Genomic DNA, 55938 nt, shown 5'->3' on the forward strand with positions numbered 1-55938 from the left:
CGCGCCCATGACGAGGCGGTGGGCGACGGCTTTCATGGCCTTCCAGTCGGCGCCGCCCTTGCCGTCGGCGACGTAGTGGCGCACGTAGGCGTCCAGCAGGCCGGCCGCGGTGAGCAGGCGCTGGGAGAACGTCTTGCCCCGGCGGGGCAGGCCGCCGAAGAACATCGACTGCCACATGACCGGAACCGCGACGCGGTTGCCGCGCGCATCCTGCCCGAACGGCACGGCGTCCCAGATGGAGAACTTCTCTGCCTTCTCCAGCGGGGAGGGGTTGAGCGGACCGAGGTAGGGGTCATCGTCGGCGACCCACATCGAGACGCGGCCGGCGTTGCCGCCCTTGGCCGCGCGGACGCGGGACATGATGACCTGGATCTCGTCGACTCCGAGTTCCTGCGCGATCACCTCGCGCTTGGCCAGGACGTCGGAGGCGGTCTTGCCGCCGCCGCGCGGCATGTCGAAGATCACGGCCCAACCGCGGCCATCGCGGACCGGGCCCATCGTGCACGACACCTTCGGAAGCTCGCTGTCGTCCTTGCCGCTGCCGCTTTTGAGGAGGCCAGCGGCCCGCAGCGCCTCGTTGAGCTGCTGGGCAGACATGTCCACCCGCAGCGGCGGCGAAGCCTGGTCCAACAGCCGCGTTTCCTTGCCGCGTCCCAGATAGGCGAGCGGGGTCACCACGGCGCCCGCTATGCCGACTTGCAGGAGTGGCGGGGCGAGGATGATGCCGATCGCGGCGGCGGTGACCGCCGCGGCGGCCGCGCCGAAGCGCCAGCGGCGGGACTGGGTACGGGTGTAGTGCGCCATCTGCAACCGGACCGCCAAATCGACGTCTTCGGGCTTGGCCTTGACCTGCGCCCGCAGCGCCTTGACGGCCGCGGTGTGGTCCTGCGCCGACAGCGTCGGCCACAGGCCGGCCGCCGCGCGGAAGAAGCCGCGCGCGGCCAGCAGCACGGTCTTGACCAGGTACTTCGGGGTGCGCAGGCCGTGATAGCGGGTGTGCCACCAGGTGAGCCGGCCGAACGCCTGCACGTTGGCGACCACCGAAGCCCGCGAACGCGCCCACGCCGGCAGAACATCGGCGTCGGGCAGGGCGAGCCAGTCGGCCAGCGGATTGTCGGGCCGGTCGACCGCTTCACCGGCCGGCGACTCGTCGACCTCCGGCGCGGCGGTCGGGGCCGTGGGGGTCTTGGCGAGGTCGACTACCAGGGCGCCGCGGCCCTCGCGGTGGTCGTCGAGGCGGTAAACGGTGCCCACGGGGGTATCCGTGGCGGGTTCAGACATGACGGGAAGACTCCAGACTGCCCTGATCAAGGCGGGAGTTGTGTTGAAGTGGGGTGAGGGCGCCGGTGGGGGTGGTCACCACCAGCGGGATTCCTACTTGGGCACGATGTACGGGCAGCCGTTGACCATGTGGTCCACGCACTGCGGGCAGTCCTCGCCCGGCTTCAGCCTGCGGTGGATGCGCTTGTTGTGGGCATGCTCCCAGCACTGCGGGCACTCCCCCGGCGGGGTCTGCGTCGCGGCCACGCTCACCACCACCCCGACGACTTCTTGGTGGCCTTGGCGGTGGCGGCCTCCGCGACGATCCGGGCCCGCTCCTTCTGGAACGCCGTCAGTTCGGCGTTCAACCGGACCTGCACCGACTCCCACACCCTTTCCAGGGTCCGCTCAGCGCGGCCAGTGCTCTTGGACCGCAGAGTGCGGTAAGAGCCGGAAGCCAGCGCCCCCAAGACCTGGCGGCGCTCCGAGCCGGTCAGCGGCCACATCTCCTCGTTGCGGACCGCCGCCAACTTGCGCTCCGTCAGGGCGATCTCCTTGTCCAGGTGACGCGTGTTGGGCTTACCCATGTCAACTCCCTGTCTGAGCAGTGTGGTTGGCGTCGATGCAGAGCCCGCACATGCCGTAGCGGCGGGAGATGCAGTAGCTGTAGATGACTCCGCAGGCCGGGCAGGTCTGGCGGGCGAGCATCGCCAGGGCGAGAGCGCCCCACTTGCGCGAGGTCATCGGCCGCACCGGCAGCGCGAGGTCTTCGCGGTAGAGGTAGGCCACACGCGGTGTGCCGGTACGCCGGTTGATCCGCATGGCCTGCGCCGCGATCGGCTGACCGCCCGGACGCAAGCCCTGGGCCCGTAACTGGCGGCGGGTGGCGAGCCCATGCGGGGCGAACTTCCACGGGTAGGTCGGTATGCCGTGGCGAGCCCCGGTGGGGTCGAAGCACTTGCCGTACACGCCGGACATCACGTCGTCCCGACAGCAGCGGCGGCACGCTCGGCAAGGAGGGTGTCCCGCAGCATCCGGGCGTTGGCCGGCGAGGTGTGCACCTCGCGGCGGATGCCCTCAGCGGTGATCTGAGCGTCCGGCCAACCGGTGGTCGCGGTGCGTGCCTCAGTGAGCAACTGAGCGGGGGTCCGCTTGGGCCGCGCCGATCGGGCCGCCTGGGGAACCCGACCGGTCGCCCGACGCGATCGAGTCGATACGGCAGCCGATGCCCGGCTCGGGATCTGCGGGGCCGGGGCCGGGGCGATCGACGGAACGGGCTTGAGCGGCAGAGCCGACTTCAGATAGTCCACCGCCACCAGATCGGGCACCCGCACGACCGTCGCGGTGATCGGCGCGGGGGTCGATTCGGGCAGGTCAGCCGTAGACCGATTCACCTCGGTCTCGGTTGATTCCTCCGCATTCGTGTCTGCGGTCGGGATCGGGGCGGGGCGGTGATGCAGCACCTTGGCGACCAGATCGGAACCGAAGTAGATCGAGCCGACCGGAAGCGAGGTGGCGAGCAGGACCAGCGCCCAGTTGGCGGGGTCCCAGTCGGCGAGCCGTCCCCAGTCGACCGTTGCCCCGTGCAGGGCGGGGACCAGGCCGTGAACGTAGTTGAGGACCAGCGAGGCGGCGGTGTAGGTGCCCAGCACTCGCAGCGCGAACGTCCGGTCACGGCCGGCCAGAACGAGCGTGGCGACCAGGGCGAGTGCCATCAGTCCGTCGACCACGAACGGGTAAAGCGTGGCGGCGGTCTGGTCCGCGCCCACCGCGTTGGCGATGTCCCGCAGCGCGTTCCAGGAGACACGGAACGCCATGCCGACCACACCAACCAGGGCGAGGACGAGAGCGATACGGCCCGTGCGGTTCATCGGGCACCACCCCTCAGGCGCCACCCGTGCAGCGTCCAGCCGAGGAACTGCGCGAGGCAGCAGGCCGCGATCAGGTAGCGCCAGGCGTGCTCCTGGGTGACGAATACGGCCGTCGTACCGGCCATCGCCACCAAAGCGCCTGCCATGGCGAGCAGGAGCCACCCGCGACGCGGGGAAGGAGTCGACGTCATGCCGCACCCCCGATCACGATCAGGAGGGCGAGGGCGAGCAGGCCGCCACCGGCAAGGGTCAGGTCGACCGCGCGGCGCAGGCCGGTGAACTTGACCACCGCCAGACGGGACAGGCCCGCGATGTCGGCGGCCAGGTCCCGGGTGACGGACTGGCTGATCTGCTCAGGGGTGAGCGTGGCCCATAGCGGAAAGCCATGCCGGCCCGACAGGTTCGGCCGCACCGACCGCAGCAGCAGACCAGCCGCCGCGACCAGCAGCGTCATGCCGCATCCGCCCACCGCGCAGGCGACCGGGTTCAGGGGCAGGTCGCGGACGATCGTCCAGGCCCCGGCCAGTACCGCGCCGACGAACGCCAGCAACAGAGCCACCTTCGTGTCGGTCCGCGCAATCTCCGCCTTCACCTCAGCGTGCGCGGCCGTCAAGTCCTGCGGCAGGGCGCTCACGCGGCGCCCCCGGGCAGCGCGGCGCCGGCGGTGCGGTTGGCCAGGGCCCGCCGCTCGCTCAGCACTCGGTTGCGGGCGCGGCGGATACGGCGGGCGTCCAGTTCGTTGGGGAGTCGGTCCAGCGTGATGATCTGCGCGTCGAGGAGGTCGACGTCCGCCAGGATCAGCGGCATTTCCGCGTCGATGGCGTCCAGTTCCGCGGCGGTCGGTTCGATGAAGTCGGCGAACGCGGTAACAGCGTCCTGAACAGTAACGATGTGCTTCATTGGGTCGTGGTCTCCCTTGCAGGTGAAACGGCCCGAACAGCGGCCCCGGAGTTGCACCTCCGGGGCCGCACGCCGTTGAAGTCGGGTGATCCGGCTCCCCTCAACGCCGCTCGTACGAGACGAGCGGCGGAGGCAACCGGCCGCAGGCGTTGGCCTGCGGAAAGGTCGGCTTGCGCTGTACCGCGCACGGGACAGAACCCATGCGCGCCCGCCCTCTTGCGGAGGTGGGACGGGCTCCCCTCTCAGGACCCATCGACCACCCGTGTGCAGGTAGCTGGGTCCGCACTCTGTTGAGTTCTCAACCAATGCGCGCTCACTTCGTACTCACCCCTGCGGGATTTCCTCCGGGCACATCCCTAAGGTTCCCTAGGGTTCCCTGTGGTGTCAAGCGGTAAGCTAGGGAACCTCAGGGAAGTGACGACAGGGAGCAGGCAACATGGCAGGCCAGGCCGACAATCGGGCGCCGTACGCGAAGATTGCCGCCCACTACACGGAGCTGATTACGTCTGGTCAGCTAGAGCCAGGGACGCTCTTGCCGAGCATCAAGAACCTCTCGGAAGAGTGGAAAGTGAGCACCGCGACAGCCGAAAAGGCTCTGCGCAAGCTGCGCAACGAGGGGCTTGTGCGCGGGATCCATGGGATCGGTACCGAAGTGCTGGACCAGCCGGCTCCGATGTCTTCGGGGTCCCAGCGACAGGACAGGGGACGCCGTACCGGATCCAGTTGGGGGGCCGGCGAAAGGTCCGACTCGCATCAAGCTGCCGTAGTCTCAGCGCCCGCTGAAGTAGCCCAAGCACTGGACATTCAGCCCGGCTCCGACGTGATCCGCCGAAGCCGGGTCTATCGAGACCGGCACGGCATCGTCGCCCACAGCACGTCATGGATCCCAGCTCGGTACGGAAAGCTGATCCCGCAACTGTCAGAGAGCGAGCGACTGACTGGGGGAACCTCTCTCCAGCTCATTGCCAAGGTGACCGGCCACCCGATCAGTCACCGCATCGACACGGCATCTGCGCACCTGCTCACGCCGGAGTACGCACAGCTCTTGGAGCTGGACCCCGAACACCCTCCGACGGATCCGGTGGTGGTGATGACGGCAAAGTTCGTGGACAGCGAGGGGAACATCGTGGAATACGGCGTAGACCTCGGGGGTCCGGGCCGCACATGGCGCACAGAGTCGGAGGTCGCCCCATGATGGTGATGGATGACACGCTCGCGAACGTGCTCGAAGAACGCCTAGGGTCACTGCTTGCAGCCCGCGCGGCTGGCACAATCCCGCCCGAAGCCGAAGCGGAGATGTCCGCGATCTCCCAGACCATGACGAGACCGATGTCACCACCCCCACCGTTCTGCGTCCTGATGGCCGGACTCCCTGGCTCCGGCAAGACGACCCTTTCCCGTGCTCTCACCGATCGCGGGTTCGTACGGCTGTGCCCAGATGAAGAGATGTACCGCCGCCACGGTGTGTATGGAGTGGACTTTCCCCGAGGCATCTTCCCCACCCTTGAGCGACCGGTACTGGAGGATGTGGCGGTCGAACTCAAGGACCACCTCAAGTCGGGGCATGACGTCGTCGTCGACCACGGCTTTTGGACTCCGGAGGATCGGGCCCACTGGCGGGCCATCGCCACCGACGCCGGCGCCACCCCTACTCTCGTCTACCTCGCAGCCAGCCATGACGAGCTGTGGGCGAGGATCAGCAAGCGCAACGAGTTCCACGCGAACGATCCCAACTCGATCTACTTCTCTGAGAGCGACCTTCTGAGATACCGCGCTCGGTTCATCCCTCCTCAGGAAGACGAACCGCACATGCTTTACGACGGTGACCCTGCGGCCGTGATCGCGGCTCTAGAGGCCTCGCGAGGCTGACGCGCGAACGGGATGAAAGCACAGGTCAGCGTGAAGGGGCTCCGTCTCAGTCACCCCGGTCCGGAGCCGTTCAAAGCGGTTCACGCTCCGGGCAGGAGTACGGGAATGAACGGGCCTGAACAGCCCTGTATCACGCTCTGCCCAGCACCTCGAAAGCGAGTGTGGCGGAGGTGGCTTGTTCGCAGCATATGGACGTTGTGGCGCCGATCAACAGTTGCCAGTCGAACCATACTTGTGCGGTACCGGAGGTGTACTCCGGAGGAGGAGGCGGCACGTGTCCGGAATCAGTCCAGAAGGATTCGAGGTTGGTGGCGTCACGCACGAGTGGCTCATGGGGAGGATGCCTGAGTCCGACCAGGACTGGATCACGGAGCATCGTCTCTTGCTTCAGAAGGAGAACAGCCACCTCCGCCTGTACATCAAACAAGACGATGAGATAGAGCGGCTTTCACAACGCGTGACTGCTCTGACGGAGCAGAACCAGCAACTCGTTGCTGGGAGCGTAGGGCCCGCATTCCATCTCGGTAAGCGCCCAGACACGCCTGAGGAGATCGAAGCCGAGGTCCGTCTTCGCGAGCTTGAGCGGCGCTGGGAAGTGGAGCTCGCAGACAGGAAGCACCGGGCAGACCTTGCCTTTGATCAATCCGGACTCATCCGACGGGCAGAGAACGTTCGCGGCTGGGCGCTGGTGGCCGTGGTCTTTGCGATCATCGCCTCACCTTGGGTTGCCATGATCGCCGGAGTTGCCGCGAAAGACTTCAGCCTCTATGTCACTCCGGTCACGGGCATAGCGGGAGCTATCATCGGTTACTGGTTCGGCCAGGGACAACAGAACCCGCTGCAACCACCGACAATTGCCAACTCCCCGACTGCAGTGCCCCGGTCGGAGCCACAGTAGAGGGCTGCGGCGGTTATGTGCGAGCGAGCGGGCCCCGACCTCTACTCGGTCGGGACCCGCTCGTTTTCCGCTACTGACGGTAGATCGGCGGCCCGGAATGGCAAGTCGTCTGACAGCGCTGGCATTCCTGATCACGATTCACCGCGAAGACCCCGTTGCGACTATCGAAAAACCCTGGGCCTTATTTGGCTGTTTGAGCAGCCCCAGGGTGAAGTTTGCCAGACCGATGCGGCCTGCTAGATCATGAATGTGCTGCCTGAGGTATGGATAAGCAGTCATGACCGCGATGTTGGTGCCAAATGACTCGTACACCGATTCGCTTACTTCATCGCCCTCGAAGAGGAAACTGGTGAGCAACACTACCGAGAGGTCAGCCACGAGTTCCTCGGAGGCGTCAAAGGCTTGGCAGGCCAGCGTGAAGCGGTAGTCGACGGCGCCAGGACGAGATGAGAGTGCCGTATCCAATGAAACGTCGGCTCGCTCGGGGGCGGCCCCCGAATGCCTGACTGCATGGCATTCTTGAGCGACTATCCCGCGCAGGTCGACGCGAGCCACAAAATTGCTGAGCTGTGCGAAATCACCCTGCGGATCGGTCACGAAGTGGCCTCACTTCGGATCGGGTGAAATTCCTGGTCTGGCGAGATATCGGGCAGCGATACTTCCGCCGTGTAGCCCCGAAATTCGTAAGGCGCCCCTCCACTTGAGTCCGTTGGAGCCATGCGCATCTCCACCATCATGGTCGTCAGATGGTTCGACATGAAGCGAGCTTGCAGAGGTTCGCTTGTTACGGAGACGTACCTGTGGCTGGCGTCGTCACTGTAGATAATCTCGCTGGAAGGATTACTCAGACTCGACTCCACCCAGTCCTGCTTCAACGCAGGAACCATTTCCCGTCGTTCAAGGACGGCCTTGCGAGGCTCCCCAGCCTTGACCAATCGGATGTCCAGCTCATACCCCATGGCGCTCAGATAGTTAGCCATGGTGGTTACGCGCAGGTTCCCATCGCCCCGGAAAACCTGGCTGACTGCTGACTTGCGAAGGTGAAGGCGCTCGGCCAGTTGGGATTGAGTCAGACCGCTAGCTTCAAGCGCCCGGTGAAGGATTCGCAGCGCTTCCCTCCGCAATCTGGTTGCAGCCAACAGTTGAGCACCGTCGTCGCTGCTTGCAAATCGATCATAGAGAGACTTCACGATTTTGCGTCCTCCTCTCGCACCCAAAGCGCTTTAAGAATTTCCTTTCTAGGGGCCCATCGGGTTCCTTTGATGAACCCATGAGTGAGGCGCACTGCGCCCACTTTGGTCCCCGGCACGTCGAAGAATGGAAGCCGAACATCTCCCGGTTTCAATTCTCGAATTCCATCTTCAAGATTGTTAATTTCCCTCGGGAATGTTAATTCACGGTGTGCGAAGTCTTCTAATACCATCAAGATATCCGCCAGCCGTGCTCGGTCCTTCTTTTTCCTCGACCCCTCCAGGCTGAGAAAGAATTCGTCACACTTGTAACTACCGTCTGTCGTTCGGGCGGCCTCGACCATGTGCTTGCGTCCGGCCTCGTAGTAGATCCGACTACAAGCTGTGCACACCCGACGATTCAGTCCAGTTATGACTGTACCCCCCCGCCCCAAGGGCCAACAAGACAGAAGAGTGATCGTTACCCAACTACAGCCTGTTGGCCTATACCGATCAAGGCTGGGCGCGCGTCACTCTCTGTCATTACATACCCTCCCGCAAGCCCAGCCACACGAGATGGCTAGGCGGCTACCGTAGCGGCCGTCTTTGGTCCGGTGAAGGCGATGGGCGAACGTGACCCCATGGAGTTAACGGAGGTTGTGAACAGAACCTCTGTCTTCTTTACGTGATGGGGTGGCCAAGTTCTCATTTGCGTGCTCGGCGGGTGCGAGGTGCCGATCAAGGAATCGAATGCGTGTTTGCCTATGAAGTTGACCGCGTGCCCCAGCGAGTCCGTAGCCAGGCGTCGGCACCTGCGCTGGATGAGCGTCCGGTTGCCCGCATTCCGACTGCCCGGGCACTCAGGCGTGCTGGTCTGTCAGTTGACCGCCTGCCGGGTGACATCAACGGCTGACATCAACAGGGGCGTACAACTACACACGGCGGTGGACTCGTCATCGTTTGATGGACCGGTGGGTCCCAGGTGGCCAGGCTCGATGGCCGTGATCGATGCGCCTACGGATCAGATGTCTTGTGGGCCATGCGTGGGCCAGAGGTGCGGAAACGTCGAACTCTCGCAGTGTTTCCGCAGGTCAGATCAGGAGGCCATGCTCGTACGGCGACGCTCTTGAAAGCCGTTGACGTGCCGGCGCCTCGCCGCGAGTACGCCGACACGCACGAGTCAATCGAGCATCGCCTCATGGAGGCGGCGCGCAGTAGCAGTGAGCAGGCGCCGAAGATTCTCCCTGTTCTCGCCGTAGGTCTTGAGGGCGTGGCAGTTGGGGCACAGGGCGATCATGTTCCAAGGGACATCGGGTCCCTTCTTGGCGAGGTCCTTGACGTGGTCGACCTGCAAGATTGGCAGTCCGGCTGTGGTCAGCTCGGTGGGATGCCCTGCGCATTGGGGGTTTTCGCACCTGCCGCGGCAGCGCTTGATGACGGCAGCTCGCGCGCTGGGGTCGCGGACGTACTTGTCGGCCAGCGTCGGCTTCTTCAGCCCGCGGCGCCGCTCGGCGTTGGCCTCGGCTTTCTGCGCGAGACGCCGATACGCATCCTCGTCGCTCTCCTCGGTGGTGGGGGCTTCAAGGGCGAGGTCGCTGGGACGGTAGTCGTCAGTGTCGTCGTGGAGCTCGCCTGTATCTGCGTCCAGCGCTTCCAGCACTTCGGCAGGCCAGGTCTCCCGCTCTGGGGAGGGGACGGGCGCCAGCACCCAGAGGAACTCGCGGCGGGGCCGTTTATCTTTGCCAACGCCCCACCGCAGTCGGCGTTGCACGATGACGGCCCAGGTTTCGAAGCTGAACTGTCCTTGGAACGGCTTGTGCCAGTAGCGCAGCGGCTGGCCTGCCATCTGGTGTTCGGCCATGAGTTCGTTGCCGTCGATGAGCTTTTGGTCGCCAGACAGGCCGTCGCCCACGTAGGCGATCCAGTTGGTGTCCGGGATGCGCCCATCGGCGTAGGGGCCCTTGTCGTCGGAGAAGGCGCTCAGGATGCCGTCGGCGAGGCAGCCGATCCCTGCCATCTTCTGTCCGCCGTAGACCCGCCAAATAGCATCCCGATCCTTGAAGGTTTCCCCAAGTAGCGGGCGCAAGGCATCTGGCCACCTGCCAGCAAGCAGCTCGTGGAGGCCGAAGTCTTCGAGCAAGCCTGCTGGAAGGGGATGGAAGTAGCGCAGGATCAGCCCAGCAGCCGCGGCTGCCGCGGCATCCGGGTGGGAGCGGAGCAGGTTGTAGTCATCCTCGCGCAGGCCGCCAAGGGGGTTGACCTCGTTCAGAGACTCCAAGGTGGGGCGCCGCCCACGGCTGGTCAGGTTGAGTTCCTGCCCCTGCTCGATGGTCCACAACTCATCGCGAATAAGCGCCCAGAACGGGTAACGGGCTCCGTCCACACCGTCTTCCACCTGGCCGTACTTCACCAGCAGAGGTGCGACAGCATCACGGATGGTCGCCCATGGCTGCATGCGGGGTGCTCCGGCCAGAGCCTGGCCGATGGCCCAGAGCAGAAGGACGGGACGGTGTAGAGCGGGCCCCGTGGCACGTCGGGCCGGCCGGACGTCCCCCACGCGCCGGTGAAAGGACTTGGGGGGCTCCACCACGGTGAAACCCTCTCTCCGAAGCCATGCCACGGCATGCTTGAGGCCCCCGCTGAGCCCCGGAGAAGAGGGCTTGAGCGCTACGCCGAAGTCGTACTTGTGGGCAACGCCAGCTATCGCCTTCGAGTCGTACAAGTTCCCCTCGTGCTCCAGGAGATAGGTAGCCGCAGCACGGAAGCCGTAGAAGTCCCGGAACGCCTCCCGGCCGATCCGGTCGTGCTCCGCAATCGCCTGCAAGATGCCTGCACGAGTGATCTCAGAAGCTGCCATGCGCGACACCGTAGATCACGCCACTGACACTGCAGCCCCTGGCGGCTCATCCGCTCGCGGGACGGCCGGGGCCGCCTCACTGCGGGAATGGCCAGGGATTCGCTACAACAAGGGGAGCGAGACCGGACGGCTGGGCACCTCGCCGCCTGAGTCACCAACCGCACTGCCGTACACAGAGCCGCGCGCCCTCCTGCGGGCGTTCAACTTCCTCGACGTCACCTGTAATTGAAGCGTGGACGAGAGGACGTGCCAGGCTCAAGAGCATCAGCGCTCAGCGGAACCGGGCAGCGAATCTGCGACACACCTCCGACACAGTCACGGCCAGTCCGTTCAGGAGGTGGATATGAATCTACACCGCACAGTAAGTAGCCCATCCTCGCCCATGGAAGCGACATAGGCTATGTCGTCAGGCACCGGACTACCCTCCATCACGGCTTCGCCACGAGCCAAAAGTCCCCGAATGTAACGGTCCTCGAGCCGTCGCGTATGGAGGGTGTCCCCCGCTTGCTGTCCCGCCGGAACGACAGCACTTGGCTCCGCCATGATCGAATCCCGTCTCAGATAACTAGGCGAACGCTACCTGCCTCAGCCGAGCCGGTCCAGTGTCAGGTTTGAAGATCTCGTAGACCGTAGATCCCACCGCAATTGCTGGCATCGGAGAGTTCGAGATAGTCAAACCCTTGTCTACTTCCACTTGGTGGTGCATAAACAAGGAATCGACAAAACAAGCTGCCAAGATCTTCGATTCTCTCAGATCTGCAACCGGATCTGAGCCTCTAGGGGAGACGATAGACGGGGATTCGCGTGGCACTCCAACTTCAAAAGACCCGATTACGCCATACTTCTCCCCGTCTATGCTAAGTGAATGTGCCGGGTCACTGGTGTCGCGTCCGGGCCCATCCGGGATGTACGCGCCGGTGAATCCTTTCAAATTGTTTCTGCTGACTCCTGCAAGGTCGCCTGGAAGTAGGACTCCCCTACCCGAGAAAGACTCTCGTAGCGGCGACTCATACTCTCCGCCAAAATCCCGCATATCAACAAGCAGCATATTTGCGGCCATGTCCGACCAGTACCTATTAGATACGGGCGTTTGGCTAGCCGCTTGACATAGGATTCGAGCCGTCACATTGGCAGCCTGCTGGAGGTCTTCGACCGATTTACTCGACCGAGAAAATACGCCTGCTAGAAAATCTAGAAAAGCTGCTGAGAATATCCGCGAGAAAGAGTGCTTTTCGTTGCAAAGTGAATGCGCGGGGGACCGGATCGGAAGCTCTAGCGGGTCGATGTAGTAGAATTCGTTAGCCATGTCTCGCATGGCCGAAGGTTCGGCTAGTCCTGGCCAACGCCTCCGGACCTCAGATGACAGTTGTTCTGCCATTCTGGAGAGCCTAGATGACTGGTTGATCACTCCGTGAGTCTCGTGAATTACAGCCGAGCAGAAGCTAGGGAGCGTGAGTGAGGACAGCATGGAACAGATGTCGCCAAAAGATTCATGGAAAGCCTTTACTTCTAGGGTCTGAGTCTCGATCAGCTCGGGTCGAAGACCGTCAAGTATTGCATGTCCTACTTCATGACATACGATATCGGGACTCTCGCAGGAGAAGATTCCCGACGGGGTGCGATGGAACTCTAGGCCAAGTTTTTCGGAGGAACGGTGGTAATATCCGCCCAAGCCTTCACCTGCGTAAATCCTAACCGGAAGCACTCCCTTCATTACAGGATGCCAGGAGAGCGAAATCGAGGTCTGCGCTAGCCAGTCCTTTGTTCGGGCTAGGGAATCGCTGGCAGTCCAGTATCGGATTGCATGACGGCGAGTGTCGTCACTATTTGGTTCTCGCTCACTTATTTTACAGGCGAGTGGAGATTCGCCAGGATCCCTGGCGGTTATTCCAATCGGGGTGCGCGAGGAGGGATGTATTCCGGGGTCCTCTTCCCATACATGAACGGTTGGACGACTCACTGCGTCAACGATTTGTTGATCCATGTCCGTTCACATCCGATGCTCTGGGTCTCGCTCTTCTTCCAGAATGACCCTCTCTAGCCACCTGAGCCACTCGGATGGGTCGGGGCATGTGGGACTGGCGTCGAGACTGTGGGACGCGATACATCGGCGCTCCTGTCCGGGAGCCACGCGTCTGTTGGCCTACATAGCTGCCTTGCGGACAAAGCCAGCGCAGTCGGTCCAGGGCAGTGAGGATCAGGTCAGCACCGCTGTCCAATCCGAGCTCGACCGTGCTGGCGTCGCCCTCACTCTCCATCGCAGCAGCCCTGGCCGGTCTCGTCGAGCAGTCAGAGCCCGGTTTCCTCCGGGCAGCCGGCTCCGGCTCGCAGACTGACGGGATCGCATCAATCAGGGGCAGAAACTGGGTGACGTCGTTTGCCCGTCCTGCTGCTACAGAACTGGCTGACCCTCGTGAACTTGGCTGGCTCCCTTGTGCCGCGTCCGGAGTTGTCGCGGTGCCGTCCGCTCGGCCACTGACTTTGTGGATGGACAGCCCACGGGGCGGCGGGCCAGACAAGTCATGAGCAATGGAGAAAACCTGGAGATGATCTTGCGATGGCAGCCCTGTAGCGCCACAGGAGACCGACGCATACCAATGCCTTGACCTGCATCTTTGTCGTCATACACAGGTCGGTGATCTGTCAGGGCCTAATTCGGGACGAAGAGGTCGTGGGTTCAAATCCCGCCACCCCGACAGTTGAAACACCAGGTGAGGCACCTAGGAACGTTCCTAGGTGCCTCACCTGTTTCTGCGTACGTGTCTGCGTGACTACCGCTCCGGGCCCCGCTTGCCGTCGGGCTGAATCTGCTTCCGGTAGACCTCCTCGGTGACCTTCCTACCGATGGCACACCGCCGGGGTGGCGAACTTCCGTCCTGTGCAAACGAGTTCAAGCTCCACACTCAACTCTGGGCCGGACCTCAGGCATGCTCGGCTGCATGAGTGCCTACAGCAGCGACCAGGACTTGCACGTCACCGATGCCACCGGGAATGGCGTCGAGGTGGATGTGGCAACCCACCTGCTGAACGGCACCGTACGACTGTCAGTGCTGTGGACCGATGAGATCTGCCTACGGCCGGATGACGCCGAGCGCGTCGCCCACGCCTTGCTACGAGCCGCCGAACACGGCCGCCGCATCGCCGAGGAACGAGACTCAGGACCAAGGCGTGGTTGACCCGTGCCGGGAGGGGCGCTGGTGCGTGGTGCACGCGGGCCCGCGGACAAGCCCCACCCTGCACACAGAGATCGGGCCCACGTGCAGCCCGGCACCCAACTACGAGCAAACCCCGCCCGGAACAAGCGACTCGGGCGACCAGCAGCACTCGCCGACCGGGGTCAGTGCGCCGCAGGACCCGTGGGCGGGTCGGTGGCTGCTGCGTCTCGGAGTGCTGACAGGAGGAGGCGCAGGGCGGGCTGGTCGAGGGCGGTTTCTCGGGCCACCGCTGAGATCACGCGGATCGGTTCGGGGTTGCGTACCGGGCGGACGACGACGCCGGGGTGGCGGCCGCGCAGCCCCAGCCTCGGCATCAGGCCGACGCCGAGGCCGGCCGCGACGAAGCCCTGCGCGGTGGCGTAGTCCTCGCTGCGGATGACGAAGTCGGGGCTGAACCCGGCCGCCGCGCAGGAGTCGATCACCGGTTCCAGACAGGGGCCCGGCGGTTCGCTGCCGACCCACTGCTCCCCGGCCAGCTCGTGCAGGTCGATGACCTCCCGGTCCGCGAGCGGATGCCCCAGCGGCAGGACGGCCGCGTACGGGTCGTCGAGGAGGTGGACGAGACGGGACCCGTCCCCCGCCCGGCCCCGCGCCTGGACCACCACGGCCAGGTCGGCCCGGCCGCGGGCCACCTCCTGGAACGGGTCGTGCGGGTCGGCGAGTTCGAGGTCGACCCGGACGCCGGGGTGTTCCGCGCGGAGCCGGGCCAGGGCCGGGGCCACCAGCGTGGAACCCGCCGTGGCGAAGTACCGGACGGACAGCGTGCCGATGCGTCCGGCGCGGAGGTCGGCGAGGGCGCTTTCCGCCTGGGCGACCGCCGAGCTGATCAGGGCCGCGTGCTCGGTGAGCAGCAGACCGGCCGGGGTGGGCCGGACCCCCCGCCCGACCCGTTCGAGCAGTTCGGTGCCGGCCTGCTTCTCCAGCGCCGCCACCTGCTGGCTCACGGCGGACGGTGTGTAGCCGAGGTGGGCCGCGGCCGCGGTGACCGTACCGCTGGTGACCACCGCACGCAGGACCTGGAGGCGCCTCACGTCAAGCATGTAGCACAGCTTAACAGACTAGGTAGAACCATTTGCTTGTCCTCACAGTTCGACTGAGGCATCGTCGAAGAACGGGACGGAAGGACCGGACCGACTACCGGGTCGTACGGCGGCCGGACGGAGTAAGCATCGTGAACAGTGGGACACGGAGTCTGCGGGGCGGGGTACGGCTGGCCGTGCTCGCCCTGCTGTGGGGCTCGACCTTCCTCTGGATCGAACTGGCGCTGCGCGGCCTCTCCCCGCTCCAGGTCACGTTCGTCCGCTGCCTCCTCGGCGCGCTCGTCCTCACCGTCGCCTGCTACGCGTCGGGTCGGCGCCTGCCGCGTGGCCGTACCGTCTGGCGGCACATCGTCGTCGCGGCCTTCTTCTGCAACGCGCTCCCCTTCGCCCTGTTCAGCCTGGGCCAGCAGACCGTCGACTCCGGCCTCGCGGGAGTCCTGAACGCCACGACCCCGCTGTGGTCGATCGCCCTCGGCCTGGCCCTCGGCTCGGAACACGGACTGCGCCCGGTCCGCCTGACGGGCCTGCTGCTCGGCTTCGCCGGCACGATCCTCATCCTCGCCCCGTGGCAGTCGGCCGGGGCCACCGGCTGGGGAGCCCTCGCCATTCTCGGCGCGGCCGCCAGCTACGCCGTCGCCTTCACCTACATGGGCCGCACCCTGGTGCGCAGGGGCACCCCGACCATCTCGCTCTCCGCCGCCCAACTGGTCGCCGCGAGCGGGCTGACCGCCGTCGCGCTGCCGGTCGGCGGCCTGGAGTCGATCGACCCGGGCCCGGTGGTCGTGGTCGCGGCCCTGGTCCTCAGCGTCTTCTGCACCGCGATCACCTTCCACCTCACCTACCGGATCATCAACGACGAGGGCGCGACCAACGCCGCCGTGGTCGGCTACCTGCTGCCGGTGGTCTCCGTGCTCCTCGGCGCGGTCGTCCTGGGCGAGGGCCTGAGCGCCCGGGTCGTGCTGGGCATGGCCGTGGTCCTCGTAGGGGTCGGGATGACCCGCCGCAAGGACCCGACGGCCACGGCTCCGGCCCGGACCGGCGAGGCACAGGCACAGGCACAAGCCCAGGAAGAGGAAGAGGCACAGGAGAGCCACGCATCCCCCCGTTCCAAAACCCGCATCCCCCAATGAGAGCCACACCCGTCACGGCATCGGCCTCCCGGGACGATTGCGCAAGCTCTAAACTGTCGGCGTGGACGCAGCGGAGACAGTGCAGACGGCCGACGTGACCGGGTGGGAAGTCGCCGTCCTCGACGGCGGACCGGCCGACGGGATGCGGGTCAAGGTCGCCGACCGGCCCCGGGTCGTGCAGGTGTCGTACCCCTGCCGGGCGGAGGGCGCGCCGTCCGGGGTGCGGGTGGACGGCGTCTACGTCTACCGGCTCGATCACGGCGTGACGGACGAACCCCTGCGCTACGGCTTCGACATCGCCTGCCCCTGAGCGGCGTCAGTCACCGGGAGCGCAACCGTGCGGTGGCGCTCGTACTGCGTCCGCGCCGCCAGCAGGCCCACGGCGTACAGGGCCAGGACGGCCGCGAGCAGTCCGTAGTACACACCGGGCAGCGCGCTCAGCCCCAGGGCCGCGCCCGGCGGGGACGCGGGCAGGAGCAGACCGATCGCGGCCAGTGCGGCGGCGGACCAGGTCACCGGTCCCGGCCGCCGGCCGCCCGGGCCCGGTGAGCCCAGGGACAGCAGCACCATCACCACGGCCTGTGTCAGCAGGTTCTCCGTGAACCAGCCCGAGTGGAACAGCGACTCGTCGTCACCCGGGCCCCGCAGGGCGAAGGCGAGGACACCGAAGGTCGCCAGGTCCGCGACGGCGTTCAGGGCGCCGAATCCGACGATGAACCGAAGCAGCTCGCGAGGGTCCAGGACGCTCGGCCGGCGCAGGGCGGCCGGGGTGGGACGGTCGTGGGCGAAGGCCAGTTGGGCCGCGTCGAAGCACAGGTTCTGGACGAGGACCTGGGCCGGGAGCATCGGCAGGAACGGCAGCAGGAGGCCCGCGGAGAGCATCGCGATCACGTTGCCGAGGTTCGAGGAGAGCGTGATGCGCAGATACGTGGCGATGTTGCCGCCCGCGTGACGGCCGGCGGCGACCGCGTGGCCGATCGTGGCGAGGTCCTTCCCGGCAAGGACGAGGTCGGCGCTCTCCCTGGTCACCCCGGCCGCGTCGCTTGGGGCGATGCCCACGTCGGCGGTGCGCAGGGCGGGCAGGTCGTTGACGCCGTCGCCGAGGAAGCCGACCGTGTGGCCGCCGGCCTGGAGGGCCCGGGTGACGCGGGCCTTGTGCTCGGGGGTGCAGCGGGCGAAGACGGTCGTACGGCGGGCCAGTTCGGTGAGTTCGGGGTCGGTGAGGGTGTCGAGGCGGTCGGCGGTCAGGACACCGGCCACCGGGATCCCCAGATCACGGCAGGCCCGGACCGCGGTGCCCGGATGGTCGCCGGTGAGGACCTTGACGGTGACGCCCCGCCCGGTCAGTCCGGCGAGGGCCTCGGCGGCGGTGGGGGCGAGGTCGTCCCGGAAGGTGAGCAGGCCGCGGAAGGTGAGGCCGCGTTCGCGGAGGCGGTCCCCGGCGGGGCGTTCGGTGGTGGCCACGGCGAGGACGCGCAGCCCGTCCGCGGCCTGCGCGTCGGCCAGGTCGCGCAGCCGGGCGCGCTCGTCGTCGGACAGCGCACACCGCTCCAGTACGGCCTCCACGGCGCCCTTGGTGATCAAGGTGTGCGTGCCGAACCGGCCGGGGGTGCGGACGACCACGGTGGCCAGGCGGCGGACCGGGTCGAAGGGCAGGGCCGTGACGCCGTCGTACGAGGTGAGGGTGTCCTCGTCGGCGGCGGCGAGCAGGGCCTCGTCCAGGGCGTCGGGGGACGGGAGGTCGGCGAGCTGGAGCGACCACCAGGCGGCGGCCGCCGACCGGCGCAGTACCTCGGGGTCGTCGTGGCCGTCCGCGTCCAGTGCACGGTGGACGACCGGGCGGTCCTGGGTGAGGGTGCCGGTCTTGTCCACGCACAGGACGTCCATGGCGCCGATGTCGTGCAGGGCGGGGAGCCGTCGCACGATGACGCCGTGGGTACGGGCCAGGAGGGTGGCGCCGCGGGCCAGGCAGGTGGTGACGACGACCGGCAGCATCTCCGGGGTCAGCCCGACCGCCACCGCGACGGCGAAGGGGAGGGTCTCCAGTCCGCGGCCGCGCAGGGCGGCGTTGGCCATGAGGACCAGGGGCGGGGTCAGCAGCGCGAACCGGATCAGGATCCAGGAGACGCTCTGGACGGAGCGTTGGAAGCTGGTCGCCGGAGGTTTTCCGGTACGGCGGTGGGCGGCGGCGAAACGGGTGTCGCCGCCGGTCGCGGTGACCACGGCGGTGGCGCTGCCGGAGGCGACACTGCTGCCCTGGAAGCAGTACCGGGGGTCCTGGAGGACACCGCCGTCCCCGGGGTCGTCCCCCGCGGACTTCTCCACCGGTGCGGACTCGCCGGTGAGCGCGGCCTGGTGGACGGTGAGTCCGGTCGACCGCAGCAGCCGTACGTCCGCGGGGACCATGTCGCCGGGGCCGAGCCGTACGACGTCGCCTGGGACGAGTTCCTCGACCGGGATCTCGCGGGTGACCGGGGCCGTGTCCTCGTCGGCCCGGCGCTGGACCGTGACGGTGGTCGCCACCAGGCGGCGCAGTCCGGCCGTGGAGCGGTCGGCCCGGTGTTCGCCGGACGCCCGCAGGACGCAGCTCACGACGACCAGCAGGAGGATCACCGAGGCGGTGCCCCAGGCGAAGACGGCGGCCGACACCAGTCCCAGACAGAGCAGCACCGCGGTGAAGGGGTCCCGCAGACTCCGTGCGAACAGGCGGGGCCAGGAGGGGGCCCGGGCATCCGGAACCGCATTCCCACCGACCCGCGCCAACCGCTCGGCCGCCTGCCCCTCGCTCAGCCCACGCGGTCCGCTGTCCAGCCGACGGAGTACTTCGAGGAGGCTCGCGACGGGGGTGCTGCCGCCGGACGGGGAGGAGGCAGCCGGCGCGGTGTCAGGGGCGACCGGAAGCGTGGGGACGGGGGCGGGGGCAGCGGAACCCGGTGGGTCGGGAGAGGCCGCGTCGCCCGTCGGCCCGGCCTCAAGAGCAGGCGCGGCCGAGGCTGCGGCGAAGGATCCGGACGCCGACCGGACCGGATGGGCGGACATCGGATGAGCGGAGATCGGATGGGCGGACACCGCCCGATCCACCACGGCATCCCCGGACCCCGCCCCACCCGAAGCACCGGACCCCGCCCCACCCGAAGCACCAGGCGCAGCAGACGGGGCACCGTCCTCCCCCCGCGCCCCCGACCGCTCAGACACCGGCCTCGCGCAGTCGGTCCGATGCTCCGGAGGGGTTTTCCCGGGCCGTCAGCTGGCCGACCATGACGCGGACCACGGTCACGATGTCGGGGTCGTCGACGTAGTAGATCTGCCGGCGGCCCTCGCGGCGCGCCCGCACGAGGCCGGCGAGTTTCAGTTTCGCCAGGTGCTGGCTGACCGCGGGCAGCGCGCCGCCGACCCGGTCGGCGAGGTGGGTGACGTCGCTCTCGCCCTGGGACAGCGCCCACATGATGTGCAGCCGGGCCGAGGAGGCGAGCAGTCCGAACACGGCGGCCGCCTCGGCGAGCACCTCGGCCGACGGGTCCTGGAAACCGCCGACGATCTTCGCCACAGCCCTCGCCCGTCCTCTCGGGTCAACCGCATCGATCACTTCGAACCGCCGGACCAAGTGTAGGGGCGGCCCAGTGATCGTCCCGCTTCGTCCGGTACCGGTCCCTCCCCTCGTGGGGACCGGTACCGGAGGAAGCGGGTGACCGTGGGCGGAATGTGGCCGAGAACGTACGGCGCGCTGGTTGGCGTGCGGGGCGCCGGGCTGGTGGCCTGTCATGGCGTCGCCCGATGGCTGCGCCGCAGGCCATGATCCTGCCAGCCAGGGGGTCCACAGAGGAGGTTACGGTGCCGGAGGCAGTGCGTTACCGCAGGTCAGCCATATAAAGTGAGTTTTCCGGTCCGGATTCAACCGCGAGGGAAGTAAGGGGTGGAAGACCTTGAGCTCCGACTCAGGAGCGCGTACGGCCTTCGCGGAGCGTCTCGCACTGTTGTACAGAGAGGCAGGCAATCCGCCTCTCAAGCGCGTGTCCGAGGGAGTTGGCCGACTCCAGCGGGTGGACGAGCGGGGACGGCCCGTCCGGGTGTCCGCACAGCGGATCAGCGACTGGCGGCGGGCCCGCAACGTGCCCGCTCAGTTCACCGCCCTCGCGGCCGTGCTGCACATCCTCATTCCCGAGGCCCGGCGGATCAGTCCCACCCCCGTCTCGGCCGGTCTGTACGACCTCGGTCAGTGGCAGCGGCTGTGGGAGCGCGCGCTGGCGCCGGACGAGGACGAAGGCTCCCAGCCCGAGCCCCCGGTGGGGGTCTGCCCGTACCGCGGTCTGGCCTCCTACCGGCAGGAGGACGCCCGCTGGTTCTTCGGCCGGGAACGGAGCACTGAGGCTCTCGTCAAGCTGCTCCGCTCGGCGGCCGAGACCGGCACCGGCGGTCTGGTGATGCTCGTGGGCGCCTCGGGGGCGGGCAAGTCCTCGCTGCTCAACGCCGGTCTGGTGACCGCCCTTGAGGAGGACGCGCTCGGCGGTGCCGGTGCGGACGGCGGCCGCACGGTCCTCCAGCTGGTGCCGGGCGCCGACCCGCTCACGGAACTGACCTGCCGAATACCCGAGCTGAAGCCCGTCGTCTCCGCCATGGAGACGACCGGGCCGGACATCGAGCATCCCCCCGAATTCACGCACGCCGTCCGGGAAGCGGTCGCCTCGTGGGCTCAGCGCGAGGCCGCCACCGCCCGGCCGGTAGTGATCGTCGACCAGTTCGAGGAGGCGTTCACGCTCTGCTCGGACGAGACGGCCAGGCGTACGTTCGTCCGGCTGCTGCACGCCGCGTGCACGCCCGCCGGCCCGGACTCGCCCGCCCCCGCCCTGGTCCTGCTCGGCATCCGCGCCGACTTCTACGAGCGCTGCCTCGACCATCCCGAGCTGGCCGACGCGCTCCAGCACCGGCACATGGTGCTCGGGCCGCTCACCGACGGGGAACTGCGCGAGGCCGTGACGGGTCCGGCCCGGGCCGTGGGCCTGGAGCTGGAGCCCGGGCTCGCGGAGCTGATCGTGCGCGAGGTGAGTGCCGACGGTCCGCGCGGGGCGCACGACGCGGGTGTCCTGCCGTTGCTCTCGCACGCCCTGCTCGCGACCTGGCAGCGCCGCAAGGCAGGTCGGCTGACCCTGGCCGGCTATCGCGCGGCCGGCGGTATCCAGGGCGCGGTCGCGGCGACCGCCGAGCGGGCCTGGACCGGTCTGGACCCGGCGGCGCGTACGGCGGCCCGGCTGCTGCTGCTGCGCCTGGTGCGGCTCGGCGAGGACACCCAGGCCACTCGCAGGCGCGGCACCCGGCGCCGGCTGGCCGCCGAGTCGACGGACCCGGCCAAGACCGAGGAGTCCCTCGAAGCACTGGTACGCGCCCGCCTGGTGACGCTGGACGCGGAGACCGTGGAGATCACCCACGAGGCGCTGCTGACGGCGTGGCCGCGGCTGCGCGAGTGGATCGACGAGGACCGCAGCGACCATCTGCTGCGCCAGCGCATCGAGGAGGACGGCCGCTCCTGGGAGGGCTCGAACCGCGACTCCTCGCTGCTGTACCGGGGGTCACGGCTCGAACAGGCGCGCACCTGGGCGAAGTCCGCCGGGGACACCTATCTGACCCGCAGCGCGGTGGAGTTCCTGGCCGCCTCGGTCCGGCTGCGCCGGCGCACGGTCCTGATCGCCCGGGGCGCGGTGTCGGCGCTGGTCGTCCTCGCGATGGTGGCCGTCGGGGCGGCGGTGGTGGCCTGGCAGCAGCGCAACGACGCCGTGTTCGAGCAGGTCGTCGCGGAGGCGGACCGCGTCCAGTACACGGATCCGTCGCTGTCCGCCCGGATCGACCTGGTCGCGCACCGTCTGCGGCCCGACGACGAGGGCACCAACACCCGGCTGATCTCCATCGTCAACGCGCCGCTGGCCACCCCGCTCACCGGCCACACCGGTGCCGTGTACCTGACCTCGTTCAGCCCGGACGGAAAGCTCCTCGCGACCGCCGGCTACGACCGGACCGTCCGGCTGTGGGACGTCAGCGACCGCCGGCACCCCAAGGCGCTGGGCAAGCCCCTCGCCGGTGGCACGAGCTGGGTGAGCAGCGCGGTCTTCAGCCCGGACGGCAGGACGCTGGCCGGCGCGGGGGACGACGGGAAGATCAGGCGGTGGGACCTCGCCGACCCCCGGCACCCGAAGCCCCTCGGCACTCCCCTGGCCGGCCATGGCGGGACCATCTACCTGATCGCGTTCAGCCCGGACGGGCGCACGCTGGCCTCCGCCGGTGAGGACCGCACCGTACGGCTGTGGAACACGCGCGGCGCGCAGCGGCCCCCGACCGTCCTGACCGGTGCCGGTGCCGCCGTGCGGTCAGTGGCGTGGAGCCCCGACGGGCGCACGCTGGCGGCCGGTGGTGACGACGACTCGGTCCGCCTGTGGAACACCACCGACGTGCGGCGGCCCCGGGCGTACGACAGGGTGCTGAAGGGGCACACGGGTCTGGTGCACTCGGTCGCCTTCAGTCCGGACGGGACCGAGCTGGCCAGCGGCAGCGCGGACGACAGCGTCCGGCTGTGGGACGTGCGGGACCCGGCCGACCCGCGTCAGGTCGGCCCGCCGCTCACCGGTCACACCGGTCCGATCTGGTCCGTGGCCTTCAGCCCGGACGGGAGGATGCTCGCCGCCGCCAGCGCGGACAGCACGGCGAGCCTGTGGAACGTGAGCGACCCGGCGTACCCCTCGCAGGTCGGCGAGCCCCTGACCGGAAGCAGCGGCGAGATGTACGCGCTGGGATTCAGCCCCGACAGCCGTACCCTCGCGACCGGCAGCGGCGACAGCAAGGTGCGCCTGTGGTCGATCCCGGCGGGAGACCTGGTGGGCGGCAGCGGGGCGTTCCGGCGGGACGGCCAGGTGCTCGCCACCGCCGGGCGGGACGGGCGGATCCGGCTGTGGAACGTGACGGACCCGGCCCGGCCCCTGGCCCTGGGCAAGCCGTTCACCCCCGTGGTGCGCGACCCGGACTCCCAGGTGCTGTTCTCCCCCGACGGCCGCACCCTCGCGGTGCTCACCTCCGGCCGGGTCCACCTGTGGAACGTCGCCGACCCGGCCCACCCCGTCCCCTACGGCCCGGCGCTCGTCCTGCGCTCCCGGTTCATGGGCCCGGACGCCCTGGCGTTCAGCCCGGACGGACGCACCCTGGCCACCGCCTACGACAGCCACACCCTCCAGCTGTGGGACGTGACCGACCCGTCCCGTCCGGTCTCCCACGGCCCGATCGCCGGCCACCGGGGATACATCAACGGCCTCACCTTCAGCCCGGACGGCCGGACCCTGGCCAGCGGCAGCGCGGACGGCACGATCCGGCTGTGGAAGGTGACGGACCCGGCCCGTCCCACCCTGCTCGGCAAGCCGCTCACCGGGCACACCGGGCCCGTCAACGTGCTCCTCTTCAGCCCGGACGGACACACCCTGGCCAGCGGCGGCGACGACGACACGGTCCGGCTCTGGGACGTGGCCGACCCCGCGCACGCCGAGCAGGCGGGCGCCGCCCTCACCGGGCACACCGAGGCGGTGGTGTCGCTGACGTACAGCCGCGACGGTGCCAGGCTGGCCAGCGGCGGCAACGACAACACGGTCCGGCTCTGGGACGTGGCGGACCCGTCCGCGGCCGCCCCCATCGGGCAGTCGATGAGCCCCAGCGCCAAGACCGGCAGCTTTCTCACCTTCAGCCCCGACAGCCGCATGCTCGGGATCTCCAGCGGCGCGGACACCATCCGGCTGTGGGACCTCGACGTCGACGAGGCGATCGACCACATCTGCGCCACGACGGGGAACGTCCTGACCCGCCAGGAATGGAAGGAGTACCTGCCCAGGCTCTCGTACGATCCTCCCTGCGACTGAAGCGCATTACGTGATCCCAATCACAACTTCTCCCCCGGGCCGAGCACTCCGCTCCCGCTGTTCCATTTGCCTTGTTAGTCTTGGCCACGGCCCGACCGCTGGTGCATCCCCCGTCGCCAGCGGTCGGGTCTTTGCGTTCCTGATCACGTTTTACGCTGGGGCGGTGCGCATAACGATCATCACGGCCGTCCACGCCCCGTCCGCCCCCTTCCTGCCCGAGGCCTACACCTCACTGTGCGCACAGGAACTGCCCGGGGGCTGGGAGTGGCGCTGGGTGATACAGGAGGACGGCCGGACGGACGAGGTGCGCCCGTACGTCCCCGACGACCCCCGGGTGACCTTCCGTCAGGGCCGCCCCGGCGGACCGGGCGTCGCCCGCACCGTCGCACTCGCACACGCGACGGGTCCGTACGTGAAGGTCCTGGACGCCGACGATCTGCTCACCCCGGGCGCGCTCGCCCGGGACCTGGCCGCGCTGGAGGCGGATCCCGCGCTCGGCTGGGCGACCTGCCGAGCCCTGGACCGGCTCCCCGACGGCACCACGGTCGGCTCTCCCGGCGACCCCGAGGAGGGCCCGCTCGCACCCGGCGCGCTTCTCGCGCACTGGAAGGCCCACGCCGTCCCGCCGGTCGTCCCCGGAACCCTCTTCGTCCGCCGCGAACTGCTGCTCGCCCTCGGCGGCTGGATGGCCCTGCCCGCCTCCGAGGACACCGGCCTGCTGCTGGCCCTGGACGCGGTCAGCCGCGGCTGGTTCACCGCCGAGCCCGGCCTCCTCTACCGCAAGTGGGAGGGCCAGGTGACCGGACAGGCGGCGCATGTCGACACGGTGGAGCTGGGGGCCCGGTTAGCCGTGACGGAGGCGCGGGCACGAGCGCTGGCCGCCCTCGAATGGAGCCACTGACCGGGCTGGGGCCGGTCGCAAGCCTGGGGCCTGGTCGCAGAACTACGGCCCGTCGCAGGACTACGGCCGCAGGCAGGACGACAGCCGACCGCAGGGCTACAGCCGGTCGCAGAGATACGGCCGCAGGCAGAGCCACAGCCGACCGCAAGGCTACGGCCGGTCGCACGGCTGGGGGCTTGGCCGGTCCGCCCGGCTACCGGTCGAAGTCGAGGTCCAGCATGCGGATCGCGTTGCCCCGCATCAGTTTGTAGATCACGTCGTCCGCAAGCCCGGCCACATGCTCCTCGGCGACCTTCTTGGTGTGCGGCCAGGTCGAGTCGACGTGCGGGTAGTCGGTCTCGAAGGTCGCGTTGTCCACGCCGACGGTCTCGATGGCCTCGATGCCGTGCTTGTCGCGGAAGAAGCAGCAGAAGATCTGCCGGTAGTAGTACGTCGACGGCGGCTCCGGGATCAGGTCCTTGACGCCGCCCCAGGCCCGGTGCTCCTCCCAGACGTCGTCGGCGCGTTCCAGGGCGTACGGGATCCAGCCCATCTGGCCCTCGCTGTACGCCAGTTTGAGCCGCGGGAACTTCACCAGGACCCCCGAGAAGAGGAAGTCCATCATCGAGGCCATGGCGTTGTTGAAGGACAGCGAGGCCTGCACGGCGGGCGGGGCGTCGGGGGACGCGGCCGGCATCTGCGAACTGCTGCCGATGTGCATGTTGACGACCGTCCCGGTCTCCTGGCACGCGGCGAAGAACGGGTCCCAGTAGCCGGAGTGGATCGACGGCAGCCCCAGATAGGTCGGGATCTCGCTGAAGGTGACGGCCCGTACGCCCCGTTCGGCGTTGCGGCGGATCTCCGCGACCGCGAGCTCGATGTCCCACAGCGGGATCAGGCACAGCGGGATCAGCCGGCCCCCGCTGTCCCCGCACCACTCCTCGACCATCCAGTCGTTGTAGGCGCGCACACAGGCGAGCCCGACCTCCTTGTCCTTGGCCTCGGCGAAGGTCTGCCCGCAGAACCGCGGGAAGGTCGGGAAGCACAGGGAGGCCTCGACATGGTTCATCTCCATGTCCTCGATACGGGCCTTGGGGTCCCAGCAGCCCCGCCGCATCTGCTCGCGGGTGATCCCGTCGAGGGTCATCTCGTCCCGCGAGAAGCCGACGGCCGCGATGATCCGCTTGTACGGGAAGAGCTCGCCCTCGTACTCCCACCAGTCCGTGAGCTGGCCTTCCGGATCAGTGGTGAACCGGTACTTCCCGCCGACGTACGCGAGGTCCCCGATGCCGGCGGTGAGCGGCTTCGGCCCCCTGTCCCGGTACTTCGCCGGAAGCCAGGTCTCGAAGAGGTGCGCGGGCTCGATCACGTGATCGTCCACGCTGATGACTTTGGGGATGTCCCCGGTGCCCGGTCCCGTTCCGGTTCCGCTGTCGGTGGTGACGGCCATTGCCTGCCCCCTAGCCGGTATCTGATGGGTCGTCAGATTGCAGGCTAGGGGGAGGCCCCCGCATCGGCAAGGGCCGGACGGGTCGGCGCGACGCGGCTGAAGGGCCGGGCGTCAGTTGTTCCAGGTCTCGTCGTACGGGTCGTGCGGCGTCGGGACCGGCTCGGCCCGCGTGACCCGCAGGTACGGGATCGGGCCGCCGTTCACCGAGTCCTTGGTCCGCTCGGCCGTGTAGGTGCCGGTGACCTGGAGCCAGCCGTCCGGCTTGAGGACCGGCGGGACCTGCCCGGTCAGACCGACCTTGACCGGCTGGGCGTCCGCCGCGCAGCAGTTGAGGGCCATCCGGACCAGGTAGGGAGCGCCGGAGCGGTCCAGGGCGACGAACCCGGTGATGGTGATCTGCCGTCCGCCGAGGCCCCGGCCGTGCTCGTAGACGGCCCGGCCCGCGTAGTCGGCGAGACCGAGCCGCAGGGGGCCCTCGGCGGGGAGCTTCTGATAGCCGTACGCCTGCTGCAGGGCCGTACCCGTACGCATCGCGCTGTAGGAGCCGAGGGCGGGCGGGGCGACGAGGATCAGGGCGAAGAGGGGGAGGACGAGGAGCCAGGAGACGCGGGGTTCGCGGTGGACGTGCCCTTCTCCGTGGCCTTCTCCGTGGCCTTCTCCATCGACCTCTCCGTGACCTTCTCCGTGGTCCTTGTGCCGCCACTCGTACCAGGCCGTCGCCAGCGCCGTCGCGATGAGGACGACACCGGCCGCGAGGACCAGCGGGCGCAGGCCCGCCTTGACGTAACGGAGATAGAGGTCGGTGAGGCCCGCGTGCAGGAGGGCCGCGCCGAGGACGAACAGGACCGCCGACTGTGCCTGCCGGTTCACAGCATCACCAGCCCGGTCAGGACCGACACCACGATCGCCAGGGCGAGGGTGGCGGGCGCGAAGCGCAGGGCGAAGGCGCGGCCGAAGGTGCCGGTCTGCATCGCGAACAGCTTGAGGTCGATCATCGGGCCGACGACCAGGAAGGTCAGCCGCGCGGTCAGCGAGAACTGGGTGAGCGAGGCGGCCACGAACGCGTCCGCCTCCGAGCAGATCGACAGCACCACGGCGAGGGCGGCGAGCGCGAGCACGGCGATCACCGGGTTCTCCGCCGCCGTACGCAGCCACGACTGCGGGACGACGGACTTCAGGGTCGCCGCCGCCATGGCGCCCACGACCAGGAAGCCGCCCGCGTGCATCACGTCGTGCCGGACCGAACCCCAGAAGGCGGCGCCCCGGCCCTGCCCCTCGTACGCGTGACGGGCCGGCGGTTTCAGCAGGTCGGTGCGGCCGAGGCGCAGCCACAGCCAGCCCATCGCGCACGCCACCAGCAGGCTCGCGACCAGCCGGGCCACCACCATCTCGGGATCGCGCGGGAAGGCCACCGCGGTCGCCGTCAGCACGATCGGGTTGATCGCCGGGGCGGAGAGCAGGAAGGCGAGGGCCGCGGCCGGGGTGACACCCCTGCGTACCAGGGCTCCGGCCACCGGCACGGACGCGCACTCGCAGCCCGGCAGCACCGCGCCCGCCACCCCGGCCACCGGCACCGCGAGGGCGGGGTTCTTCGGCAGGGCGCGGGCGAAGAACGACGGCGGCACGAACACCGCGATCGCCGCCGACAGCAGCACCCCGAGCACCAGGAAGGGCAGCGCCTGGACGAGCACGGCGACGAACACCGTCATCCAGCTCTGCATGACCGGCGCGCCCAGCGCCCCGCGGATCGGCCCCTGGAGCAGCACCACCAGGAGCATCAGCAGGGTCAGCACGAGGGGGGAGTTCAGGCGCCGGTCGGCCTCGTCCCTCGGTGCCGGGCGCGGGTCCTCGCCGGCGTCCCGCGTGCGCGGAGGTGCTTTGGTGACGGACACGGCCGGGGTCCCTCCGGAGGTGGGGTGCTGGTTTCCCTGTCCGTGCGTACGGCGGAGAAGGTCCGATTGCTCAGTGTGCGCGACGGTTTGGGGATTTCTTGACAGAGGGTCGCCTCACCTGTCCGACGTGGCGACATCCGTCCCGGTGAGGCAGTCTTCTCCCTCGTGGGGAGCCTTCCGAACCAGAGTCCCGGGCCGCCGGGCGACGCGGCCGCGCACATGGTGGTGTGCGGGGACGACGGACTCGCGCACCGGCTGGCGGCCGAGCTCACAGGTGTCTACGGCGAGCAGGTCACGCTCGTCGTCCCGGCCTCCGAACGGACCGTGCGGCCACCGGTGGTGGTGCGGGCCCGGTCCGCGTCCGCGCTGCTCGACCGGGTGGTGACCGCGGCCGCCGGCCTGACCGGCAACGGCAACGGCGTGGTCACCGCCACCGGTGAACCCGCCAGCGGCATACGGCTGATGGAGGCCGCCGAGCCCAACGAGGCGGCGCTCACCGGGGCGGGCGTGGAACGCGCGGACGCGCTCGCGCTCGTGTACGACGACGACGAGACCAACATCCGCGCCGCCCTCACCGCCCGCCGCCTCAACCCCCGGCTGCGGCTCGTCCTGCGGCTCTACAACCGGCGCCTGGGCCAGCACATCGAGGAACTCCTCGACCAGGCCGCCACGTTGGCCGCCGGCGGCCCGGCCGACGGGACCGGCTTCGATGCCTCCACGACCGTGCTCTCCGACGCCGACACGGCCGCGCCCGCACTGGCCGCCACCGCCCTCACCGGCACCAGCAAGGTCCTCCAGACCGGCGGCCTGCTGCTGCGGGCGGTCGAACGGCCCCCGGCCGGGGCCGGGGTGAGCGCCGCTCCCGGTCTCGCCACGCTCGCCCTGCTCTCGCCGACCGACACCGCCGGGCTCGGCGGCGACCAGGGCCCGACCCTGCTCCCGGACGCGGCGACGGTGCGGGACGGCGGCGCACGTTCGACCGTCGTGCTGGAGCAGGTGTCGTACGCCGGGCCCTCGCTGCCCGACGGGCGGGGGGTGATGCCCTGGTTCGCCTCGCTGTTCTCGCGGCGGCTGCGGTGGTCGCTGGCCGGGATGGTGGGGTGCGTGGTCGCGCTCGCCGTCGCGCTGTGGCTGGTGACCGGGATCCATCCGCTGCATGCCTTCTATCTGACCCTGCTCGACCTGTTCGCGATCGACGACCCCGCGATCGGTCAGTCCGTCGGACGGCAGATCCTCCAGCTCCTTTCCGGGCTCGCCGGACTGCTGCTCCTGCCGGTGCTCCTCGCGGCGGTCCTGGAGGCCCTCGGCACCTTCCGCACCACGTCCTCCCTGCGCAAACCGCCCCGCGGCCTCGGCGGCCATGTCGTGCTGCTCGGGCTCGGCAAGATCGGCACCCGGGTGCTGACGCGGCTGCGGGAGCTGAACATCCCCGTGGTGTGCGTCGAGTCCGACCCCGAGGCCCGCGGACTGGCCACGGCGCGGCGGCTGCGGGTGCCGGTGGTGCTCGGGGACGTCACCCAGGAGGGGGTCCTGGAGGCCGCCAAGATCCACCGTGCGCACGCCCTGCTCGCGGTGACCAGCGCGGACACGACGAACCTGGAGGCCGTGCTGTACGCCCGGGCCGTGCGCCCCGACCTGCGGGTGGTGCTGCGGCTGTACGACGACGACTTCGCGACGGCGGTGTACCGGACCCTGAGGGCCGCGCACCCCCGGGCCTCCACCCGCAGCCGAAGCGTCTCCCACCTGGCGGCTCCCGCCTTCGCCGGGGCGATGATGGGCCGCCAGATCCTGGGGGCTTTCCCGGTCGAGCGGAGGGTGCTGCTGTTCGCGGCGGTGGACGTGGGCGGGCATCCCCAGCTGGAGGGGAGGACGGTGGGGGAGGCGTTCCGGGCGGGTGCCTGGCGGGTGCTGGCGCGGGAGGAGTCCGGGGACTCTCCGGGCCTGGCATGGGATCTGCCGGACACGTATGTGCTTCAGGCGTCCGACCGGGTGGTGCTGGCGGCGACCCGGCGGGGGCTGGCGGAGCTGCTGGGGCGCAGGGGACGGGAGCGGTCGGGAACATAGCCGTTCGTCGCGGACTGCGGCGCGGTGGGGGCTGGGCGCGCAGTTCCCCGCGCCCCCAGGTGGGTGCACCTGAAGTCGGCCGCGCTGTACCACCCGAAACCAGCCCCCACGCACCCGCGGCGGAATGTCCGCCGGGCTATCCCAAGTACCTCGCCGCGAAGTCCAGTTCCAGCTTCACCTGCTTGATCCGCTCGTCCACCACCAGCGAGCCGTGACCCGCGTCGTACCGGTACACCTCGTGCACCGCCCCCCTCGACTCCAGCCGCTTCACGTAGTTGTCGACCTGGCGGATGGGGCACCGCGGATCGTTGACGCCCGCCGAGATGTACACCGGAGCCTTCACCTGGTCCACGTACGTCAAGGGCGACGACGCCTCGAAGCGCTCCGGCACCTCCTCCGGCGTACCGCCCAGCAGCGTCCGGTCCATCGCCTTCAGCGCTTCCATCTCGTCGTGGAACGCCGTGACGTAGTCCGCGACCGGCACCGCCGCGATGCCCAGCGCCCACGCGTCCGGCTGGGTGCCCAGGCCGAGGAGCGTGAGGTAGCCGCCCCAGGAGCCACCCGTGAGGATCAGACGGCCGGGGTCGGCGAGGCCGGACGTGATCGCCCATTCCCGCACCGCCGCGATGTCCTCCAGCTCGATCAGGCCGACCCGGTGCTTCAGCGCGTCGGTCCACTCGCGCCCGTACCCCGTGGAGCCGCGGTAGTTGACCCGGACGACCGCGTACCCGTGGTCCACCCACGCCGCCGGGCCCGCGGCGAAGGAGTCGCTGTCGTGCCAGGTCGGGCCGCCGTGGATGTCGAAGACCGTCGGCAGCGGTCCCGTGGTCCCCGCAGGCTTCTGGACCAGGGCGTGGATCCGGCCGCCCGGGCCCTCCACCCACACGTCCTCGACCGGCACCGAACCGGGGGACCTCAGACCCGGCGGGTCCAGGACCACTTCGCCCGTCGTCGAGCGCACCGCCGACGGCTCGGCGGCCGAGGACCACAGGTACTCCACGCTGCCGTCGGGGCGGGCCGTCGCCCCGGAGACCGATCCGGGCGGGGTCGGGACCTTCTCCAGCTTGCCGCTCTCCAGGTCGTACCGGAAGAGCTCGCTGCGGGCCTCGAAGCTGTGCACGATGAGCAGACCGGTGCCGTCGGGGTACCACTCGGCGCCCACGTCACCGGGCAGGTCCAGGGCGAGGTCGCTCTCCTCGCCGGTGGCCACGTCCCACACCAGCGGCTCCCAACGGCCCCGCCGCTGATGGCCGATGAGCAGCCGGGTGTCGCCGTCGACCGGGGCGAAGCCGAGGACCTCCAGGCCCAGCTCCTCGGTGCCGCCCCGGGTGTCGTCGAGTTCGGCGACCGCCCTGCCGTCGGGGCGCACCACGCGCAGCGCCGAGTGCATCGCGTCGCCGTGCTCGGTGTGCTCGATCGCGATCAGCGAGCCGTCGTGGGAGAGGTCGCCGACGCCGGCCGACTCGCGGTGCCGGTAGATCTCCACCGGCTCCTCTCCGGTGCGCACGAGGTGGATGGAGGTGCCCTCGTCGTCGGTCGAGCGGCCCACGACCGCCGTACGGCCGTCCCGGCCCAGGGCCGCGCCCGCCGGGTAGGAGGGCTCCAGGCCCGGCGCGGCGAGCTCGTCCGCGCCGCCCTCGAAGGGCTGGCGGCGCCAGACGCCGAACTCGTCGCCGTCCTTGTCGTCGAACCACCAGATCCACGCGCCGTCCGGGGAGAGCACGCCGTCCGTGGTGCCGTTGGGCCGGTCCGTGACCTGCCGCTGGACGCCGGTGGCCCGGTCCCAGGCGTACAGCTCGTACGTCCCCGTGGCGTTGGAGACGAACAGGGAGCGGTCGGGGGCGTCCTCCGCCCAGTCGGGCAGCGACACCCGGGGCGCCCGGAAGCGCTTCTCCCAGTCCGGCATCTCGTTGTTCCGCTCGGCCGCGGCGGACCCGTTGCTCTCAGTCATGACCCCATACTGCCTGCCCTCACAGACAATCCGCAGACGAGGTCCCCAGCCTGTGGAAAACTTCTACCGGCCGCTTACCCGAACCCTGTGCGACCAGGTCGGAGGGGCCGTCCCGGGCCCGTTGTCAGTGGCGGGGTGCACACTCGTCCCCATGACCGATCTGCGTGAGACCGTGGAGCGTTTCTGGGCCCTCGCCGAGGCCCGCGACTGGACCGCGTTCGCGGACACCCTGGCCGAGGACGTCGTCTACACCCTGCCGCAGACCCGCGAGCGCGTCAGCGGACGGAAGCGGTACGTCGAGTTCAACCGGGAGTACCCGGGCGACTGGCATCTGCGGATCGAGCGGATCGTCGCCGAGCCGGACCAGGTCGTCACCTGGGCGCACGTCACGGTGGGTCTGGAGGAGATGTACGGCATCTCGTTCTTCACCGGGGACGAAAGCGGCCGTATCACCACCGTCACCGACTTCTGGCCGGAGCCGTACGAGCCCCCGGCGGGTCGTGACCACCTCACCGAGCGGTACTGACCGCTCCTGAAGACTGAGCGGGAGTACGTCCTGGGCGTGCACGTTCAAATCCAGCAGTCCCAACCCCGCGCCCCGGCGCCCCGGGGCGGCCCCGTACCGTGGGAGTGTGTACCGGTTTCTGCTGACGCCTCGCTGGTTTGGCATCAACGTCTTCCTGCTGCTCGCCATCCCGTTCTGCGTCTTCATGGGGTCGTGGCAGCTGAGCCGGTTCGAGGACCGGATGGCGGAGAGCCGGGACGCGAAGCAGTCGGTCGTCACCGACGAGCGGGAGGCCGCGCGGCCGCTGGCCGAGCTGCTGCCGGTGGACAAGGCGACCTCCGGCAAGCAGGTCACCGCGAGCGGCCGGTACGACAAGCAGCTGCTCGTCCCCGACCGGCAGGTGGACGACCGCGAGGGCTACTACGTCCTGACGCTGCTGCGCACCGACGGCGGCAAGGCCCTGCCGGTGGTCCGGGGCTGGCTGCCGGGCACCCCCGACCCGGCGAAGGTCCCGGCCGCGCCGAAGGGCGAGGTCACCGTCACCGGTGCGCTCCAGGCGTCCGAGACCCCGGGGGACAACGGCGTCAGTGCGCGGGGCGGGCTTCCCGCCGGGCAGACCTCGGCGATCAGCGCGGCCTCCCTGATCAACCTGGTGCCGTACGACGTGTACGACGCGTGGGTCACCCTCAACACCGGTGACTCCGGCATGAAGGCGGTGCCCGCGACGGCGCCCGCGGACAGCGGGCTGGACCTCAAGGCCTTCCAGAACCTCGGCTACACCGGCGAGTGGTTCGTCTTCGCCGGCTTCGTGGTCTTCATGTGGTTCCGTCTGGTGCGCCGCGAGGTGGAGTTCATCCGGGACGCTGAGCTGGGGATCGTCCCGGACGACGAACAGCGGGAACAGGGACAGCGGGACCAGGGAACGCAGGGACAGTCCCAGGAGAAGACGCCCGCCTGAAGGGCGTTCCGGCCGTCACGCCGACGGGAGCACGCCCGTCCAGTACACGACCCCCGCGCACGCGTTGGACACGGTCGTGGACACCGACGGTCCGCCGCCCTCGGCCGTGTTGCCCACCAGGACGCTGCCGTCGAGGGTGCCACCGTCCGTGAGGAGCTGGGTGGAGGTGCCGGTGTCGCCGCCGGTGGAGGAGCCCTCACCGGTGGAGGTGTCCGGGGAGGTCGTGGGGTCGGGGCTGGGGTCGGTCGAGGGTTCCGAGGTGGGACAGGTCTCGGACGGCACCCAGGCGAACTTCACGTCGTAGGAGGAGCCCGGCTGGAGCACCAGCTGGGAGACCTCCTGGGAGGGGTCGGGCAGCCCCGCCGAGGCCGCGTCACCGGACACGTGCCGCTGCGCGACGATCTTGCTGCTGTCGGCCGCGCCCTGAGCGCTCGTCGTCACGATGCCGGGCCCCGTGACCGTACAGGCGTCGCTGGAGCCGTTGGTGATGTGGAACGTGCCGTAGACCGTCCCGGAGGCGTCGGGCCCCGCGGTGCTCGCCGTGGGGGTGCCGAGCTGTGCGGCCGTACAGACCGCGGCGCTGGTGGAGGTCGTGGCCGACGGGTCGGTGCCGCTGCTCGCGCCGGTGCTCGCGCCCGCGGACTTGCCCTTGCCCTGGTCCTTCGAGCCGCCCTTGCCCTTGTCCTCGGGCTTGCCCGCGGAGCCGCCGGAGGTGGACTCGCCGCCGTCCTCCTGCTTGCCCTGGCCCGCGCCGCCCTGCATCTGGGAGGTGTGCCCGGCGTTGGAGGTGTTGGCACTGGTCCTGGTGGAGGAGACGTGCACGACGGCGGGGATCGCGGTCCCGAAGAAGAGGGCCGCGGCCGCCATGCCGACGACGGCCTGCCGCTTGCGTGCCCGCCGGGCGGGCACCGCCTTGCGCAGATGGTCCAGGGTGCCGTCACGCGGCTCCATCTCCTGGACCGCCTGGTGCAGCAGTCGTCGCAGTGCCAGCTCGTCCGAGTCGAACTCCCCCGTGGAGCTCAGATCGTCGGGGCCCTGATTCACAGTTCCGTTCCCAGCGTGCGATTGCTTGTGCTCTTGCCGCGCCGCCCAGGTCGGCTCGTGCTTGCCTTCCCTGGTCGGCTCATGCCACGCGTAAGGCTCGTGGCGCCGTCCCTCGGAATCACCCTCGCCGCTCACACCGGTTCCTCCATCGCGACCCGCAGGGCGGCGATCCCGCGGGAACCGTACGCCTTCACCGAGCCCAGCGAGATGCCGAGCGTATCGGCGACCTGGGCCTCGGTCATGTCCGCGAAGTAGCGCAGGACCAGGACCTCGCGCTGGCGGCGCTGCAGGCCCTTCATGGCCTTGATGAGCGAGTCGCGCTCCAGCTGGTCGTACGCCCCCTCCTCGGCGCTCGCCATGTCGGGCATCGGCTTGGACAGCAGTTTGAGTCCGAGGATGCGCCGGCGCAGCGCCGAGCGGGAGAGGTTGACGACCGTCTGGCGCAGGTACGCGAGCGTCTTCTCCGGGTCCCGGACGCGTTTGCGCGCCGAGTGGACGCGGATGAACGCCTCCTGGACGACGTCCTCGCAGGAGGCGGTGTCGTCGAGCAGGAGGGCCGCGAGACCCAGCAGGGAGCGGTAGTGCGCCCGGTAGGTCTCGGTGAGATGGTCGACGGTGGTTCCGGCTGCCGCGGTGTCCTCGGCGTACTCGGCTCCGTCACGCTGACTGGGTATGCGGGCGGGCCGCGCTGCGGGCATGGGGGCGATCACCGGCATGCCACCGGGCGCCCCGGGCCTGCGGGGCCGGAGGACAGCCGCGCCGCTCGGCGCGGCAGGGAAGTCGAGTACCTGAGCCACGACAGTTGGACACGCTCACCCCGGTGAGGGTTGTACGCGACCGTCCATCTTCTCTCAGGCAGCACAACTGACCGTGCGTCAAACGCGCTCATGCCCTACCCGCTCTTCCCCTGTGTCCTGAATGGCCGAGGCGTCCCCACGCCTCGCAAGCATCCCCGCACCCCTGAAAGGGCGTTCGCAAAGACGCTCCCCGCCCTTCGCACGGTTGCGGAGAGCGGGGAGGAAAATCTTCGGACGTCCTGGCGCCGGGATCAAGTGGTACGGACCATTAGTCGCACCACATGTCGCACACAGATCCTACAAAGGGTTCCGGCCATGGCCAGGACTTTTCCGGTACGCACAACTGCGTACGGCAGATCTGCCGTCGGCCGGACGTCACCCGAACTCGGCCGCGACGAGCTCCGCGATCTGCGCGGTGTTGAGCGCGGCACCCTTGCGCAGGTTGTCCCCGCACACGAAGAGTTCGAGGGCGGTGGGGTCGTCGAGGGCCCGCCGGACCCGCCCCACCCAGGTGGGATCGGTGCCGACGACGTCGGCGGGGGTGGGGAACTCGCCGGCGGCCGGATCGTCGAAGAGGACGACCCCGGGGGCGGTCGCGATGATCTCGCGCGCCTTGCGGACGGTGACCTCGCCCTCGAAGCGGGCGTGGACGGTGAGGGAGTGCACGGTGACCACCGGGACCCGCACACAGGTAACGGCGACCGGCAGCGTGGGCAGGCCCAGGATCTTGCGGGACTCGTCCCGCACCTTCATCTCCTCCGAGGACCACCCGTCCTCGCGCAGGGAACCGGCCCACGGTACGACGTTCAGCGCGACCGGCTCCGGGAACGGCCCGGTGTTGTCGCCGACGGCCCGCCGCACGTCACCGGGGTGCGTGCCGAGCTCGGTGCCCGCGACCAGGGACAGCTGCTGGCGCAGGGTCTCCACGCCAGCCCGGCCCGCGCCGCTCACCGCCTGGTACGAGGACACCACCAGCTCCCGCAGCCCGAACTCGGCGTGCAGCGCGCCCAGGGCCACGATCATGGAGAGGGTCGTGCAGTTGGGGTTGGCGATGATCCCGCGCGGCCGCTTGCGGGCCATGTGCGCGTTGACCTCGGGCACCACGAGCGGCACCTCCGGGTCCATCCGGAAGGCGCCGGAGTTGTCCACGACGACGGCACCGCGTGCGGCGGCGACCGGCGCCCAGTGCGCGGCCACCTCGTCGGGTACGTCGAACATGGCGACGTCGACCCCGTCGAAGGCCTCCTCCGACAGGGCGACCACCTCGACCTGCTCCCCGCGCACGGCCAGCTTGCGGCCGGCCGAGCGCGGGGAGGCGATCAGTCGGATCTCGCCCCAGATGTCCGCGTGCTGGGACAGGATCTGGAGCATGACCGTGCCGACGGCCCCGGTCGCGCCTACGACCGCGAGCGTCGGACGTACGGTCATCGGCCGGTGCCTCCGTAGACCACGGCCTCGTCGCTGTCGGAGTCGAGCCCGAAGGCGCTGTGCACGGCGCGGACGGCTTCGTTGACGTCGTCGGCGCGGGTGACGACCGAGATGCGGATCTCGGAGGTCGAGATCAGCTCGATGTTCACGCCGGCGTCAGACAGGGCGGTGAAGAAGTCGGCCGTGACGCCCGGGTTGGTCTTCATACCCGCGCCGACGAGGGAGATCTTGCCGATCTGGTCGTCGTAGCGCAGCGAGTCGAAGCCGATGCCGGACTTGTTCTTCTCCAGGGCGTCGATGGCCTTGCGGCCCTCGGCCTTGGGGAGCGTGAAGGAGATGTCCGTCAGCCCGGTGGAGGCGGCGGAGACGTTCTGCACGATCATGTCGATGTTGATCTCGGCGTCCGCGATCGTGCGGAAGATCACCGCGGCCTCACCCGGCTTGTCCGGCACGCCGACGACCGTGACCTTGGCCTCGGAGGTGTCGTGCGCGACACCGGAGATGATGGCCTGCTCCACCTGCTTGTCCCCTTGCTCGATCGGCTCACTGCTCACCCACGTGCCCTGCAGCCCGCTGAAGGACGACCGGACGTGGATCGGGATGTTGTAGCGACGGGCGTACTCCACACAGCGGTGGAGCAGCACCTTCGAGCCCGAGGCGGCGAGCTCCAGCATGTCCTCGAAGGAGATCCAGTCGATCTTCTTCGCCTTCTTGACCACCCGCGGGTCGGCGGTGAACACGCCGTCGACGTCGGTGTAGATCTCGCACACCTCGGCGTCGAGGGCGGCCGCGAGCGCCACGGCGGTGGTGTCGGAGCCACCGCGCCCGAGCGTGGTGATGTCCTTCTTGTCCTGGCTGACGCCCTGGAAGCCGGCGACGATGGCGATGTTGCCCTCGTCGAGGGCCGTACGGATACGGCCCGGCGTGACGTCGATGATCCGGGCTTTGTTGTGGACCGAGTCGGTGATGACGCCGGCCTGGCTGCCGGTGAAGGACTGGGCCTCGTGGCCCAGGTTTTTGATCGCCATGGCCAGCAGCGCCATGGAGATACGCTCCCCGGCGGTCAGCAGCATGTCGAACTCCCGCCCGGCAGGCATGGGAGATACCTGCTCGGCGAGATCGATCAGCTCGTCCGTCGTGTCGCCCATCGCGGAAACGACGACGACCACCTGGTGGCCGTTCTTCTTCGCTTCGACGATCCGCTTGGCGACGCGCTTGATGCCCTCGGCATCGGCTACGGAGGAGCCTCCGTACTTCTGCACGACAAGGCCCACGTGCGCTCCTCGCTCAGTCCGTGTGTGTCGGCTCAGTTTAACGAGCGCCCGAAATCCACCCCCGCGGTATCGCATCGTGAGATTCGGACGCCCAGGTCAGCGCATGCCCATTCGCGGACCTCGGGAAAAGTGCACCGTGTCACATGACGATGTGAGACCCAGGTGACAGCTGTGAATTAAGTTTCAAGGATTAGGGTGCCGCTGTGCGCGTACTCCTGGTGGAAGACGATGAGCCGGTCGCCCAGTCCCTGAGACGGGGTCTGATCCGGTACGGGTTCGAGGTCGAGTGGGTCTCCACCGGCGCGGCCGCCCTCGGCCACGAGGGCCCCTACGACGTCGTCCTCCTCGATCTCGGGCTGCCCGACACCGACGGCCTCGACGTGTGCAGGGCGCTGCGCGAGCGCGGTGACGTGCCGATCATCGTGATCAGCGCGCGCAGCGACGAGACGGACCGGGTGGTCGGCCTGGAGCTCGGCGCCGACGACTACGTGACCAAGCCGTTCGGGGTCCGGGAGGTCATCGCGCGGATACGGGCCGTGATGCGACGCGCGCAGCCCCGTACCGAGGTCGCCGCGGCGGGTCCCGACACCTACGGCTCCCGTCTGAGCATCGACCGCAAGGCCGCCCGGGTCCGTCTCGACGGCGAGGAGGTGCCCCTGGCACCCAAGGAGTACGACCTGCTGGCCTTCCTCACCGAGGAGCCGGGCGCGCTGATGTCGCGCGAGCAGATCATGGAGGCGGTCTGGGACGCGAACTGGTTCGGGCCGACCAAGACACTGGACGTGCACGTGGCGGCGCTGCGGCGCAAGCTCGCCGGGGCGGTCGTCATCGAGGCCGTCCGGGGTGTGGGCTTCCGGCTGGAGATCGTCAAGGACACCGGGGCCTCATGAACCGGCAGCTCATCCGGAGTTACATCCTGCTGGTCGCGGTGGCCATCTTCCTGTTCACCGTCCCGGTCGCCTTCACGCTGACCGAGCAGCTGCGGGACGACACCCGGCAGTCGGTCCTGCGCGAGGCGAACACCATGGCGCTGCTGCTGAGCAACGGCACCAGCACCTCGTGCGAGGCCCTGACCGAGGTGGCCACGGCGTACGGCGACGTCCAGGCGACCCCGACCGCCGACTGTGACCCGAAGCTGCCGAAGCCCGTCGCGGACGCGGCGCTGACCCGGGCCGTGCAGAAGAACAGGGCCACGACGGACTGGGGTTCGGACTTCGTCTGGGGCAAGCACCTGACCGTCACCGTCCCCGCGAAGGGGCACGCGGCCGTACGGATCGTCTACTCGACCTCGGACATGACCACACGGCTCTGGCAGATCTGGGGCTTCCGGGCCGGACTCGCCGTGCTCGTCCTGGGAGCGGCCGCCGCGATCGGCGCGTTCGCCGCCCGCAGGATCACCGCCCCCCTGCGCGAACTCAACTTCATGGCCAGCAAGTTCAGCGACGGCGACCTGACCGCGCGCTCCCCGGTGACGGGCCCGCCGGAGACGCAGACGCTGGCCCGCACCCTGAACCAGGGCGCGGAACGTCTGGACACACTGGTGGCCTCGCAGCGCATCTTCGTGGCGGACGCCTCGCACCAGCTCCGCACCCCGCTGACCGCGTTGCGCCTGTCGCTGGACAACATCGCGGACGGGGTGGACGACGAGTTCGTCCGGGAGGACGTGGAGCAGGCGACGGCGGAGGTGGTTCGCATGAGCCGCCTGGTCAACGGCCTTCTCGTGCTCGCGCGGGCCGAGGCGAAGGTGACGGCCGCGGAGCCGTTGCCGCTCCGGGAGATCGTGGAGGAACGGCTGACGGTGTGGAGGCCGGCCGCCGACGAGCGCGGAGTCACCATCGCGCTCAGGGGGAGTGGTGTCGACGACCGGCCGTCTGTGCTGGCCAGCCCCGGTCATCTGGACCAGGTGCTGGACAACGTGCTCTCGAACGCCCTGGAGGTCTCGCCCGACGGCGGACGGATCACCGTCGAGATCGAGCCCCGGGCGGACACGGTGGTGCTGTCGGTACGGGACGAGGGACCCGGCATGTCCGACGCCGACAAGTCCCGCGCCTTCGACCGCTTCTGGCGCGGCCAGGGCCTGACCGGACGCTCCGGCTCCGGCCTCGGCCTCGCCGTCGTCAAGCAGCTGGTGACCGACGACGGCGGAGCCGTGACGCTGGCGGACGCGCCGGGGAGCGGGCTGAAGGTGGAGATCAGCCTTCGGGCATCACCGAGGAGTGGTGGTTGACGATCTTCCACACACCGTTCTCCTTCTCGTACGTGTACGAGTAGCGGGCCTCGACGACACGCTTGGCGCCGCTCTTCGGGTCGGTGAGCGTGAACTCGTAGACGCCGGTGTCGATCGCGGAGTTGCTGTCGAGGACGTTGACGATCGTCTGGATCTTCTTGCCGACCGGCTTGTTCGGGAGGAAGTGCTCGAAGTAGTCGACGATCTGCGCGTGGTTGGTTCTGACCTTGTTGGAGACGGTGGGCAGCAGGACCGCGTCCTTGGCGTACAGGCTCGCCACCTTGTCGGGGTCACCGGTCTTCAGGGCCGCGTTCCAGGTGGTGAACAGGCCCGCGATCTCCTTCTTGGTGGGCTTCTTCGCGGCGTCCGTCCCTGCGGTGGCGACGACGGTACCGACGGTTCCCACGGCGACGATCGCGGTCGCGGTGACGATGGCTGCGCGCTTGGTTATGGAACGACGGTTCATCGCTGTCTCCAGTGCGGTGAGAGGCTGTGCTGTGAAGTGACTCCAGCCTCTCTTTTCGCTGGTTAGAGCCCGTGCAGCCGAGATACAGGGCAGAGACAGGGGTTACCCAATTCACGCTGGGTGACGTTTCCGTGACAGGTGAGGTGCTGGACGGTACGGGAGTTCGTACCGAACGCGATGTTCTACGGCGTGATCGTGAACGCCTTCTCGGTGGTCGCGTTCTTGCTCGCGGACGTGTCCGGGTTCGCACTTGACCGTGATGACCTGTTCGTACGGGTCGTCGGTGACGCTCAGGAACACCTGCCCGCGACCAGGGCCGCCTGGCGGGCGGTGTCCTGAAGCCGGTCACCGGCCGCGCTCACCGGGCCGCCCGCGTGCCGGTGCCGTAGGTGTGCGGGTCGACGGGCCGCTCGGCCTTGGGCAGTTGGGCGACGACGAGCCGGTAGGAGTCGGTGACGAGCTCCCGGACGAGCTCCTTGTCGACGCCTTCTCCGCCCTCCACGGTGATCCAGTGCTTCTTGTTCAAGTGATAGCCGGGGGTGATCTGGCTGTACTGCTCCCGCAGGGCGTGGGCCTCGCCGGGGTCCGCCTTGAGGATCACCACGGGCCGCCCCGGGACCTCGGTCATCAGCATGAACACCTTGCCGCGCACCTTGTAGACCTCCCAGTCGGGGCCGAAGGGGTGCTCCAGGTGGGCTCCGGGGAGTTCCTCCGCGCAGTCGGCGGCGGTCTTGTGCAGGGCCGATCCGTTCATGGGGCGTTGCCTTCCTCAGGTGGTGACGGACTGTTGCTTCGAGGAATGTGGAGGGCGCGCCGCGCGGGCGCGGTGGCGCGTCCATCCTTCCGCCGCAGCCGACCGAAAGGGCGGTAGGCTGCGGACACGTGATGGTCGACATGCGACACCCCGATCCGAGTGGAAGCGCGGCCGGTCCGGCTGTGGTTCCGCTGTTCGGTTTCCAGCCCCCGGTCGGTACCCCGTACGGCCTTGAGGTGAGCACCGTCGAGGACTTCTTCGCCCACCACGACGACTGGCCGTGGAACCCGCCCCGTCCGGGCCGCGCCACCTTCCACTACCTCATCGCCGTCACCGAGGGCGAGCTGCGGCACGACGTCGACCACGTCACGCGGACCGTCACCCCCGGCCAGTGGCTGTGGGTGCGCCCCGGACACGCACAGTGCTGGCATCCGCCCGGCACGGCCCGCGGCCCGTTCATCCTGTTCGAACCGGACGTGCTACGGCCCGACCTCGCCCGTCTCCTGGCCCCGCTCACCGCGCACGCGGCCCCTGCCGTGCTCAGCCCGCACCCCGACGACACCGCCTGGCTCCAGCAGACCGCACTCCAGCTCCTGGACGAACACCGCGCACTGGGACGCCGCCCCCTCGACATCCACCACGCCCTGCGGCGCAGCCTGCTCGAATCGCTGCTGCTGCGCCTGGCCAACTCCCCGGGCATCGCCCCCACCGGGCCGGCCGCGGCCGGCCCGGGCCGCGCCGACAGATACCGACGCTTCCTGGACGCCTTGGAGCTGCACTTTCGCGAGCTGCACCAAGCCGCGGACTACGCCGAGTTGCTCGGCTGCTCGGTCCGCACCCTCAGCCGTGCCGCCCGGGACGCCACCGGCAAAGGAGTACGTGAACTCATCGACGAGCGGCGTCTCCTGGAAGCCCGACGCCTGCTGGGAGCTGCCCGGTGGGATGCCCGGATGGTGGCCGTCCACCTGGGCTTCAGTGATCCCGCGAACTTCGGCCGCTTCTTCCGCGACCGCACCGGCCTCACCCCGGCCGCCTTCGCGGCCCGCGCAGCCAGGACCGACGCGTGACGGAAACGCGGCGGACGTCGACGGCGCCGGCGTTCTCCTCAAGCCGCTTGGTGCAGTGATCGCCCGCAAAATCGACCGGCTCCGCCAGGCGCGGCAAGCCGGACAGCTTGACCCCGCCTGGGACCCGGCCGAGCTCAAGTCGAGGGATCCGGGCTCAGTAGTCCAGGACGACGACGTGCTTGCCCGGCGTGGTGCCGGACTCGACGTCGGCCTGGGCGTCACGGACCTGTTCCAGGCCGTGGTAGACCTTCGCGACCGGGACGTTGAGGCGTCCTGCGGCGATGGCCTGGAGCTGGTGGGCGAAGATGTCGGCCGGGAGGTCGGCGGCCTGACCGCCGTAGGACGTCAGCCGCACCCCGCCCGGGATCATGAACGGGCTGAAATCGGGGATCGTCCACTGGCCCGCCAGGGCTCCGGTGAAGCAGACGGTGCCGTGCCGGCGGACGGTGCGGAGGGTGTCGGCGAGGACCGAGCAGCCCACCAGCTCCAGTACGGCGTCGACACCCTCCGGCATCAGCTCGCGCACCTGGTCGGCGATCGTGCCGCTGTCGACGAGGGGATGGTCGACGCCCGCGGCCCGCAGGTCCCCGGCCCGTTCCGGGCTGCGGGTGGTGGACAGCACGGTGGCTCCGAGGTCCTTCGCGATCGTGGCCGCGCTCAGCCCGACCGTGGAGGTGCCGCCGCGGATCAGCAGCGTCTGCCCGGCCTTGAGATCCAGGCCGGTGGTCAACGATCCGTAGGCGGTCTGGAACATCTCCGGCAGCGCACCGACGACCTCCCACGGCAGGCCGGACTCAAACGGGATGACCTGCGCCGCCGGGACGGTCACGTATTCGGCGTACGCGCCGTCGTACGAGCGGCCCATGCCGCCCATCATCGTGGCCACCTGCTGTCCCGGCCGCAGCCCGCTGTCCTCGTCAGCCTCATCGACCACGCCGACGCCCTCGATGCCGGGCACACGCGGGTAGCTGACCTCCGCGTCCGACTCGCCCTCGCGAGTGGTGACCTCGGACTCGTTGACGCCGAACGCCTTCACCCTGATCCGCACCCAGCCGGGCTTGCGCACGGGCACCGGCACATCCTGGATCTCCAGTGCGTCCAGGCCGCCGGGCCGCGTGACGACGACCGCCCGCATCGTCCCCGGTGCGGCGTCGCCGGCTGCTGTCGGATGGCTCATGCCGAGCTCCTTACTCTGTTCGCCCCCTGGTGCGCTGTTCCGGGTCGCCCCGTGACCGTCACGGGCGGGCGATGTTCTCGAACAGGTCGAGGACCTCCTGGTAGTGGGCGCTGGGCTCGTAGGGAAGGTTGCCGACACTTCCCGAGGTGGGCCGGTCCGTGACGGCGGGCCACAGGCGGGTCTGCTCGCCGGTGACGAAGTCGAGCACGATGTCGCGGATACGCGTGTCACGGTCGGCCTGTTCGGGGCTGCGTCCCGGCCGTTCCTGGCCGACCAGGGCGTACATCTCGGTGCCGTGCACGGCGGGCGCGCCCTCGGCGGGCCCGATCGCGAGGAGATGGGCGTTGCCGCCCGCGGCGGCGTGGGCCAGCGCGCCACGGGCCGCGGGGAGCGTGAAGATGTAGTCCGTCAGGGACGCGGCGCGGACCTCGGCAGCGGTGCGGCCGCCCTGGTCGTAGATGTCGACGATCTTCCTGGCGCGGGAGTGGGGAATGCGCCACCCCGCGAACTCGTCGGTGACGCGCTCGACGGTGTGCGGGTCGAACCGGTCGAGGTCGTTCGCCACCCACCAGCCCATCTCGTCACTGGCCGTGCTCAAAAGGACGTCGATGTCCCGGTGCGAGCCCGAGGCCAGGACGTCCAGGGGGTGGGCGTGCACCACCGAGCCGGGCTGTCCGGCGTCCAGGACGACACCGAGACTCTTGTTGTCCATCCCGCCACGGACTCCGAGATCCGTCGGACAGACCTTGCGCAGGGCGGCCACCAGGGAGGCCGCGTCGAGATCGATCAGCTTGTCAGGGTTGCCCGCGACACCGAGTTCGGTGACGAACCGATGCGCGAGCTCCTCGGCCCACCACGCCGGGACGAGACGCGAGGGCGCGCCGGAGAACCCGGCCAGCCGCCGGTACAGGCCGTCCGCGGAGGACGCCCCGAGCAGCCCGAGAGCGGAGTAGGCGCCCGCACTGTGGCCGAAGACCGTGACCTCATCCGGGTCGCCACCGAAGGAGGCGATGTTCTGCCTGACCCAGGTGAGCGCAGCGATGACGTCCTGCAGACCCAGGTTGCCGGCCTCGGCGAGCCGCCCGCCGTACTGCGACAGCGACAGCGCGCCCAGTGCGCCGAGCCGGTAGTTGACCGACACGCTCACCACGCGCCCCGACGCGGCGAGACCGGCGCCGTTCGAGGTGATCTGCGTGTTCGCGCCGTACTCGAATCCGCCACCATGGATGTACACGGCCACCGGAAGCGCCTTCCCGGCCGGCTGCTCCGGAGCCCACACGTTCAGATTCAGGCAGTCCTCGCCCATCCCGCTGTCCGCTTCGAGCCAGTCGCCGGCATCCGGCTGGACAGAGACGACGCCCTTGCGGTCGTAGGGGCGGTCCGGATCGAAGTCCGCGACCACGGGGCGGCGGTACCGCTCGGCGGTGGCGTACGGGATTCCCCACCAAGACCGCACCCCTGGTGCAGTCGGAGCCTTGGGCGCGGTCGCGGTCATGGCGTGAGATTCCTTCCGGTCGGTCGGGGTGGTTCGCGCGGCGTGTCGGCGGCTTGATCGCTCGCGATGACGCACTCCAAGCATTCCCTGGGCTCCGGCAAAGTGCCGTGCAGACAGGTGTCACCTGATGGTCACCAGGTGACACCTCTCCCCACCTCCTTCTCGTTACGGCGGCGCGGGGCGTCGCCGTGTCGGGTGTGCTGGGGCGCGGAGTGCCCGCACAGCCGGCGACGGAGTGGAGATGCGAACAGGTGTGCGTGTGTGGACGTTCCGGCTGCGGGTGTCGTCGAGTGCCGAGCGTGCAAGACAAGAAATCCGCCCGTGCGATGCCGGCCCGGGCTGGTCTCAACCCGGCTGGTGCTGATGGCGCGAGACCCGGCGGGACGCCGTTCCGCCAGGCAGCCTGAGCCGGGAATCCCCCTGGTCCACGAGGGGGAGGATTCAGACCCGTCCTCCGAACAACGCCGCCATCCCGTGGTCCAGTTCTGCCCCCACCGTCTCCTCGCCCGCGGCGACGACCGTGTACGTGCGGGCCAGGAAGCGGGTCAGGTCCGCGGTGGTGAACCTGAGGACGGCGACGCCCTGCGCGGCATGGAATTCCACATAGGTGTGGGCCGGACCGGCGGGGCGGACTCGGACGTTGCCGAGGCCGGCCGACGCGCGCAGCCCCCCGCCCAGCAGGACGCGGGCGAACGTCCACGTCGTGACCTCGCCGTCGACCGTGACATGGGGCGGGAAGTCGATGTGCACGGCCAGCGGATCGGCGGAGGTGTAGCGCAGGGTCGCGGGGATCGCGATCTCCTGGTCGGTGGCCGTGATCAGGCGGGCGCCTGTCGGCTGCTGGAGGGTGACGTGCATGCGGGGCTCCAAGTCGGCGAGGGGCACGGGCAGCCGGGTGTGGCCGTTGTGCAGTCAGACCACCCCAGGTGCCCGCGCATTACGCCGTTGCAGAAGTCTTCTTGTATGACCCGCGTCACACCGTGACTACTGCGGGGACCGCAGCCCCAGCGGACCGGCGATCTCCTCCACCATCACCCTGCCCGCCTCGATCTCCAGCGTCTCGTCGCCCATCGCCTGGTCGGTGTCGAGGCCGTCCAGTTCCGCCAGGGGCTGGTTCAGGCGGACATGGGCCACGATCGACTGGAGCGCGCGCAGGGTCGCGGACGCCGTGGACCCCCAGTTGGAGAAGTAGGAGAACTGCCACCACCACAGGGCCTCCGAGGTGCGGCCCGCGCGGTAGTGGGCCATGCCGTGGCGCAGGTCGGTGATGACGTCGGTCAGGTCGTCGGAGATACGGGCCGGGACCGGCGCCTTGCGGGGCTCGTAGGGGTCGAAGACCTCGGAGTAGACGTCGATCGGGTCCAGCAGCCGGGCCAGGTTCTCGCGGAGTTCGTCCACGTCGGCGTCCGGGCCCGTGTCGGGCTCGTAGCGCTCGTCGGGGACGATGTCCTCGTGGGCGCCCAGGCGGCCGCCGGCCAGCAGGAGCTGGGAGACCTCCAGGAGCAGGAAGGGGACGGCGGAGTCGGGTTCGTCGCCCTTCGCCACCTCCATGACGGCCACCAGGAAGCTCTCGACCTGGTCGGCGATCTGGACCGCGAAGTCGTCGGGGTCCTGGGCAGTCTCGTGCAGTGTGGCGTCAGACATCTAGAAGTCGTCTCCCCTCGAAGGCGCGGCCGAGGGTCACCTCGTCCGCGTATTCCAGGTCGCCACCCACCGGGAGGCCGCTGGCCAGGCGGGTGACCTTGAGGCCCATGGGCTTGATCATGCGGGCGAGGTACGTCGCTGTGGCCTCGCCCTCCAAGTTCGGATCGGTGGCCAGGATCAACTCCGTGACCGTCCCGTCGGCCAGCCGCGCGAGAAGTTCTCGTATCCGCAGGTCGTCCGGACCGACGCCCTCGATCGGGCTGATGGCGCCGCCCAGGACGTGGTACTTGCCACGGAACTCCCGGGTGCGCTCGATCGCGACCACGTCCTTCGGCTCCTCCACCACGCAGATGACGGAGAGGTCGCGGCGAGGGTCTCGGCAGATGTTGCACAGCTCTTCCTGCGCCACGTTGCCGCAGGTCGCGCAGAAGCGGACCTTCGCCTTGACCTCCATCAGGCACTGCGCGAGACGCCGTACGTCCGTCGGCTCCGCCTGCAGGATGTGGAAGGCGATCCGCTGGGCGCTCTTGGGACCGACGCCGGGCAGCCGCCCCAGTTCGTCGATCAGGTCCTGGACCACGCCTTCGTACAACGGACTGCCGTCCTTCCTGGGTTCCTTGCGATACGTACGCTAGTTGGCCGACACCCGCCAAAGAAAGACGGGCACCGTGAAAGACGGGGCCCCTCCTAGAACGGCAGCCCGGGGATACCGCTGCCACCGCCGCCGAGGCCCTGGGCGAGCGGGCCGAGCTTCTGCTGCTGGAGGGTCTGGGCGTTCTCGGTGGCCGCCTGTACGGCCGCCACGATCAGGTCGGCGAGGGTCTCGGTGTCGTCCGGGTCCACCGCCTTCGGGTCGATCTTCAGCGCACGCAGTTCTCCGGCACCGGTGACGGTGGCCCTCACCAGACCGCCGCCCGCCTGGCCGTCGACCTCGGTCCTGGCGAGTTCCTCCTGCGCGTTCGCCAGGTCCTGCTGCATCTTCTGGGCCTGCTGGAGCAGCTGCTGCATGTTGGGCTGGCCACCACCGGGGTTCACGATCAGCTCCTGTGTCGGTACGGCTTTTTGGGCGAGGTTTTTCCTCCCTGGCACGAGCCTACGTGGTCGGGACGGGCGTCGCCCCAGCACTCTTTCGAGTGAGTCGACCTGGAGTCCTATACCTGATCAAGGCCCTCTTCCGAGCGGAAAAGCAACCAAAGCACCCCCTTCGCCACCCATTGGGCGGTAGGAAGGATCCCCGCACATCAGCATCAGGCGTCACGCAGGGTGACCGATCAGTAGGGAGCGCCGGGTGGGTCAGCCGGAGATGCAGCCCGAGGGCCCGCCTCAGGACGGACGGGCCGATCTGGCCGGGCGGTCGTTTCCGCTCGGCGACTGGGGCGAGCCCGCCGTACGGCTGGACGAGCTGTACCGGTGGGTGGAGCACGGGGCGCTGGAGACGGCGTCCTGGTATCTCGCGGACCGGGTGGGGAAACGGCGCTGTGCGCGGGCCCTGCGGGGCGGGGCCGCGGTGGGGGCGGTGACCGGGGCTGTGCTGCCGTTGGTGGGGCTGACGGGGGTGGTGGGCGCCGAGCTCGCGCCCTGGGGCTATCTGGCCCTGCTCCTCGCGGTGGCCTGCGTGGCCGTGGACCGCTTCTTCGGTGTGACCTCCGGCTGGATAAGGGACGTGGCCACCGCCCAGGCCGTGTTGCGCCGCCTGCAGGCCCTCCAGTTCGACTGGGCCTCGGAGAGCGTCCGCGAGGTGCTCGGCCCGACGGAGGGCACGGCCGCCGAGGCCACCGAACGCTGCCTGGGCGTCCTGCGCCGTTTCTCGGAGGACGTGACGGAGCTGATCCGGGTGGAGACGGCCGACTGGATCGTGGAGTTCCGCAACGGCTCCGCGCCGATGGGCATCCAGGGCGCGGTGACGTCCGGGGGACGCCAGGACCCCGGCAGCGCTCAGGGACGCTTCCCCCTCCCCCCGGGCCCGCCGGCCCGCCCGAACATGCCCCGGCAGCGGCCGCCGGAGCCACGGTGAGCCGGCTCGAGGCGGCCCTCGGGACAGTCCTCGGCTCAGTCCTCGGCTCAGTCCTCGGCACAGCCCGTCAGCCGCACAGCCCCGCCGCCCGCTGAGGCGAAGTGCGCGTGACGTTCAACCGACGTACCCGGAAGGGGACTTCAGGGTGAGGCCGGAGGGGCCGTCGGCGCCGCGCCGGGGCTCTCGTCGTCCAGGACGGCGTAGACCGAGCCGCCGGCGCCCAACGCCACCACGAGCGCGACCGCGAGGAGCGCCAGCGTGACGGCACGGCTGCGGTCCCCCGGCTCCGGATCGCTCTCCCACCGGTACGGCGTCATATGGGTACCGGGCGAGAGGCTCTCCCGGGCGTGGCCCCGCCCCGCCCCGTCCGCCGGGTCGGCGGAGCCGTGTTCCTCCATGGCAGGCCCTCCCCCGAGACCGTGCGCCCGCACACCTGCGCGGCAGAACCAGTGTCTACGTCCGTCCGCCGTCCGTCGAGATCTGATCGAGCACCTTGGAGAGCCGCTCCAGCACCCCTACGGCCTCGGCGAGTTCGGCCTCCCCGAAGGCCTCCGCGAGCCGGTCGGCGAAGGCCGCGTGCCCCGGGTCGATCCGCCGCACGGCGGCCCGTCCCTCCTCGGTCGGCGCGAGGAGCTTGGCGCGCCGGTGGGCGGGATTGGGCCGGTACGCGGCCAGCCCCCGCTCCACCAGCAGATCGGCGATCCGCTGCACACTCTGCCGGGTGATGCCCATCTCCCGGGCGATCCCGGCGACCGGAAGCGGCTCCGGGAGCACCGCGCCGAGCACCTGCCACCAGGCCGCGGTGAGAGCGGCGGGGCGGGCCAACTCCTCGGCGACAGCGAGGAATTGGCCATTCAGCCGGAACACCCCGAGCGCACTGCGGCTGAGCAGCTCCTGCCGCTCCCGGCTCACCGCGCGGCTGCCTTCTCCAGCACGGCGTACGCCTCGGGGTCGGAGTCGTGGAACAGCCGGTACCAGGCGTCCAGCACCTCGCCCTCGTAGACCCCGAGCAGCCGGAAGATCTCCCGGGCGAACGCGACGGGCTCGGTGGGTCCGGCGGTGATCAGCCCGCCGTCGGTCACGGCGTCCGCCTCGACGTACCGCGCGCCGCCGCCGTACCCGGTGGCCGCCAGATAGAAGGACACGGCGCCGGTGTGCTTCCGGTCGTCGAGCAGCCCCTCGCGCGCGAGCCCCGCGGTGGCCCCGCAGATCGCGGCGACGGGAACCCCGGCGTCGAGGAACTCCCGCGCCGTGCGGGCGAAGGGGGCGAGGTCGTCGGAGGTGTCCCAGAGGTCGGCGCCCGGAAGGATCAGCAGGGAGCTCTCGGAGGGCCGTACGTCGTCCAGGGCGCATTCCGGCTGCACTCGCAGGCCCCCGATGGACGTCACCGGCTCGCGGGCCGGGCCGACCGTGCGGATCTCGTACCCGGCGCGGGCGAGATAGGCCGTGGCGTGTCCCGTCTCCCAGTCGGCGTAGGTGTCGTACACGGCGTGGTGCACAGGTTTGGCATTCATGACAACATGCTGTCATTTCGACAGCAGGCTGTCAACTGCTGGACCCTGGACAACCTGTCGCGTAATGCCCCCGTCCGCAGACAGGACGCCGATACCGCTTCCGCATCGCGGACATTTACGCTCACTCGTATGACCCCTCAGCCACACCCCGAGGTCGGCGCCGCCGTGAAGGCCGCGGACCGTGCTCATGTGTTCCACTCCTGGTCCGCGCAGGAGCTCATCGACCCGCTGGCCGTCGCCGGTGCGGAGGGCTCGTACTTCTGGGACTACGACGGGAACCGCTATCTCGACTTCACCAGCGGGCTCGTCTACACCAACATCGGCTACCAGCACCCGAAGGTCGTCGCCGCGATCCAGGAGCAGGCGGCCAAGATGACGACCTTCGCGCCCGCCTTCGCCATCGAGGCCCGGTCGGAGGCGGCCCGGCTGATCGCCGAGCGGACGCCCGGGGACCTGGACAAGATCTTCTTCACCAATGCCGGCGCGGACGCCGTGGAGCACGCCGTGCGGATGGCCCGGCTGCACACCGGGCGGCCCAAGGTGCTGTCCGCCTACCGCTCGTACCACGGCGGCACGCAGCAGGCCGTCAACCTCACCGGAGACCCGCGGCGCTGGGCCTCCGACAGCGCCTCCGCCGGGGTCGTGCACTTCTGGGCGCCCTTCCTGTACCGGTCCCGCTTCTACGCCGAGACCGAGGAGCAGGAGACCGCGCGGGCGCTGGAGCACCTGGAGACCACCATCGCCTTCGAGGGCCCCGCCACCGTCGCCGCGATCATCCTGGAGACCATTCCAGGGACCGCCGGAATCATGGTCCCGCCGCCCGGCTACCTCGCCGGTGTCCGCGAGATCTGCGACAAGTACGGGATCGTCTTCGTCCTGGACGAGGTCATGGCCGGGTTCGGGCGCACCGGTGAGTGGTTCGCCGCCGACCTCTTCGACGTCACGCCCGACCTCATGACCTTCGCCAAGGGCGTCAACAGCGGATACGTGCCGCTCGGCGGTGTCGCCATCTCGCAGAAGATCGCCGATACCTTCGGCAAGCGGCCGTACCCCGGCGGGCTCACCTACTCCGGGCACCCGCTGGCCTGCGCCGCCGCCGTCGCGACGATCAACGTCATGGCGGAGGAAGGGGTCGTCGACAACGCCAGGCACCTCGGTACGGCCGTTCTGGAGCCCGCGCTGCGGGAGCTCGCCGAGCGGCACCCGAGCGTCGGCGAGGTGCGCGGTGTCGGCATGTTCTGGGCGCTGGAGCTCGTGAAGAACAAGGAGACCCGCGAGCCGCTCGTGCCCTACAACGCGGCGGGTGAGGCGAACGCCCCGATGGCCGCGTTCGCGGCCGCGGCGAAGAAGCAGGGCCTCTGGCCGTTCGTCAACATGAACCGGACGCATGTCGTGCCGCCGTGCAACGTCGGCGAGGCCGAACTGAAGGAGGGCCTCGCGGCGCTGGACTCGGCGCTCTCCGTGGCGGACGAGTACACGGAGTAAATCGCCGGGGCATTCGAACGCGTAAGGTGGCGTGCTCGTAGACATATGTACGAGCACGCCATCTGCACCTGCGCGAGGGAGGCGCCCCGACGATGCCCGGCAGCAGCGGCAACGGTGCCGTCACCCGCAGCACGCTGCGGCAGCAGATCGCGGACGCGCTGCGCGACGAGGTACTCGCCGGGCGGCTCCAGCCGGGTCAGGAGTTCACCGTCAAGGAGATCGCCGAGCAGTACGGCGTCTCCGCGACCCCGGTCCGCGAGGCCCTCGTGGACCTGTCCGCGCAGGGGCTGCTGGAGGCCGACCAGCACCGCGGCTTCCATGTGCACGAGTACTCCCTCGACGACTTCCGCGGCATGATCGAGGCCCGCAGCCTGGTCACGGACGGCATGTTCCATGCGCTGGACGCCGGGCACCGCGTCTTCAAGGAGCTGGACGAGCCCCGTACCGCCGCGGCCGTGGCGGGTGTACGGCGGCGCGGCGAGGAGGCCCAGCGGGCCGCCACCGCGGGCGACCTGACCGTGCTCATCGGCTACGACCTGCGCTTCTGGCGCGAACTGAGCCTCCTGTTCGGCAACCCCTACCTCGCCGACTTCCTGCACCGGCTGCGCGTGCAGACCTGGGTGTGCACGGTCCAGCACCTGCGCAGGATCACCGATCTGCGCGGCAGCCTGTGGTCCGCACACCCCGAGGTCGCCGACGCCCTGTACCGGCAGGACACCGCGACCGCCCGCGAACTCCTCACCGACTACAACGGCCACTATCTGACCCTCATCGAGGGCCTCACCGCCGACTGACCGCCCCCGGCACGGGTAAGGGACCACCACGACCCGCACAAGGGGGCCCCGACCCGGGGCCGCAGCGACTACCCTTCCCTGACCACCGTGTGACGATATCCGCGCACCGCGAGTATCCGAGGAGCTGTCTTTTGGCCTGTGACCTGTGGCTGGTGCCGCTTGTCGACGTGTTGTGCCACACCCCGGACAACCCGTTCGCCGAGGAACTCGCGCAATACAACAAGGTGCTCGCCGAGGCCGGGTTGCCGCCGGTGCCGGTGTACCAGTACATGCCGGGACTGTCCGGCGAGGTCGCCCCGGTGGCCGGTTTCGACTACGACGCCCTGCACTTCCTGCGCCGCGCCTATCTGCTCCAGGTCTGCGGGCTCCCGGTCACCCCCGTGGACGAACTGGGCGGTGACTACGAGCAGTTGCTGGAGATGTTCGAGGCGACGGCCCAGCAGTCCCATCTGGTCTGGCACTACGACCACGCGGGCGCGTACGTCCCTGTCGACTTCCCGCATCCCCTCGCCAACGACGAACTCCTCGCCGGCGGCGGCCCGTTGGGCTCCTCGCAGGCCCTGCTGCGGGAGCTCGAGTTCGTGGCGCCGGTGATCGGCATCGACCCGGCCAATCCGCCGGCGCCCCCCGAGCCGCCACGCGCCCCCACGGAGCTGGAGGAGCCGGCGGTCCCCGCGCCGTACGACCCCAGTCCCTTCGCCCGTGAGCGACATGTCTGGCTGGGGCTGCACGCGGCGGCGACCCGGAGTCTCGCCCAGGGCTCGATGATCATCTTCAGCTGAGGGCGCCCAGGCTCAGCGTCCCAACTGGGAAAGTCCCTTCTGGACGTCCTCGTAGTTCATCACCGGGGTGTAGGTGATCTTCGCACCCAGGTTCATGAAGAACGGCTCACTGATCACCGGCATCTGTGAGCTGTCCTGCATGTCGAAGACCATGTAGGCGGTGCGCTGACCGTTCTCGGAGGTGAAGTAGGCCGCTTCGGGCTTGATCTGTTCCATCGACTGCTCGATCAGCTTCGGCAGGGTGCCGTGGCTGATGGCCTCGTTCGCCTTCTCCGTGTCCATGGACACCTTGAGCAGTACGCGCATCGCGCTCACCTTCTCCAGATCGACAGGCAGAGATGCACGGTCTCAGAATATGCCTGAATGCGACATTTCTCCCTGGCTACTCCCGCGGGAGCAGCCGCACCGCCTCCCCCGGTGCGACGCCGGTCGCCGCCGTCGCGCACGCGGGTCAGTTCCCGACGCCCTAGGTACATCCCGCGAAGAGGTTGAGTACCGCGACTCAGGCGGTGGCCGCGGGGGGACGGGCATCGTGGGGATCACACCCGCACCGACCGATCACCCGGGAGTCCACATGAACGCCTCGCGCTACTTCCTCAACCCGCTCGCTCTCGGCTACCTGCTCGTCGTGGCCGCCGTCGTCGGCTGGGTCGGCGTGGACGCGCTGTTCGTCGAGCACGCCGACGCGAGCCTCGCCGGAGTCTGGGCGTTCCTGGTCACGGCCCCGGCCTCGCTGCTGTTCGTGATGCTGCCGGGGGCTCTGGCGTGGGCCGGGATCGCCGTCGGGGCCGTGGTGAACGCGGCGGTGCTCGGGGCTGTGTACCAGCGCCTCTCCGGTCGCCGCCTGCGCCCGACCGCCTGAACTAGCCTTCGACTACCGCCACTTCCGCCTTCCGCAGCCGATCCGGCTCCGCCACCACGTCGATCTCCCGGATGAGGTCGCCGTCGAAGGTGAACCGGAGCAGCACACGCAGCCGGCCCTCCTCCAGCATCGCCATGCCGATCTCGCCGTCGACGAGGACGAGAGCGGCGGAGCGGGCACGGCCCAGGGAGGCCATCGCGCCCTCGGCCACCGGACGGGCGCCCCGGACGAGGACGGGCTCGGGGGTCGGTACGACGGCACGGTCGGCGTGGAGGACCACGTCCGGGTGGAGCAGGGCGAGCAGGGCGTCGAAGTCGCCGCCACGGGTGGCGGCGAGGTAGGCGTGCACGACCCGGTGCCGCCGCGAGGCGTCCGCGGCGGGCGCGACGGGCGCGGGGGCGCCCTTGACCCGGCGGCGGGCCCGGCTGGCCAACTGCCGGGTGGCCGCCGGGGTCTTGTCGATCAGCGGGGCGATCTCGTCGAACGGCACCTGGAACATGTCGTGCAGCACGAACGCGAGCCGCTCGGCGGGCGCGAGCGTGTCGAGGACGATCAGCAGGGCGAGGCCCACGGAGTCGGCGAGGAGGGCCTCCTCCTCGGGGTCCGTGACACGTCCCGCGGACGCCGGGACCCGGTCGGCCGACAGTTCCTCCTCGCGGCGGGTCTCCCGCGCCCGCAGCAGGTTGAGGCAGACCCGGGCGACGACCGTGGTCAGCCAGCCGCCCGGATTCTCCACCCCGGACGTGTCCGCGCGGTCGACGCGCAGCCAGGCGTCCTGGAGGGCGTCGTCGGCCTCGCCGAGCGAGCCCAGCATGCGGTGCGCGACGGCCCTCAGCCGCGGCCGGTGCTCCTCGAACTGCGCGGCCATCCAGTCCCGTTCGGACATGGCGTCCACCCCTCCCCCGGTTCCCCCATGAACACCTGCGAACGCACCCTAGAGCACCCACCGTCCGTGCTGCTCGCTGCCGTACCGCCGGGGCATGTCTACTTCTGGGCCGAGCCGGGCCAGGTGGGGCCCGGCGGCGCCTGGGACTACGCGCCACCGCACATCTGGGCGACCGGCTGCTGAGACGCCGGCCGCCCGGGCGGGGCGGGACCGCGGTCAGAAGACCGGCGTCCCGCCCTGCGTCAGCCGCCAGTTGGTGACCGCGAAGTCCTTCGGGTCCAGCGAGCCCTTCGCGGTCACGTAGTCGATCATCAGCTGGCGGATCTCGTTGGTGGAGCTGTAGGCGATGTCGGCGGCGGCGATGTGCGGGTAGCCGGAGCCGCCGTTGGCGCGGTAGTTGTTGACGGCGACGACGAAGACCTGGTCGTCGGCG

Annotated in this window: 57 protein-coding genes and 2 pseudogenes (2 of these 59 cut by a window edge); 22 read left to right on the forward strand and 37 right to left on the reverse strand. The window is 69.5% G+C overall.

Features of this window, described 5'->3' with window-relative positions; genetic code table 11:
- From D1369_RS18415 to D1369_RS18450, 8 genes are all read right to left on the reverse strand, one after another.
- A protein-coding gene (locus tag D1369_RS18415) for an FtsK/SpoIIIE domain-containing protein (RefSeq protein WP_007383648.1) crosses the window boundary here: on the reverse strand, positions 1-1281 show its 5' portion. Its footprint begins 894 nt before the window's first position; 1281 of the gene's 2175 nt are visible here — the first part of the coding sequence; its start codon is at positions 1279-1281; the stop codon falls past the left edge of the window.
- 93 nt (positions 1282-1374) lie between these two features.
- Positions 1375-1533 carry a hypothetical protein gene (locus D1369_RS18420; protein ID WP_037903533.1) on the reverse strand — a complete coding sequence of 53 codons (159 nt, stop codon included), beginning with the start codon at positions 1531-1533 and terminating at the stop codon, positions 1375-1377.
- Positions 1530-1847 carry a hypothetical protein gene (locus D1369_RS18425; protein ID WP_007383646.1) on the reverse strand — a complete coding sequence of 106 codons (318 nt, stop codon included), beginning with the start codon at positions 1845-1847 and terminating at the stop codon, positions 1530-1532. Before D1369_RS18425 ends, D1369_RS18420 begins: the two co-directional genes overlap by 4 nt.
- 1 nt (position 1848) lies before the next feature.
- Positions 1849-2238 (reverse strand): RRQRL motif-containing zinc-binding protein, encoded by a 390-nt coding sequence (locus tag D1369_RS18430; protein ID WP_007383645.1) that lies wholly within the window; start codon positions 2236-2238, stop codon positions 1849-1851.
- Positions 2238-3131: a DUF2637 domain-containing protein gene (locus tag D1369_RS18435; RefSeq protein ID WP_007383644.1), complete on the reverse strand. Its 894-nt coding sequence runs from the start codon at positions 3129-3131 to the stop codon at positions 2238-2240. Before D1369_RS18435 ends, D1369_RS18430 begins: the two co-directional genes overlap by 1 nt.
- Positions 3128-3322, reverse strand: coding sequence for a hypothetical protein (locus D1369_RS18440; RefSeq protein ID WP_007383643.1), 195 nt, complete (start codon positions 3320-3322; stop codon positions 3128-3130). Before D1369_RS18440 ends, D1369_RS18435 begins: the two co-directional genes overlap by 4 nt.
- Positions 3319-3765 (reverse strand): Pycsar system effector family protein, encoded by a 447-nt coding sequence (locus D1369_RS18445; protein ID WP_007383642.1) that lies wholly within the window; start codon positions 3763-3765, stop codon positions 3319-3321. The genes D1369_RS18440 and D1369_RS18445 overlap by 4 nt, the downstream gene beginning before the upstream one ends.
- Entirely contained in the window at positions 3762-4031 is a 270-nt protein-coding gene (locus D1369_RS18450) for a DUF6284 family protein (RefSeq protein ID WP_007383641.1), read from the reverse strand. The genes D1369_RS18445 and D1369_RS18450 overlap by 4 nt, the downstream gene beginning before the upstream one ends.
- A gap of 436 nt (positions 4032-4467) precedes the next feature.
- Between D1369_RS18450 and D1369_RS18455 the strand changes: the two genes are divergently transcribed.
- From D1369_RS18455 to D1369_RS18465, 3 genes are all read left to right on the forward strand, one after another.
- Positions 4468-5226: a GntR family transcriptional regulator gene (locus tag D1369_RS18455; protein ID WP_007383640.1), complete on the forward strand. Its 759-nt coding sequence runs from the start codon at positions 4468-4470 to the stop codon at positions 5224-5226.
- Positions 5223-5900 (forward strand): AAA family ATPase, encoded by a 678-nt coding sequence (locus D1369_RS18460; RefSeq protein ID WP_037900927.1) that lies wholly within the window; start codon positions 5223-5225, stop codon positions 5898-5900. Before D1369_RS18455 ends, D1369_RS18460 begins: the two co-directional genes overlap by 4 nt.
- Positions 5901-6174: 274 nt before the next feature.
- Positions 6175-6798 (forward strand): hypothetical protein, encoded by a 624-nt coding sequence (locus tag D1369_RS18465; protein ID WP_007383637.1) that lies wholly within the window; start codon positions 6175-6177, stop codon positions 6796-6798.
- Between the two features lie 138 nt (positions 6799-6936).
- On the opposite strand, the gene D1369_RS42980 is transcribed toward D1369_RS18465, so the two are convergent.
- The 4 genes from D1369_RS42980 to D1369_RS18475 form a co-directional block, all read right to left on the reverse strand.
- Entirely contained in the window at positions 6937-7395 is a 459-nt protein-coding gene (locus tag D1369_RS42980) for a hypothetical protein (RefSeq protein WP_007383636.1), read from the reverse strand.
- Complete coding sequence (locus D1369_RS18470; RefSeq protein WP_158680146.1) at positions 7392-7988, reverse strand: helix-turn-helix transcriptional regulator; 597 nt, start codon at positions 7986-7988, stop codon at positions 7392-7394. The genes D1369_RS42980 and D1369_RS18470 overlap by 4 nt, the downstream gene beginning before the upstream one ends.
- Positions 7985-8332 (reverse strand): type II toxin-antitoxin system RelE/ParE family toxin, encoded by a 348-nt coding sequence (locus D1369_RS42985; RefSeq protein WP_162951021.1) that lies wholly within the window; start codon positions 8330-8332, stop codon positions 7985-7987. Before D1369_RS42985 ends, D1369_RS18470 begins: the two co-directional genes overlap by 4 nt.
- Before the next feature lie 815 nt (positions 8333-9147).
- Complete coding sequence (locus D1369_RS18475) at positions 9148-10824, reverse strand: HNH endonuclease signature motif containing protein (RefSeq protein ID WP_118082525.1); 1677 nt, start codon at positions 10822-10824, stop codon at positions 9148-9150.
- Positions 10825-13763: 2939 nt separating this feature from the next.
- On the opposite strand from D1369_RS18475, the gene D1369_RS18480 reads away from it, so the two are divergent.
- Positions 13764-14000, forward strand: coding sequence for a hypothetical protein (locus tag D1369_RS18480; RefSeq protein ID WP_106433621.1), 237 nt, complete (start codon positions 13764-13766; stop codon positions 13998-14000).
- Between the two features lie 161 nt (positions 14001-14161).
- Here the strand turns inward: D1369_RS18480 and D1369_RS18485 are convergent, their stop codons facing one another.
- Positions 14162-15079, reverse strand: coding sequence for a LysR family transcriptional regulator (locus tag D1369_RS18485; RefSeq protein ID WP_007383631.1), 918 nt, complete (start codon positions 15077-15079; stop codon positions 14162-14164).
- A 131-nt stretch (positions 15080-15210) separates the two neighbouring features.
- On the opposite strand from D1369_RS18485, the gene D1369_RS18490 reads away from it, so the two are divergent.
- Both D1369_RS18490 and D1369_RS18495 read left to right on the forward strand, forming a co-directional pair.
- Positions 15211-16209 carry a DMT family transporter gene (locus D1369_RS18490; protein WP_106433515.1) on the forward strand — a complete coding sequence of 333 codons (999 nt, stop codon included), beginning with the start codon at positions 15211-15213 and terminating at the stop codon, positions 16207-16209.
- A gap of 94 nt (positions 16210-16303) precedes the next feature.
- The gene (locus tag D1369_RS18495; RefSeq protein WP_033416453.1) at positions 16304-16519 is read left to right on the forward strand and encodes a hypothetical protein; all 216 of its coding nucleotides are present in this window, start codon (positions 16304-16306) and stop codon (positions 16517-16519) included.
- Here the strand turns inward: D1369_RS18495 and mgtA are convergent.
- On the reverse strand, positions 16492-19248 hold the full coding sequence (gene mgtA / locus D1369_RS18500; protein ID WP_007383628.1) for a magnesium-translocating P-type ATPase: 2757 nt from the start codon (positions 19246-19248) through the stop codon (positions 16492-16494). The two genes, D1369_RS18495 and mgtA, sit on opposite strands and share 28 nt — an antisense overlap.
- A gap of 148 nt (positions 19249-19396) precedes the next feature.
- Positions 19397-19756: a metalloregulator ArsR/SmtB family transcription factor gene (locus D1369_RS18505; protein WP_007383627.1), complete on the reverse strand. Its 360-nt coding sequence runs from the start codon at positions 19754-19756 to the stop codon at positions 19397-19399.
- Between the two features lie 376 nt (positions 19757-20132).
- On the opposite strand from D1369_RS18505, the gene D1369_RS18510 reads away from it, so the two are divergent.
- A complete protein-coding gene (locus tag D1369_RS18510) occupies positions 20133-24095 on the forward strand; it encodes an AAA family ATPase (protein WP_118082526.1) in 3963 nt (1320 codons plus the stop codon).
- 163 nt (positions 24096-24258) lie between these two features.
- Complete coding sequence (locus D1369_RS18515; protein WP_037900921.1) at positions 24259-24996, forward strand: glycosyltransferase family 2 protein; 738 nt, start codon at positions 24259-24261, stop codon at positions 24994-24996.
- 193 nt (positions 24997-25189) lie between these two features.
- Here the strand turns inward: D1369_RS18515 and D1369_RS18520 are convergent, their stop codons facing one another.
- From D1369_RS18520 to D1369_RS18530, 3 genes are all read right to left on the reverse strand, one after another.
- Positions 25190-26425: an amidohydrolase family protein gene (locus D1369_RS18520; protein ID WP_007383623.1), complete on the reverse strand. Its 1236-nt coding sequence runs from the start codon at positions 26423-26425 to the stop codon at positions 25190-25192.
- Between the two features lie 111 nt (positions 26426-26536).
- Positions 26537-27295: a TIGR03943 family protein gene (locus D1369_RS18525; RefSeq protein ID WP_007383622.1), complete on the reverse strand. Its 759-nt coding sequence runs from the start codon at positions 27293-27295 to the stop codon at positions 26537-26539.
- The gene (locus D1369_RS18530; protein ID WP_007383621.1) at positions 27292-28317 is read right to left on the reverse strand and encodes a permease; all 1026 of its coding nucleotides are present in this window, start codon (positions 28315-28317) and stop codon (positions 27292-27294) included. The genes D1369_RS18525 and D1369_RS18530 overlap by 4 nt, the downstream gene beginning before the upstream one ends.
- Positions 28318-28536: 219 nt before the next feature.
- Here D1369_RS18530 and D1369_RS18535 point away from each other — a divergent pair, with 219 nt between their 5' ends.
- A complete protein-coding gene (locus D1369_RS18535; protein WP_037900919.1) occupies positions 28537-30381 on the forward strand; it encodes an NAD(P)-binding protein in 1845 nt (614 codons plus the stop codon).
- Between the two features lie 136 nt (positions 30382-30517).
- Here D1369_RS18535 and D1369_RS18540 read toward each other — a convergent pair whose 3' ends face one another.
- Positions 30518-32332 carry a prolyl oligopeptidase family serine peptidase gene (locus tag D1369_RS18540; protein ID WP_007383619.1) on the reverse strand — a complete coding sequence of 605 codons (1815 nt, stop codon included), beginning with the start codon at positions 32330-32332 and terminating at the stop codon, positions 30518-30520.
- 151 nt (positions 32333-32483) lie between these two features.
- On the opposite strand from D1369_RS18540, the gene D1369_RS18545 reads away from it, so the two are divergent.
- Positions 32484-32858 carry a nuclear transport factor 2 family protein gene (locus D1369_RS18545; protein ID WP_037900916.1) on the forward strand — a complete coding sequence of 125 codons (375 nt, stop codon included), beginning with the start codon at positions 32484-32486 and terminating at the stop codon, positions 32856-32858.
- Between the two features lie 106 nt (positions 32859-32964).
- Complete coding sequence (locus D1369_RS18550; protein WP_007383617.1) at positions 32965-33795, forward strand: SURF1 family protein; 831 nt, start codon at positions 32965-32967, stop codon at positions 33793-33795.
- A 15-nt stretch (positions 33796-33810) separates the two neighbouring features.
- Here the strand turns inward: D1369_RS18550 and D1369_RS18555 are convergent, their stop codons facing one another.
- From D1369_RS18555 to D1369_RS18570, 4 genes are all read right to left on the reverse strand, one after another.
- Positions 33811-34839 (reverse strand): hypothetical protein, encoded by a 1029-nt coding sequence (locus D1369_RS18555; RefSeq protein ID WP_037900913.1) that lies wholly within the window; start codon positions 34837-34839, stop codon positions 33811-33813.
- A 131-nt stretch (positions 34840-34970) separates the two neighbouring features.
- Entirely contained in the window at positions 34971-35636 is a 666-nt protein-coding gene (locus tag D1369_RS18560; RefSeq protein ID WP_078960181.1) for a SigE family RNA polymerase sigma factor, read from the reverse strand.
- A gap of 375 nt (positions 35637-36011) precedes the next feature.
- Positions 36012-37064, reverse strand: coding sequence for an aspartate-semialdehyde dehydrogenase (locus D1369_RS18565; RefSeq protein WP_007383614.1), 1053 nt, complete (start codon positions 37062-37064; stop codon positions 36012-36014).
- Complete coding sequence (locus tag D1369_RS18570) at positions 37061-38338, reverse strand: aspartate kinase (RefSeq protein ID WP_007383613.1); 1278 nt, start codon at positions 38336-38338, stop codon at positions 37061-37063. The genes D1369_RS18565 and D1369_RS18570 overlap by 4 nt, the downstream gene beginning before the upstream one ends.
- 203 nt (positions 38339-38541) lie before the next feature.
- On the opposite strand from D1369_RS18570, the gene D1369_RS18575 reads away from it, so the two are divergent.
- Positions 38542-39228 (forward strand): response regulator transcription factor, encoded by a 687-nt coding sequence (locus tag D1369_RS18575; RefSeq protein WP_007383612.1) that lies wholly within the window; start codon positions 38542-38544, stop codon positions 39226-39228.
- Positions 39225-40565 (forward strand): HAMP domain-containing sensor histidine kinase, encoded by a 1341-nt coding sequence (locus tag D1369_RS18580; RefSeq protein WP_037900909.1) that lies wholly within the window; start codon positions 39225-39227, stop codon positions 40563-40565. Before D1369_RS18575 ends, D1369_RS18580 begins: the two co-directional genes overlap by 4 nt.
- Here D1369_RS18580 and D1369_RS18585 read toward each other — a convergent pair.
- Positions 40531-41031, reverse strand: a complete 501-nt coding sequence (locus D1369_RS18585; protein ID WP_037900908.1) for an SgcJ/EcaC family oxidoreductase — start codon at positions 41029-41031, stop codon at positions 40531-40533. The genes D1369_RS18580 and D1369_RS18585 overlap by 35 nt on opposite strands.
- 147 nt (positions 41032-41178) lie before the next feature.
- Between D1369_RS18585 and D1369_RS18590 the strand changes: the two are divergent.
- Positions 41179-41250 (forward strand): annotated as a pseudogene (locus tag D1369_RS18590) (sulfite exporter TauE/SafE family protein); the annotation flags it as partial.
- A gap of 139 nt (positions 41251-41389) precedes the next feature.
- Here D1369_RS18590 and D1369_RS18600 read toward each other — a convergent pair.
- Positions 41390-41785: an MmcQ/YjbR family DNA-binding protein gene (locus D1369_RS18600; protein ID WP_007383608.1), complete on the reverse strand. Its 396-nt coding sequence runs from the start codon at positions 41783-41785 to the stop codon at positions 41390-41392.
- Between the two features lie 236 nt (positions 41786-42021).
- Between D1369_RS18600 and D1369_RS18605 the strand changes: the two genes are divergently transcribed.
- Positions 42022-42852, forward strand: a complete 831-nt coding sequence (locus tag D1369_RS18605; RefSeq protein WP_086023266.1) for an AraC family transcriptional regulator — start codon at positions 42022-42024, stop codon at positions 42850-42852.
- Between the two features lie 154 nt (positions 42853-43006).
- Here D1369_RS18605 and D1369_RS18610 read toward each other — a convergent pair whose 3' ends face one another.
- Positions 43007-44029 carry a zinc-binding dehydrogenase gene (locus D1369_RS18610; protein WP_037900902.1) on the reverse strand — a complete coding sequence of 341 codons (1023 nt, stop codon included), beginning with the start codon at positions 44027-44029 and terminating at the stop codon, positions 43007-43009.
- A gap of 58 nt (positions 44030-44087) precedes the next feature.
- Entirely contained in the window at positions 44088-45524 is a 1437-nt protein-coding gene (locus D1369_RS18615; protein ID WP_007383605.1) for a carboxylesterase family protein, read from the reverse strand.
- Between the two features lie 296 nt (positions 45525-45820).
- Here D1369_RS18615 and D1369_RS43895 point away from each other — a divergent pair.
- Positions 45821-45931 (forward strand): annotated as a pseudogene (locus tag D1369_RS43895) (RNA-guided endonuclease TnpB family protein); the annotation flags it as partial.
- Between the two features lie 34 nt (positions 45932-45965).
- Here the strand turns inward: D1369_RS43895 and D1369_RS18620 are convergent.
- From D1369_RS18620 to D1369_RS18635, 4 genes are all read right to left on the reverse strand, one after another.
- Positions 45966-46382: an SsgA family sporulation/cell division regulator gene (locus tag D1369_RS18620; protein WP_007383604.1), complete on the reverse strand. Its 417-nt coding sequence runs from the start codon at positions 46380-46382 to the stop codon at positions 45966-45968.
- Positions 46383-46508: 126 nt separating this feature from the next.
- Positions 46509-47168 carry a DUF5063 domain-containing protein gene (locus D1369_RS18625; RefSeq protein WP_007383603.1) on the reverse strand — a complete coding sequence of 220 codons (660 nt, stop codon included), beginning with the start codon at positions 47166-47168 and terminating at the stop codon, positions 46509-46511.
- Positions 47161-47760 (reverse strand): recombination mediator RecR, encoded by a 600-nt coding sequence (gene recR / locus D1369_RS18630; RefSeq protein WP_007383602.1) that lies wholly within the window; start codon positions 47758-47760, stop codon positions 47161-47163. Before recR ends, D1369_RS18625 begins: the two co-directional genes overlap by 8 nt.
- 95 nt (positions 47761-47855) lie before the next feature.
- Entirely contained in the window at positions 47856-48203 is a 348-nt protein-coding gene (locus D1369_RS18635; RefSeq protein ID WP_007383601.1) for a YbaB/EbfC family nucleoid-associated protein, read from the reverse strand.
- A gap of 253 nt (positions 48204-48456) precedes the next feature.
- Between D1369_RS18635 and D1369_RS18640 the strand changes: the two genes are divergently transcribed.
- Positions 48457-49182: an SLATT domain-containing protein gene (locus tag D1369_RS18640; RefSeq protein WP_007383600.1), complete on the forward strand. Its 726-nt coding sequence runs from the start codon at positions 48457-48459 to the stop codon at positions 49180-49182.
- A 140-nt stretch (positions 49183-49322) separates the two neighbouring features.
- Here the strand turns inward: D1369_RS18640 and D1369_RS18645 are convergent, their stop codons facing one another.
- Genes D1369_RS18645 through D1369_RS18655 form a run of 3 tightly spaced genes read right to left on the reverse strand, consistent with a single transcriptional unit; the run spans position 49323 to position 50696 of the window.
- Positions 49323-49580: a hypothetical protein gene (locus tag D1369_RS18645; protein WP_007383599.1), complete on the reverse strand. Its 258-nt coding sequence runs from the start codon at positions 49578-49580 to the stop codon at positions 49323-49325.
- A 55-nt stretch (positions 49581-49635) separates the two neighbouring features.
- Positions 49636-50094 (reverse strand): MarR family transcriptional regulator, encoded by a 459-nt coding sequence (locus tag D1369_RS18650; RefSeq protein WP_007383598.1) that lies wholly within the window; start codon positions 50092-50094, stop codon positions 49636-49638.
- A complete protein-coding gene (locus D1369_RS18655; RefSeq protein WP_007383597.1) occupies positions 50091-50696 on the reverse strand; it encodes a type 1 glutamine amidotransferase family protein in 606 nt (201 codons plus the stop codon). Before D1369_RS18655 ends, D1369_RS18650 begins: the two co-directional genes overlap by 4 nt.
- A gap of 129 nt (positions 50697-50825) precedes the next feature.
- Here D1369_RS18655 and D1369_RS18660 point away from each other — a divergent pair, with 129 nt between their 5' ends.
- The 3 genes from D1369_RS18660 to D1369_RS18670 all read left to right on the forward strand — a co-directional run bounded on the left by D1369_RS18660 (position 50826) and on the right by D1369_RS18670 (position 53757).
- Positions 50826-52181: an aspartate aminotransferase family protein gene (locus D1369_RS18660; protein WP_007383596.1), complete on the forward strand. Its 1356-nt coding sequence runs from the start codon at positions 50826-50828 to the stop codon at positions 52179-52181.
- Between the two features lie 92 nt (positions 52182-52273).
- Complete coding sequence (locus tag D1369_RS18665) at positions 52274-52975, forward strand: GntR family transcriptional regulator (protein ID WP_007383595.1); 702 nt, start codon at positions 52274-52276, stop codon at positions 52973-52975.
- 131 nt (positions 52976-53106) lie between these two features.
- Entirely contained in the window at positions 53107-53757 is a 651-nt protein-coding gene (locus tag D1369_RS18670; protein ID WP_007383594.1) for a hypothetical protein, read from the forward strand.
- 12 nt (positions 53758-53769) lie between these two features.
- Here D1369_RS18670 and D1369_RS18675 read toward each other — a convergent pair whose 3' ends face one another.
- Positions 53770-54063 (reverse strand): hypothetical protein, encoded by a 294-nt coding sequence (locus tag D1369_RS18675; protein ID WP_007383593.1) that lies wholly within the window; start codon positions 54061-54063, stop codon positions 53770-53772.
- Between the two features lie 268 nt (positions 54064-54331).
- Between D1369_RS18675 and D1369_RS18680 the strand changes: the two genes are divergently transcribed.
- Complete coding sequence (locus D1369_RS18680) at positions 54332-54619, forward strand: hypothetical protein (RefSeq protein WP_037900899.1); 288 nt, start codon at positions 54332-54334, stop codon at positions 54617-54619.
- Position 54620: 1 nt separating this feature from the next.
- Here D1369_RS18680 and D1369_RS18685 read toward each other — a convergent pair whose 3' ends face one another.
- A complete protein-coding gene (locus D1369_RS18685) occupies positions 54621-55505 on the reverse strand; it encodes a sigma-70 family RNA polymerase sigma factor (RefSeq protein WP_007383591.1) in 885 nt (294 codons plus the stop codon).
- Between the two features lie 27 nt (positions 55506-55532).
- Here D1369_RS18685 and D1369_RS42990 point away from each other — a divergent pair, with 27 nt between their 5' ends.
- Positions 55533-55688: a hypothetical protein gene (locus D1369_RS42990; protein ID WP_158680144.1), complete on the forward strand. Its 156-nt coding sequence runs from the start codon at positions 55533-55535 to the stop codon at positions 55686-55688.
- Positions 55689-55721: 33 nt separating this feature from the next.
- Here D1369_RS42990 and D1369_RS18690 read toward each other — a convergent pair whose 3' ends face one another.
- Positions 55722-55938, reverse strand: partial view of a 5'-nucleotidase C-terminal domain-containing protein gene (locus tag D1369_RS18690; RefSeq protein ID WP_007383589.1) — the final stretch only. 1601 nt of this gene lie beyond the right edge of the window; only the last 217 of its 1818 coding nucleotides appear in the window; the start codon falls outside the window, past its right edge; the stop codon is at positions 55722-55724.

This window comes from Streptomyces sp. CC0208 (assembly GCF_003443735.1).
Taxonomy (GTDB): Bacteria; Actinomycetota; Actinomycetes; order Streptomycetales; family Streptomycetaceae; genus Streptomyces; species Streptomyces sviceus.

Coding starts and splice junctions, on each gene's coding strand:
- D1369_RS18455 (WP_007383640.1), top strand. CDS start 4,468: ATGGCAGGCCAGGCCGACAATCGGGCGCCGTACGCGAAGATTGCCGCC.
- D1369_RS18425 (WP_007383646.1), bottom strand. CDS start 1,847: ATGGGTAAGCCCAACACGCGTCACCTGGACAAGGAGATCGCCCTGACG.
- D1369_RS42990 (WP_158680144.1), top strand. CDS start 55,533: ATGAACACCTGCGAACGCACCCTAGAGCACCCACCGTCCGTGCTGCTC.
- D1369_RS42985 (WP_162951021.1), bottom strand. CDS start 8,332: ATGGTCGAGGCCGCCCGAACGACAGACGGTAGTTACAAGTGTGACGAA.
- D1369_RS18625 (WP_007383603.1), bottom strand. CDS start 47,168: ATGTCTGACGCCACACTGCACGAGACTGCCCAGGACCCCGACGACTTC.
- D1369_RS18615 (WP_007383605.1), bottom strand. CDS start 45,524: ATGACCGCGACCGCGCCCAAGGCTCCGACTGCACCAGGGGTGCGGTCT.
- D1369_RS18520 (WP_007383623.1), bottom strand. CDS start 26,425: ATGGCCGTCACCACCGACAGCGGAACCGGAACGGGACCGGGCACCGGG.
- D1369_RS18485 (WP_007383631.1), bottom strand. CDS start 15,079: ATGCTTGACGTGAGGCGCCTCCAGGTCCTGCGTGCGGTGGTCACCAGC.
- D1369_RS18480 (WP_106433621.1), top strand. CDS start 13,764: ATGAGTGCCTACAGCAGCGACCAGGACTTGCACGTCACCGATGCCACC.
- D1369_RS18535 (WP_037900919.1), top strand. CDS start 28,537: ATGGTGGTGTGCGGGGACGACGGACTCGCGCACCGGCTGGCGGCCGAG.
- D1369_RS18475 (WP_118082525.1), bottom strand. CDS start 10,824: ATGGCAGCTTCTGAGATCACTCGTGCAGGCATCTTGCAGGCGATTGCG.
- D1369_RS18540 (WP_007383619.1), bottom strand. CDS start 32,332: ATGACTGAGAGCAACGGGTCCGCCGCGGCCGAGCGGAACAACGAGATG.
- D1369_RS18565 (WP_007383614.1), bottom strand. CDS start 37,064: ATGACCGTACGTCCGACGCTCGCGGTCGTAGGCGCGACCGGGGCCGTC.
- D1369_RS18660 (WP_007383596.1), top strand. CDS start 50,826: ATGACCCCTCAGCCACACCCCGAGGTCGGCGCCGCCGTGAAGGCCGCG.
- D1369_RS18460 (WP_037900927.1), top strand. CDS start 5,223: ATGATGGTGATGGATGACACGCTCGCGAACGTGCTCGAAGAACGCCTA.
- D1369_RS18435 (WP_007383644.1), bottom strand. CDS start 3,131: ATGAACCGCACGGGCCGTATCGCTCTCGTCCTCGCCCTGGTTGGTGTG.
- D1369_RS18585 (WP_037900908.1), bottom strand. CDS start 41,031: ATGAACCGTCGTTCCATAACCAAGCGCGCAGCCATCGTCACCGCGACC.
- D1369_RS18680 (WP_037900899.1), top strand. CDS start 54,332: ATGAACGCCTCGCGCTACTTCCTCAACCCGCTCGCTCTCGGCTACCTG.
- D1369_RS18655 (WP_007383597.1), bottom strand. CDS start 50,696: ATGAATGCCAAACCTGTGCACCACGCCGTGTACGACACCTACGCCGAC.
- D1369_RS18645 (WP_007383599.1), bottom strand. CDS start 49,580: ATGGAGGAACACGGCTCCGCCGACCCGGCGGACGGGGCGGGGCGGGGC.
- D1369_RS18430 (WP_007383645.1), bottom strand. CDS start 2,238: ATGTCCGGCGTGTACGGCAAGTGCTTCGACCCCACCGGGGCTCGCCAC.
- mgtA (WP_007383628.1), bottom strand. CDS start 19,248: ATGTCCGCCCATCCGGTCCGGTCGGCGTCCGGATCCTTCGCCGCAGCC.
- D1369_RS18620 (WP_007383604.1), bottom strand. CDS start 46,382: ATGCACGTCACCCTCCAGCAGCCGACAGGCGCCCGCCTGATCACGGCC.
- D1369_RS18685 (WP_007383591.1), bottom strand. CDS start 55,505: ATGTCCGAACGGGACTGGATGGCCGCGCAGTTCGAGGAGCACCGGCCG.
- D1369_RS18675 (WP_007383593.1), bottom strand. CDS start 54,063: ATGCGCGTACTGCTCAAGGTGTCCATGGACACGGAGAAGGCGAACGAG.
- D1369_RS18440 (WP_007383643.1), bottom strand. CDS start 3,322: ATGACGTCGACTCCTTCCCCGCGTCGCGGGTGGCTCCTGCTCGCCATG.
- D1369_RS18665 (WP_007383595.1), top strand. CDS start 52,274: ATGCCCGGCAGCAGCGGCAACGGTGCCGTCACCCGCAGCACGCTGCGG.
- D1369_RS18580 (WP_037900909.1), top strand. CDS start 39,225: ATGAACCGGCAGCTCATCCGGAGTTACATCCTGCTGGTCGCGGTGGCC.
- D1369_RS18600 (WP_007383608.1), bottom strand. CDS start 41,785: ATGAACGGATCGGCCCTGCACAAGACCGCCGCCGACTGCGCGGAGGAA.
- D1369_RS18450 (WP_007383641.1), bottom strand. CDS start 4,031: ATGAAGCACATCGTTACTGTTCAGGACGCTGTTACCGCGTTCGCCGAC.
- D1369_RS18545 (WP_037900916.1), top strand. CDS start 32,484: ATGACCGATCTGCGTGAGACCGTGGAGCGTTTCTGGGCCCTCGCCGAG.
- D1369_RS18610 (WP_037900902.1), bottom strand. CDS start 44,029: ATGAGCCATCCGACAGCAGCCGGCGACGCCGCACCGGGGACGATGCGG.